A 45,825-nucleotide genomic window follows, 5' to 3' on the forward strand; every position below is an offset into this window, starting at 1 on the left:
TCGCCGCACTGTCGCTGCTGGGTCTGATGGCGGCGCCGCGTATCTCGAGCCACGTGCTGTTGGTGTTCCTCGTGCTCTTCATCGGCATTCTGACTTATGCGATTCGCGGTCTGTACTGGTCGCTGCTGGATCGCTGCAATATTCCGGTCGAAACGATGGGCCTCGCCATTGGCCTGATTTCCGTACTCGGCTATTCGCCCGACGTGTTCCTGCCGTTGATCAACGGCTATCTGACGCAGAACTTCCCGGGTGTCTTTGGTTACCAGCTTTACTTCGGCTATGTGGCCGGAATGGCGGCGCTCGGCGGCTTTGCCGGCTTGGCGCTGAGAAACATGCTCAATAGGAAAGGGGTTGCGTAAATGAAAGTCGTCTCGCTCGAAACGCATATCGTCGCCGTACCGCCGCCGCACGTGGGCGGCATGTACTGGATCTTCGTCAAGCTCAAGACCGATTGCGGTATTGAAGGCGTTGGCGAAATCTATTCGGCGACGTTTCATCCGAAGGCGATGACTCACATCATCGACGATGTATTCGGCCGCTATCTGCTCGATAAAGATCCGCACCATATCGAGCGGCTCTGGCGCGAAGCGTATTCGAGCGGCTTCACGCAACGCCCCGATCTGACGATGATGGGCGTGGTCAGCGGGCTGGAAATGGCGTGCTGGGACATCATCGGCAAGGCAGCGAACAAGCCGGTGTACGAACTGCTCGGCGGCATGGTGAACCAGCGTCTGCGCTCGTACACGTATCTGTATCCGAAGAACAGCCGCGGCGAATACGACTACGACGATCCCGATCTTGCCGCTGAATGCGCCGCTGAAAACGTCAAGCGTGGTTTTACTGCGGTGAAGTTCGATCCGGCCGGGCCGTACACGGCTTACTCGGGTCATCAACTGTCGATGGAAGTGCTCGACCGTTGCGAGACTTTCTGCCGCCGCGTGCGCGAAGCGGTCGGCAGCAAGGCCGATCTGCTGTTCGGCACGCATGGGCAGATGGTGCCGTCGTCAGCGATCAGGCTGGCCAAGCGCCTTGAAAAATACGATCCGCTGTGGTTTGAAGAACCGGTGCCGCCGGGGCAGGAAGGCGCGATGGCGCAAGTCGCGCAGCACACGAGTATTCCAATTGCCGCGGGCGAGCGTCTGACCACCAAGTATGAATTTTTCAAGCTGCTCGAAGCGGGCGCGGCGTCGATTCTGCAATTGAACGTGGCGCGCGTGGGTGGCCTGCTCGAAGCGAAGAAAGTCGCGGCGATCGCCGAGGTGTATTACGCGCAGATCGCACCGCATCTGTACAACGGGCCGATCGGCGCGGCTGCCAGCATTCAACTCGCAACCTGCACGCCGAACTTCCTGATTCAGGAAAGCATCGGCACGTGGGATGGCTTCCATGCGGCCGTGTTGAAGAAGCCGATCCAATGGGAAGACGGCTACATCATTCCTTCGCAGGAACCGGGCTTGGGCGTGGAGTTGAACATGGACGTCGTCAGGCAGCACACGCCGTACACCGGCGAGCGTCTACATCTGCAAATGGCCGCGCTTCCCGCCGACGTGAAAGATCTCGCGCCGGCCAAGGGTTGAACCTGCTGAGTTGAACCTGCGGGTTTCAACCTGTGGGTTTCGAACTGCGGGTTTTAACCTGTTTTACGCATTCAATGGATTGGGCGCCGTTTGGCGACATAGAGCATGAACTACGATTACATTATCGTCGGCGCGGGTTCGGCGGGCTGCATTCTCGCCAATCGCCTTTCGGCGTCGGGTCACCATTCGGTGCTGCTGCTTGAAGCGGGCGGCAAGGACAGTTCGTTCTGGTTCAAGATCCCGGTGGGTTTCACCAAGACGTACTACAACGAAACCTACAACTGGATGTATTACAGCGAGCCCGAAAAGGAACTCGACAACCGGCCGATCTATTGCCCACGCGGCAAAGTGCAGGGCGGCTCCGGCTCGATCAACGCGATGATCTACGTGCGCGGCCAGCCGCACGATTTCGACGACTGGGCCGCGGCGGGGAACAAGGGCTGGGCCTTTCGCGACGTGCTGCCGTATTTCCGCAAGCTCGAATCGCATCCGCTTGGCAACACCGAGTATCACGGCGCGGACGGCCCGATCCGTATCTCGCCGATGAAGGATGCCGTCCATCCGATTTGCCACGCGTTCCTGAAAGGCTGCGACCAGGCCGGCTACAAGCGCAGTGACGACTTCAACGGCGCGCGATTCGAAGGCGCGGGGATCTACGACGTGAATACGCGCAACGGGCAGCGTTCGTCGAGCAGCTTCGAATATCTGCATCCGGTACTGACGCGCAAGAACCTGACGGTCGAGCGTGACGTGCTGGCCAGCCGCGTGCTATTCGACGGCAACCAGCGGGCCATCGGCGTGAGCGTGACGCAGAACGGCGCTACGCGGCAGTTCATGGCGAACCGTGAGGTGATCCTGTCGGCGGGCGCGGTCGATTCGCCCAAGCTGCTGCAACTCTCGGGCGTAGGCGATAGCGCATTGCTGGCGAAGCATCGCATCGCGATGGTCAAGGCACTGCCCGCTGTGGGACAGAATCTGCAAGACCATCTGTGCGTGAGTTTCTACTATCGCGCGAACGTGAAGACGCTGAACGACGAGATGCGTCCGCTGCTTGGCAAGCTCAAGCTCGGTCTGCAGTATCTGTTCACGCGCAAGGGGCCGCTCGCGATGAGCGTGAACCAGTCGGGCGGGTTCTTCAAGGGCAAAGATCAGGAAACACAACCGAATCTGCAGTTGTACTTCAATCCGCTGTCGTACCGGATTCCGAAGAGCAACAAGGCAAATCTCGAACCCGAGCCGTATTCGGGCTTCCTGCTGGCATTCAACCCGTGCCGGCCGACGAGCCGCGGATCGATCGAAATCGCATCAAACCGTGCGGAAGACGCCGCGAAAATCCGCATCAACGCGCTGACCACGGAGAAGGACATCGACGAAGTGATCCAGGGTTGCGAGCTGGTGCGCAAGGTGATGGCATCGCCCGCGTTGAAAGAGATCACGGTCGAGGAAATTTCGCCGGGGCCGCAGGTGAATACGCGTGAAGGGTTCCTGAAGTATTTCCGCGAACAATCGGGTTCGATTTACCATCTGTGCGGCTCGTGCGCGATGGGTGACGACCCGCGCACCTCGGTGGTCGATGCGCGTTTGCGAGTGCATGGCATTGCCGGCTTGCGCGTGGTCGACGCGTCGATCTTTCCGAACATCACATCGGGCAACATCAATGCACCGACGATGATGGTGGCGGAGAAGGGCGCCGAGATGATTCTCGAGGACGCCGCCATCGATGCGGCCTTTAATCGCGAAGCGGCGGAGCTGGTTGCTGCTGCCTGACTTCGCCCGGCTCAATCCGCTTCGCCCAACTGCGCCGACTCCGACGAATCGAGCGCGCGCTCGGTCAACCAGATCTCCTGCTGCAGCCAGTCGCGGAACAGCGCGACGTGCGGCAGCTCGTCCTGTTCCGCACGCGTAACGAGCCAATACGACTGATGTCCGTCGACGTGCACGTTCAGCACCTGCACGAGTTGGCCTTCCGCGAGTTCGCGCCCGATCATGTGACGATCGGCGATGGTTACGCCGAGCCCGTCGATAGCGGCCTGGATCGCGTGATCGAGCAGATCGAATTCGTAGCCGCCGCGGGTGTCGACGTTTTCGATGCCGGCGGCTTTCAACCAATGCTGCCAGGTCAGATAGCGCTGATCGGCGCTCGCGAGCACGTGCAGCAGCGTGAACTGATTCAGATCGATGGCCGCGCGGCCTGCCTCGCGCGCGAGCAACGCGGGGGCGCAGACGGCGATGTGCCGTTCATTCATCAGCAAGCGGTTGTCGACGCCTTCCCACTCGCCGTTGCCAAAGCGGATGGCGCAGTCGAGCACGCCCGATTCGGCGAGATTGTCGTCGACGCGGGTCGACAGGCTGAGTTCGAGATGCGGATGCGCGTCACGCAGACGTCCGAGACGCGGCATCAGCCAGCGGCTCGTGAAGGTGGGTGGCGCGTTGATACGCAGACGGTTGCGGTGGGTTTTCTCCTGCAGGCTGCGGACCGTGAGTTCGATCCGGTCGAATGATTGTTGAAGTGCTTGCAGGAGGATGCGGCCGGCGGCCGAGAGTTCGAGGTGGTGATGGTGACGCTGGAGTAATGTTTCGCCGAGTTGGGCTTCGAGTTGCCGGACTTGCCGGCTGACCGCGCTTTGCGTGACGTTCAGCAGCTCCGCTGCGCGGGTGAAGCTGCCCGTGCGGCCAGCCACTTCGAAGGCTTTTAGCGCGTTCAGCGCGGGCATTTTGCGTTTCAAGATTGGGCTCGGGGAGGGGCTTTGCGCGGCGGCGCGGGTGGTGGGTATTTTACTTGGTTGTCTATGGGGCTGGGCTTTCCTTGAGTTGGTTGCCTGCGCGGCGCTCGTTTGTCTGTGCTTTTATGGTGTTGGCCTTTCCTTGATTTGATATTGGTCTATTAGTGTCGCCCCTGTGCGGGGCGGCACTTACTTTCTTTGCCGCCGCAAAGAAAGATAAGCAAAGAAAGCGGCTCAAACCGCTAATTCTTAAGCGGGTCCCCTGACTTGGAGGGGGTAGTGGTGCATCTGGAATCTGTGTTCTCGCACATTCGGCGTGAGTGACAAGGGAGTCATACTTCCGGCGGCGCTGCGCGCGCCGACGCGGTAGTTCGGCGAACCACACGCTGCGTTTTCGCGCCAGCGCTTGCGCGGGGCGGTACGTCGCCGTTGGGTCGCCATCATCGCAAGGTGACGACGTACTAGTGGAATTGCGCTCTTGCAATGCGCGGGCTTGGCAACTCTCGCGAAGCGCTCAAGTTCGCAGCAGCGGCGCCTCCGAAATTCCGGTGAATTCCAGCCTTTTGCCGAAGCGAAGCCGATGGCCCCACCACACAGAATGAAGCACTGGTTTGCCGGCAAACCCTTCCGGCGAGCACGGAGTGCGAGGCGGGAAGCATGACTGCTTTGTCACTCACGCCGAATGTGCGAGAACACAGATTCCAGATGCACCACTACCGCAACTGCGCGGGGGACCCGCTTAAGAGTTAGCGGTTTGAGCCGCTTTCTCTTGCCTACTTCTCTTTGCGGCGGCAAAGAGAAGTAGGTGCCGCCCCGCACAGGGGCGACGCTAACAGACCAATAAGAAATCAAGGAAAGGCCAACGCCGTAAGGGCACAACCAAAAAGCGCTGAGCATGCAGACAGATCAAGGAAAGCCCAACGCCACAGGCAAACAAACAACAAGCGCTGCGCAGGCAAAAACCCCAATCAATAAGCAATACAAACCGACTTACTCTCGGTATAAGCATCCACAATGGCCTTCCCATGCTCCCGTCCGATCCCGGACGCTTTAAACCCGCCGAACGGCATGGCCGGATCGACCATGTTGTGCGTGTTGACCCAAACGGTGCCCGCTTCGATGCCGTCAACCAGCCTCAACGCCTTATCGAGTTGATTTGTCCAGACGCTCGCGCCGAGGCCATATTCGGACGCGTTGGCCTGAATCAGCACCTCATCGACATCGTCATAAGGCATCGCCACCAGCACCGGCCCGAAAACCTCTTCCCTGACGACCGAAAGCGGCTTGCAGGCGCGATTGGCAATGACCGTCGGGCGGACAAAAAAGCCGTCCGTGTCGACGGCCGCATCGCGCGACAGGATCTCGCCGCCTTCCTGCCGGCCTTGCGCGATCATTCTCATGACCTTGTCGCGGTGCCGTGCGGAAACCATCGGTCCCATTTGCGTTGTGGCATCGAAACCGGAGCCCAATGCAATTCCATCGGCCACTGCGGCGATGCCTTGCACCACTTCGTCGTAAATCGATCGTGCGACGTACAGGCGTGAACCTGCGGTGCAGACCTGGCCGTGGTTGAAGAAAATCGCGCCGGTCGCGCCTTCGATTGCTTTCTTCGGGTCGCAATCTTCCAGCACGATTACGGGGCTCTTGCCGCCTAGTTCGAGCGAGGCCCGCTTCAGATCGTCAGCACACTGGCGGCCGATTATGCGGCCTACTTCGGTCGATCCCGTGAACGTGACTTTGTTCACCAGGGGATGTTTGACCAGCGCTGCGCCAGCGGTTTCGCCTCGGCCTGTGACAACGTTGAATACGCCCGGCGGGAAGCCGGCTTCGTGCGCCAGTTCGGCCAGACGGATCGCTGTTAACGGCGTTTCTTCAGCAGGCTTCAGCACGACGGTACAGCCGCATGCGAGCGCCGGTGCGATTTTCCAGACCGCCATCAGCAGCGGGAAATTCCACGGGACGATTGCGGCGACGACGCCCGCTGGGACTCTTTTTGTTGAGGCGTTGTAGCGGGTGCCCGGAGGGAAGGGGATCGATAGGTCGAATGTCGTGCCCTCGATTTTGGTGGCCCAGCCGGCCATGTAGCGGAGCCATTGGACGCTGCCCGAGACTTCTAGCATCTTTGAAAAGGCTAGTAGCTTTCCCTGGTTTAACGTTTCTAGTGTGGCTAGTTCGTCTGTGTGCTGTTCGACCAGGTCGGCTAGTTTTAGTAGCAGGCGTTCGCGGGTGGCCGGCGGCATTCTGCGCCAGGTGTCTGATTCGAATGCTGCTTTAGAGGTCTTGACTGCGTGGTCGATGTCGGTTTCGGATGCGTCCGGGAGGTGGGCTAGTTCTTCACCTGTGGCTGGGTTGTAGATGGGGAAGGTTTTTCCTGCGGCGCTGGTGGTTCTTTCGCCGTTGATGAACATTGTCGTCGGCAGCTTCGCGGTGTTTTTCTGTTCGGTCATTTTTGCTTCGTCTCCGTTGGGGTGAGATTGGCGGTGCAGTTCGTTTGTCGCTTTTGAGACCTGATTTGCTGCTTGTCTGTTTGCCTGCGGCGGTGGCCTTTCCTTGATTTGTTATTGGTCTATTAGCGTTGCCCCTGTGCGGGGCGGCACTTACTTTCTTTGCCGCCGCAAAGAAAGATAAGCAAAGAAAGCGGCTCACACCGCTAATTCTTAAGCGGGTCCCCCGCACAGTTGCGGTAGTGGAACATCTGGAATCCGTGCCCTCGCTCCTTCATCCCTGAGTGACAAGGCAGTCATACTTCCCGCCTCGCACTTCGTGCTCGTCGGAAAGGTCTGCCTGACGGTGGTGATGATTTAAGTGCTTTGGGAACGGCCTTTTCTCAAACCAATTGGTTGCTAACGTGCTCGCAAATATCAGATTCGCAATCGCGCTCAGCACATACAGCACCATGAATCCGTCGCCGAAAAAAAAGTAGGGTGTCGTCGATATCGTTGCTCCCAATACCATCCCAATGTGGTGTGCCGCGCCGGGGCAGGCTGCACGCATTGCGCTGCGCGATTTGCCCGATAGGTTCATGAGCGATGGAATCGTCAGGCAGTCGAGAACCAGAAACATCTTTGCCGTGAGCAGTGCAAGCATCGGACTGTCTACGGCCGCGAGCACTCCAATTAATGCCGCTCGGAGCACGTACAGCAGAATCAACATCCGGTTGTTGTTGCCAGATCGGTCGGCAATCAACGCCAACGCGCAAACAGCACCCAGCGAAAGCGCTATCTCCCACATCGGCTGTACGCCACTCATGCCGCAAATTGCATAGAGCTGGAAACGCGCGAGACTGCCGCTCGATAAGCCCGCAAGCAATGCGAGCAGCGCCGCCGCGCCAGTCGCGTGGATGGTCTTGGTCGACTCGTCCGTGTTTTGGTTTGCGTATTTGTTTCGATCGGAGTGTTCAGGTGATGAGGCCGTTGCAGGTGGCGAGACCGTTTCGCCAGCAAGGTGCCACCCGTAAAACAGCAATACGCCACCCAAGGCGATAGCCAACGCGGCTATCGCAATGCGATGTTCCAACCCGCTCAGGTACGCCGGCACGACGCCCATCGCACTCATCGTCGCGATCAGCGTCACCGCCGTCGCCAGCCTGGTGTGCTGCCTGGATAGGCGCGACATCACCAGCGGCACGATCGTCATCGTTGCCAACGCCAACGCGCTCATCCACAGCGCATTGGCTCGCTGGCCGAGGCCAGCTTGCGTTACCAGCGTGGCGGCGCCGCTCACGAGCAGCACACAGGCCGCGCCGCCCATGCTCGGAGTCAGCACACAGGCCGTGCGACTCATGCTCGCAATCAGCCCGCATGCCGGGCCGGCTGCAATCGTGGGACGTACACCTGCCGCGTCGGCTACGCATGCAGCCGCAGGCCGTGCGCCGCGCGGCGCCGGATCAGCGTTTGCAGCAGCCATGATCCGCGGACTTGCCGTCTTCAACGCTGTTCTGATCACGCTCGGACGGTAAGTCCATCGTCGGGTTGGCAGAGAAGAAGTTGTTCGGCTTGAGCATGAAGCCGGCGTATTCCACCGGCATCACCGGGAAGTCCTCGGGTTTGCACACGTGGGTGTGACCGAAGCTGTGCCACAAGACGATGTCTTCGTTCTCAATGTTGCGGTTCGCCTCGATGTAGCGCGGCAAGCCGTCGCCGCCCGCGTGCTGGTTCGGATAGTCGCCGCTCGCGTAGCGCTCGGCGGGGTCGAACGGTGTGACCCACACGTGACGCGTGGCAAAGCCACCGCGTTGGCGGACCTTCGAGTGCTCGTCGGCCAGCATCAGCGGCGAGTCGTTCACAATCAGCTTGTAGCCAGGATTCGCGCCGACAGCGTTCTTCACGTTCGGGTTGGTCACCTTCCAGTAACGTCCGGTGCGGCCGTTAGCAAGACGCGCGGCTTCGCTCTCGGTCTTGAACACGCGTTTCGTGGTGTCGAAGACGTTGCCGTACGGATTCGTTTCGCCCATCGGACGCGGCACGAATTCGTGTTCGGTCACCGTGTTGCGCTCACCGTCCACCATCATGTGCATCCGTGCATTGAAAAAGTGCTGGTGGGTGGGGCCGCCGAGGTTCTCGGTGATCATGCCACCCCACGGATATGTGTCGCCGTCCGCTACCGCCGACGTTTGCACAATGCCGGTCAGCTTGCATTCGAGTTGAATCGTGCCGTCCTGATACAGGTACCAGTAGAAGCCGTAGTCGTAGTTACCGACCGTCGCGAAGAAGGAGATCACGAGGCGTCGTGAGCGGCGCATCTCGAAGACGCCAGTGCGAAACTCGTAGTGCTTCCACAGCGTGCCGTAATCCTCTTCGTGCATGCACACGGCGTTCTTCATCAGGAACGCATTGCCAAAATCGTCGGCAGTCGGAATGTCGAAATAGCGGATCGTGCCAAGGCAATCGCAACCGAGTTCAAGTTGATTCGCCAGTTTGCCAAGGCCATATTCGCCAGCGTCGAATGCGCTCTTCCAGTAGTGATTCGTGCTCGGATCGGAGTAGGGCACGCACATCTCCGTCACGCTCGCACGGTAGATGATCGGCCGCGCCTGCTTACCGTCGTCCCATGACAGTTGATGCAGCACCAGCCCTTCGCGCGGCGTAAAACCGACCCGGAAGTTCCAGTTTTGCCAGCTCACATGCCAACCGTCGATCTTGAAGCTCGGGCCCTCGGGTTGGCTGATCGACAGCGGCTTGAGCGTGCTGCGCGGCTCGCCGAGGCTCGGCGTGTCGTAGTTGTGCTTCGCGCGCGGAATCGGAATGATGCGGCCGTCGTCCACGAGTTCGATCACGCGCTTCTCGAGCAGATCGACCACCGCCACCACGCCCTCGATCGGATGCGCGTAGCCGTTATCGGTCACGCTCTCGCGGTAGTAACTCACGCAACGCACCAGACGCCGGCCATTCTCGTTCTCGCGGTCGAAGCAGCCGGCGGAAAACGGATCCACCTGGACGTGCTCCAGGTCCTTCTCGGTCAAGCCGCGCTTCAGGACGGCAACGCGCCATGCGGGGTCGTTCTTGACGATCTGCTCAGCGTTCATGAAGTCTTCGATCATGATCGGCGGCTGGCCGTAAGGCGCCTGATCGACCGGCAGCGCGTTGCGCGAGGCGATTCTTTTCTCTCTCAGGTCCACGTTGAATTCAATGGTCGCGCCGTTCGTGCGGTCGATCGCCAGGACGAACGCTGTGCGCGAAAAATAGTCACCGGTCTTGAATGCGACCACTTCGGCCTTTGGCGGCTCACGCAACTCGACCATCGGAAAGCGCACCTGCGCGTCGAGTTTTTCAGCGGCCTTCACGAGATCGCAGGCAAGCTGCATTTCGTCCGGACTCAACGGATCGAGCGGATGAACGGGGGCGTGAGCGGCTTTCGTGGCATTCGTGTTCATAAGGTTCCCGTAAGGATTGTGCTGGACCGGACTGCGTGCCCGCGAGGCTGTGTGAAGCGCGGCGAACGCTGATTCGATGGCAACAAATCGTAAGAACCCAATATTATTTTCGCGCTTGCTTATCGCGCCAAATGAACGATAAAGTGCGCCACGAGGAATGACACTGCAACACATCAGCGAAGACTTGAGAGGAGACGCTCAGGATGAAAAAAGTCACGCTCAATGGTAGTTTCCCTATGATCCGCGGCGCGGTCATGGGGCCGATTGTGCGCGCACTCGATGCATCCGACGCCAATTGCGACGCGCTGCTCGAAGCGTTCGGCATGAGCCGGAAGCTCCTGTCGAATCCGTATGAAATCCTGCCGCTCACGCGTTATGTGGCGGCATTCGAGCGCGCCGCCGAGGTACTCGGCGAACCATCGCTCGGCTTGCGTCTGGGCAGCGAATTGCAATTGACGGAGCTCGGGCCGGCAGGGCTCGTGTTTCTATCGTCGCCGACTCTGAACGCGGCAATGATCAAGTTCACGCTTGCGCTCGCGTCGTGGCAGAACACCACGACCTGCCAGTTGCTGCGCGATGGCGAATGGCCGGTATGGACCTATCAGATCGCCAATCCGCAGATCTGGCCGCGCCAGCAGGACGCGGAATACAGCCTGTCGACCATGTGCAATATGGTCCGGATCGTGCGCGGCGCGGCATGGAATCCGGTCGAAGTGCATTTCGAACACGCCGCGCCCGCCGATCTCAAACCGTATGCACGCATTTTCCGCGTGCCGGTACGCTTTCGACAGCCTTTCAATGGCGTGATTCTGCGTCCGCTGGATCTCGACGCGCCGCTCAAGAGCGCTGATACGCAAATGGTGCGCATGATGGAGCGTCATGCCACCGATCTGATTGCGCGCGACGCGGTACCGCACAGCATCGTTGACCAGGTGCGCGATCTGGTGACGCGGCGGCTCGCGCACGAAAAGCTGATCGTCGCCGACATTGCAAAAGATCTCGGTCTCTCGCATCGCTCGTTGCAACGGCATCTGGCCGAGGCGGGCACCTCCGTGCGGCAGATCGTGCGCGAAGAGCGGCAGCGTGGCGTGGAAGGGCTGCTTGAACGCGAAGGGCTCACCCATGCGGCGATCGCTCGCGCCGTGGGTTACGCCGATGCAACCGTGTTGTGGCGCGCCACGCGCAACTGGAAAAAACAATAAAAGGCACTGACGCGACTAACGCTTTCATTCTGAAAGCACGCGAAAGCGCAATCGTCACATCAGAAAACTTCCGTTTCCTAAGTATTCGCTGCGAGCCGCCTTGCCTGGCGTGCTCGCGACAACAAAAATAGAGACCACGATGAATGAACCCTACTCTCCGGCCGGTCTGTTCGACGCGGAAAATCCTGTGGAATTGAAGGGCAATACGCTGGGCCTGTGGCAGATCGTGTTTCTCGTGATCTCAGCGGCCGCGCCCCTTACCGGCATGCTCGGCGCGGTGCCGCCCGCGATCAGTCTGGGCAATGGCGCAGGCATTCCGGGCGCGTTCGTGATTGCCGGCGTCGTACTGCTGATTTTCAGCGTGGGCTTCGCGTCGATGAGCCGGCACGTGGTGCGCGCCGGCGCGTTTTACGCGTACATTACCGCCGGACTCGGACGGCCGTTGGGCATGGCCGGCGCACTCGTCGCGCTGATGTCGTACACCTTAATCCAGATCGCGCTGTACGGGTTGTTTGGATTTTTCTGCACGGTGATTCTCTCTCCACTACTGCACATCGCGATGCCTTGGTATGGCTATGCGCTGATCTGCGTGGCGGTGGTGCAGTTCACCGGCATCCGCGGTATCGATCTGAATAGCCGACTGCTCGGCGTGTTGATGTGTCTCGAACTGGGCATTCTGCTGCTGCTCGCGATTGCCATCGTCGTGCATGGCGGTGGACCGAACGGCCTGACGCTCGCCCCGTTTTCGCCAGCGCACGTGTTCAGCGGCCACCTTGGCATTGCAGTGATGTTCGCCTTCGCGTCGTTTATCGGTTTTGAAGCAACGGCGATTTATGGCAAGGAATGCCGTGATCCGAAGGTGACCGTGCCGCGCGCGACGTATGTGTCGGTGGTGCTGATTCTCGTGTTTTTTGCTTTCGTCACGTGGACGATTGTCTGCGCGTACGGACTGAACGGCGTGGTCGCGGTCGCGACGAAGCAGCCGGGCGACTTCTGGTTCATTCAATCCGGCAAGTATCTGGGCGGTGCGGTAACGACGGTGATGAGCTTCCTGCTGCTCAGCAGTATCTTCGCGAGTCTGCTGTCGTTTCATAACACGCTGCTGCGCTATATCCACGCTCTAAGCCTGGAGGGCATCCTGCCGCAAGCGCTCAAGCGGGTGCACGACAAATACCGTTCGCCGTATGTGGCGAGCTATCTGCAGACACTCTCCGTGTGCATCCTGCTCGGGTTTTTCAGCGCGGCAGGCAGCGATGTGTTCAACATCGTATTCAGCTGGAGTTCGGCGCTCGGCACGATCGGTATCGTGATGCTGCAAGCCGTGACGAGTTTCTCCGTGATCGCGTTTTTCCGCAAGACGCGCAAGGACACTCGCCTGTGGCACGCGTTCTTCGCGCCTCTGGTGGGTGGCATCGGCTTGCTGTATATCGGCGTGATTCTGGTGCGCAATCTCGATGCGCTCAGCGGCTCCGATAGCCCGATCGTCAAGTCTTTCCCCTGGATCGTATTCGGGGTGGCGCTCTGTGGCGTGGTGATCGGTCTCATTCTGCGCAAGAAGCGGCCGGATATCTACGCGCGCTTCGGGCAGTAATCGAACGGCGGAGCCAATCCCGCATGGCGAGCCACGCAAGGGGCCACGCGGGAAAAAACGCTAATCTGCGACGCGTTTGTCAGCCAGCGCATTCTGGCAATCCGCCAGAACCTGCCTGACCAACCGGGCTTGAGGGTCAAGCTCGTCTGTGTCGAGAATCTCCTCGACCGCATCCCGCGCCCAATCGGCATCGACAAACCTCGCGTGCCGCTGCGCAATCTCCAGTGCGGTTGCCGATAACCTGGCGATACTCAGCCAGTCTGCCTCCCGCGACCGATGGTCGAGCCACTTATGGGCGGCCTGCACGTGAAACGCCGCGTCAGGCCAGTCCTCGTTGAGGTAATAAGCGCCAAGGCAGCCGCATGTGAGCCAGCACAACAGCTCCAAACGGTCCCGTGGACTCAGATGATGGCGTACATCACTCATGGCGACGCTCGCTGCTGTAATTTGCGTTCCGGTGAGGACGGCAGGCCGTCCCCCGCTTCGTTACACAATATCACGCAGAATTCACGAGCGGCAATGCCTGACTGACCCTGGCGACGCCGGCGCCACAAACACCACACGGAAGGAGCGGGCAACCGGCAGCCGCGCCGGCCTCCGCTAGCGCGTAGCGACGATAAACAGCCGCGGGAACGGCAGCAGCACGGTGCCGTCAGCCAAGGCGGGATAAGCCTGCGCGATCGCGTTCCGGTAGCGTTCCAGGAAGGCGCCTTCCTCACTGTCGTCGAGCTCGGCGAGGAACGGTCTCAGTGCGCTGCCCTTGAACCATTCGACCACCGCGTCCGCGCCGCCCGCCAGCGGGTGATAGTAGACGGTGCGCCACACGTCGACCCGCGCGCACAGCGGCTTGAGCAGCGAGTAGTACCAGTCGGCGCTGTAGCGCATGGTGCGCTCCACCCCCTTGAGTTTGTTGGCCCAGGGGCCGTCCGCCGCGATTTCGCGCAGCAGACGGTGCGCGGGTTCGTCGAGGTTGTCCGGCATTTGCACGGCAAGGTTGCCGCCCGGCGCGAGTTTCTTCACCAGCGAGGGAAACAGCTGCTCGTGATTCGGCACCCACTGCAGTACGGCATTGGCGAGGATCAGGTCGTAAGGGCCGGGCGCATCCCACGTCTCAATGTCGCTCACCTCGAACTGGAATTGCGGCAGGCGCTTCTTGGCCGCCGCGATCATGTCGGCGGAACTGTCCATCCCGCTGACCGCCGCGCCGGGCAGGCGGGCCGCCAGCGCCTCGGTGGAATTGCCGGGGCCGCAGCCGATGTCCACTGCCACCCGCACGTCCGTTGCCGGAACTGCCGCCAGCAGATCCCTGACCGGACGCGTGCGCTCGTTTTCGAACATCACGTACTGCTTCGCAACCCAATTCGTCGATGAAGTCATCTCTCGCTCCTTTTTGCTGGCCGCTGGGCCGTGTTTGCCGACATCCGCTCACGGTGTGCGGTGTCAAACCGATCCAATGCGCTCATTTTGTGCGGTGGTGAGGGCGGAGTAAAATGAATTTATCATTCCAATTCCTTCATTTTTCTAATGAAAATCGACACGCTCGGCGTCCAGGCGTTTGTAGCGATTGCGGATCGCGGCAGCTTTCAAGGCGCCGCCGATTCGCTGCACGTCACGCAAACGGCCATTACGCAACGCTTGCGTAAGCTCGAAACGTTTCTCGGCGTCACGCTGATCGAGCGGACCACCCGTTCCATGGCGCTGACGGAAATAGGGCGCAGTTTTCTGCCGCAGGCGCGCCGTTTGTTGGGCGAGCTTGCCGATGCGCTGGTGGAGATTCGCGAGACGGGTGTGGCCCGTCGCGGCGATGTGTCGATCGCCTGCGTGCCGACGGTGGGCGTGCAGTATCTGCCGCGCATTCTGCAGGCCTATGCCGCGCGTTATCCGCATAACCGCATCAAGATTCTCGATCACGCGTCGTCCGCGGTGGAGGAGGCGGTGCTGCGCCGGGAGGTGGAGTTCGGCATCAATATCGCCGGCGAGCATCATCCCGATCTCGCCAGCTTGCCGTTGACGGAAGACCGCTACGTGCTGATTTGCCATGAGGATCATCCGCTGGCGAAGCGGCGGCGCATCGCCTGGCCGCAACTGCAACCGTATCCGCTGATTTTTGCCGGCGAGGTCAGCGGTAATCGCGCGTTGCTCGATGTCGCACTGGAAAAGAGCGAATTGGCGCTGCGCTCGTTTTATGAAGTGCAACGCAGTTCGACTGCTGTCGGCCTGGTCGCTCAGGGGGTGGGTGCGGCCGTCGTGCCGGCGCTCGCCATTCAGAAGGGCGCGTATCCGGCGGTTCGCACCGTGGAACTCACGCATCCGGTGATCTCGCGCACGCTCGTTCTGGTGGCGCGCAAGACCGCTCAGTTGTCGCCGGCGGCGCAGGCGCTCTACGACATGATTCTCGAACAGGCGACGCTGAAAGGGTGACCCCTACAGACACTGCGCGCGCAAACAACTCGCCGCATGACTCAGATCATGCTCGATCGCGCGTCGCACGCCGGCCGCGTCACGCGCCTTCGCCGCGTTCAGCAACTCGTCGTGGGCATCGTTGAGCGTGCCGGCAAACTGCGCGTCGCCAAACAACAGATTCGAAATCGGCCCGACCTGCAGCCACACCGTTTCGATCAATTCGAGCAAAAGCGGTGAGCCAGCGGCGCGGTACAGAATCAGATGGAACGCTTCGTTGGCATCGAGATAGCCCTTGGCGTCGACAGTCCGCAGGGCACGCACCATTTCCTCGTTCAGTTTGTCCAGCGTGTCCAGATCGTGCACGCTGAGATGCGGGACGCCCAGTTCGGCGGCCTGGCCTTCGAGAATCAGGCGCACGCGCAGCACATCGTCGAATTGTTCTTTCGACAGACGCGGCACGGTCACGCCGCAATTGGGCACGTTCACCAGCGCCGATTCGGCCGCGAGGCGCTGCAAGGCGGAGCGCACCGGCATCTCGCCGACGCCGAGTTCGGCCGCGACGTGACGGATCTTGATGCGCTCGCCCGGCACGAAGCGCCCGATCGTCAGCCATTGCCGCAGCGTTTCGTAGGTCTGGTCCTGCAGCGTGTGATGGCGCGAAGTTTTCATAAAGCTCGGTGCTGGGGCCGGGGCCGAAAAAAGCTGAAAGAAGACTGCAAAAAGGCCGCTAGTTTAGCGCCGGCCACGCGCGACCAACCTCGATCACCGGCGAGCTGAAAACGCTCAGGTCAGTTCGGCAAGGCAGGCGTCGAACGAGGAAACCAGTTTCTCGACGTCGGCCGCCGACGTGTCAGGACACACCAGGATCATGTTGTGAAACGGCGTGATCAACACGCCGCGATTGAGCAGGTACAGGTGCACGATCTGCTCCAGATCCGGGTCGAGCTGGCGGCCGGCTTCGGCGCCGTTGCGCGGCGGTGTCGGCGTGAACTGGAATTCGGTGCGGGCGCCAACGCGCGTCACGCACCACGCGAGGCCATGGCGCTCGATTGCACTTTTCAGGCCGGTCTCGATCCGCTCGGCGAGCGCGAACATGTGATCGTAGGCGGTATCGGTCATCACTTCGGCGAGCGTTGCGCGGATCGCGCTCATCGCCAGCATGTTCGCCGTGAGGGTGGTGCCGATGCCGGAGTGGCCGGGTGGTGCGCTGCGTTTGGCGTGCTGCGCGCGGGCCGCCAGTTCGGCGCTGAAACCGTACACCGCGCACGGAAAACCCCCGCCCACCGGTTTGCCGAGAATGAACAGGTCGGGTTCGAGGCCGTACGCCGTCGAGTAACCACCCGGCCCGCAACTGATGGTGTGGGTTTCGTCGATGGCGAGCAGCGTGCCGTAGCGGCGCATAAGCGCTTGTGCTTGCCGCCAGTAGTCCGGTTCGGGCAGCACCATGCCGATGTTGGTCATCGCCGGTTCGGCCAGCACACAGGCGACGTCGCCATCTTTCAGCGCATTTTCCAGCGCGGCAAGATCGTTGAATTCGATCACGCGCGTGGTCTCGAGCAGGTCGTGCACCTGGCCGATCAGGCTGTCGCGCTGTTGCGGCTTGCCGTCGACGAGATCGACGAACACGTCGTCCACGGTGCCGTGATAGCAGCCGTTGAAAATCACGATCTGTTTGCGTCCGGTCGCCGCGCGCGCCCAGCGCAACGCAAAACGGTTGGCGTCGCTCGCCGTCATCGCGAACTGCCAGTAGGGTAGCCCGAAACGCCGCGCCAGTTCTTCGCCGACCCAGGCGGCATCCTCGCCCGGCAGCATGGTTGTCAAGCCGCGCTCAGCCTGGGCAGCCAGCGCGCGGGCCACGGGGGCGGGCGAGTGGCCAAACATCGCGCCCGTGTCGCCGAGGCAGAAGTCCGCGTAGCGATGACCGTCCACGTCGGTAAACGAGGCGCCGCGCGCTTGATCGACATAGAGCGAGAAGGGCGTCGACCAGTCGTTCATCCAGTGCAACGGCACGCCGAACAACAGGTGACGCGCGGCACGTTCGGATAGCGCGCGAGATGTCGGCATGGCTTCTGCAAACGCGCGGCGTTCACGTTCGACGAGCGCTTGCGCGCGCTCCCAGTTGATGCCGTGACGAGTATTCAAATCCAGCTTCTCCAATGATGTTTCCATAAGCCGCTCGCGCTCAGACGAGCAGTTGCAGGTGCTCGCGTTCCCACGCGGTAATGCCTTGCGAGAAGGTCTCGAACTCTTTTTCCTTTACTGCGCAATAGGCTTGCACGAACTTGTCGCCGAGCACATCCGCGAGTTCGGTGCATTTCAGGAGCGCCTTGAGCGCATCTTCGAGACCGCGCGGCAGTTCGTATTCGAGGTCGTAGGCGCTTTCGACCATCGGCGCCGATGCTTCCTGCTGCTCCACCATGCCCAGATAACCGCAGGCGAGGGTGGCCGCCATCGCCAGATACGGATTGACGTCGACACCCGGCACGCGGTTTTCGAGCCGCCGTCCGTCCGGCCCGGAATTCGGCACGCGGATGCCGCAGGTGCGGTTGTCGTAACCCCAGCGCACATTGATCGGTGCGGCAGTGAAGCGTGACAGACGCCGGTAGGAATTCACGTAGGGGGCGAACATCGGCATGGCTTTCGGCATGTACTTCTGCAGACCGCCGATATAGTTGAAAAACAGCGGGCTCGCCGTCCCGTCGGGCAGTGAAAAGATGTTCTCGCCGGTTTTGTGATCGACAATGCTCTGATGAATATGCATCGCGCTGCCAGGCTCATGCTCCATCGGCTTGGCCATGAACGTCGCGAAAATGCCATGACGGTAGGCGGTTTCGCGCACCGCGCGCTTGAACAGAAACACGCGGTCGGCGAGATCGAGCGCGTCGCCGTGAGAAAAATTGATTTCCATTTGCCCCGCGCCGACTTCATGCACGAGCGTTTCGACGCCGAGATGCGTGGTCTCGCAGAAACGCGACAGGTCCTGGAAGAACGGATCGAATTCGTTGACGGCGTCGATCGAGAACGACTGGCGGCCGGCTTCGCTGCGCCCCGCGCGGCCGAGCGGCGGGCGCAGCGGTTCATGGGGATTCTTGTTCTGCGCGATCAGGTAGAACTCCATCTCCGGCGCGACCACGGGACGCCAGCCTTTTTCCTCATAGAGCTTCAGCACCCGCCGCAACACCGCGCGGGGCGAAATGCCGATCGGCTTGCCGTCGAGTCCGACGCAATCGTGGATCACGACCGCGACCTGCTCGATGGCCCACGGTACCAGTCGCACCGTGTTTGGATCCGGGATGCAAACCATGTCAGGATCGCTCGGCCCGACAAAGCGCTCGAAATCCGCGAACTCGCCGTTGACAGTGATCATCAGGAGCGCGTTCGACATGTGCATCTTGCCTTCCGAGAGAAACAGGTTCTTCGGCACGATCTTGCCGCGCGCGACGCCCGTCATGTCCGGTATCACGCATTCCACTTCATGGATGTGGTGATGTTCCAGGAATTCACGCAGGTCGTCGCGTAGGTCGCTTTGCAAGGTTGACTCCAGTCGGTTGATGAAGACGGCGCGACGCGCGGCTGCAAACCTTGCGCGACGCGCTGCCTGTTCGGGAAAGCTGGACGTTTTGCATCATGAGATTTGATCAAATCATGACACGGATTTTTCCTTTTGGGAAATTTGATCAAATATCATCGATTCATCGAGGGAACCCGAGAATCGCCCATGACCGATGCACCCTGTTCGCCACGCCCGTCGCCAGCCCAATGCGTCGCGACCTTGCATACGATTGCCGCCACCGTCTCCCTGCTGGAGCGGCAGGGGATCGGCGCGGATGTGCTGCTGGCGGGAAGCGGCATTAGTGAGGGAGATTTGCGGCAACCTTCCGGGCTCGTCACCCGTGCGCAGGAGCTGATCGTGTTCGCCAACGCGCTGCGCGCCCGTGGCGATACGCGCATCGGTCTCGATATCGGCCGCGCGATGCATATTTCGAGCTACGGCATCCTCGGGTACGCGATGCTGGTGAGTCCCACGCTCGGCGACGCGCTGCAATGCGCCCAGGACTTTCCCGTATTGCTCGGAAGCTACTTCAAGGTTTCGCTGCGCCGCAACGCAGACGAAGCGGCGATCGTCGCGGCTGACTATCACTACCGGCCGGATCTCACCGTGATCAATACGGACATGTGCCTCGCGTCGATGTGGGCGATCGTCTGCGACGTACTGTCAGCGCGGCGCGCGCCGTCCGAGCTTAGGGTGAGCTTCGGCGCACCCGCCCACGCGGACGCCTACGAAGAACGGATAGGCCGCCGCGCCACCTTCGACGCCGCAGAAAATGCGCTGATTTTTCCGGCCAGTTGGATCGACGAACCCTTGCCCCTCGCCGAGCCGGTGAGCTATCTGATGTCGCGCCAGCAATGCGCGCAACTGGAGCGCGAATGGGCCACCTCGGCAGGCAACGACGTGACCGCGCGCAGCCTGCGCCTGCTGTATTCCGACCCCCGTCGCTACGGTTCGCTGCGCGCGCTCGCCGATGCGTTGTGCGTGTCGGAACGTACGCTCAGGCGGCGTCTTGCGGGTAGCGGCTCCGCCTTCCAGGCGTTGCTCGACCGCGTGCGCCACGATCTCGCGCTCGATTACCTGGTGCGTACGCGCCTGTCGATGTCGGATATCGCCGAGCGGCTCGGCTATAGCGAAACGGCCGGCTTCCGGCACGCGTTCCGTCGTTGGACTGGCCATTGTCCGAGCGACTATCGCTGCGCGTAGCCCGGAGTTCGGTCGAAAGTCCCTTTGAACCCACCGTACTGACGATACCCACGGTATCGGCGGCGCGGCCACGCGCTGTGAAGTCACCTCCTGAGGCACTTCCGCTCCCGTCACATTGGCCACATTTATCCCCTCGATGACCGCTTCTCCGATATCGCTCATCCGCGCACCTCGGGCAGAATTTTCCCAGACGAATACAGAGGAGACACGAGATGCGAGAAGTCAGTGTGGCGGCAATCCAGTTGGCCGTGCCGGGTTGGGATCGCGAGGCTAACCTCGCCGAGGCTGAGCGCCTGGTGCGCGAAGCGGCGGCACAGGGCGCGCAGGTGATCCTGCTGCCCGAGCTGTTCGAGCTGCCGTACTTCTGCACTGAGCAGGACGCAAAGCACTTCCGTCATGCGCTGCCGTACGAGGACCACCCCGCCATCACGCGGTTTAGCCGCGTCGCGGCAGAGTTGAACGTGGTCCTGCCGATCAGCTTCTTCGAACGGGCCGGCAACGTCTTCTTCAACACGGTGGCCATGATCGACGCCGATGGCAGCGTGCTTGGCCGCTACCGCAAAACCCATATCCCCGACGGCCCGGGCTACAGCGAGAAGTACTACTTCACGCCCGGCGACACGGGCTTTCGTGTCTGGCCGACGCGCTACGGCAAACTCGGCGTCGGTATTTGCTGGGACCAATGGTTTCCGGAAACGGCCCGCGCGATGGCGCTCCTCGGCGCCGAACTGCTGTTCTATCCGACTGCGATCGGTAGCGAACCGCAAGACCCCTCGCTCGACAGCAGCGCACACTGGCAGCGCGTGATGCAGGGCCACGCAGGCGCGAACCTCGTGCCGTTGATCGCCGCGAACCGCACCGGCCGCGAGCAAGGCCGCGACTTCCCACAGCGCTATTACGGCTCTTCCTTCATCGCCGATCAGTACGGTGAGCAGGTGCAGAAAGCGGGGCGCGACGAGCCCGCGATCCTGCTGCATCGTTTCGACCTGGATGCGGTCGCCGCAACACGTCATGCATGGGGCGTGTTTCGCGACCGGCGTCCGGCCTGCTACGGCATCCTCGCGACGAGCGATGGCGAACACCGCACTCATGAGGGTCGACCTTGAGCATCGTATCCACGATGCGTGGCCGACTTCGGTCGGTTGGGTGACGGATTCGAACAGCAAGCATCCTGAGGAGACATTGCATGTTGACTGTATATAGCGATCGGCATCGGCTGCACCATGGCCATGCTGAATTGATCGACGGCGAAATGAAGCCTTGCTTCGAGATGCCGAGCCGCGCCGATTTCATACTTGAGCGGGTGCGCGAAACGAAGCTCGGCGACGTGATTGCGCCCGCATCGTTCGGACTCGAACCGGTGCACCGTGTTCACGACGAACGCTTCATTGCGTTTCTCGGCAGCGCATGGGACGAATGGAGCGCGTTGGGCCGCAAGCATGACGCGCTGCCGCTCATATGGCCGGTGCGCGGCATGCGGCAGGACCGCGTGCCTGAAGATATCGACGGCAAGCTCGGCTACTACTCGATGGATGCGGGTGTGCCGATTACCGCGGGCACGTGGGCCGCCGTCAGCGACGCGGTGAACGTTGCGCTCACCGGCGCACGCCACGTGAGGGAGGGCGCACGCGGCGCGTTCTCGTTGTGCCGGCCGCCCGGGCATCACGCTGCGGCGGACTATATGGGCGGCTACTGCTACATCAACAACGCGGCAGTGGCAGCGCAGTCGTTCCTCGACGCGGGCGCGAAACGCGTGGCGATTCTCGACGTCGACTATCACCATGGCAACGGCACGCAGAGCATTTTCTATCACCGTTCTGACGTCTTGTTCGTGTCGTTGCATGGCGATCCGCGCACTGAGTATCCGTTCTTTCTCGGGCACGCCGACGAAACCGGCACGGGTGCGGGCCTCGGTTTCAACGCGAACTTCCCGCTGCAACCGGGTACGGCGTGGGCTGACTATACGGTGGCACTCGACGCGGCGTGCGCGCGTGTAGCTGACTACGCGCCGGATGCGCTGGTGGTGTCGCTCGGTGTCGATACTTTCGAAGAAGACCCGATTTCGCAGTTCAAGCTGCGCAGCGATGACTATCTGCGTATTGGCGAGGCGATCGGACGATTGGGGAAACCGACTTTGTTCGTAATGGAAGGCGGCTACGCGGTCGCGGCGATCGGGGTGAACGCGGTGAATGTGCTGACGGGGTTTGAGTCGGTTTAACGGGCTTGAATTGGCTTTAACCGGTCCTCTGTTTTGACGCCGGCTGACTGTGAGCGAAGGGCGGCACGGTCAGCACGGTGTTCGAGCCTTTCTCGTCACAGTGAATGTAAGGGCGCTTAGCTGATAAAGCCGCTACAAGGCGTGGTTGGTGGCTGGCCCAGCGTACGCCGCGCAAAGTGTCTATGTCTGCGTTCTCGCACCACGGATACGCTACGATTCGAACCGGATTTCCGGTGAGTTTATTCACAGCGACTGAACGATCGGCGACGACCCCATGCTCCAGATACTAGGCAAAGCCTCATCCATCAACGTACGCAAGGTACTGTGGGCGTGTGCCGAACTCGGCTTGCCGTTTGAACGAGAGGACTGGGGTTCCGGTTTCAGGACGACCAACGTGTCTGAATTTATCGCTTTGAATCCCAACGCCATGGTTCCGGTGATCCGGGACGGCGAGTTCGTGCTGTGGGAATCCAACTCGATCATCCGTTACCTGGCCGGGCGCTACGGAGGCGAGATTCTCTACCCGGGCGACCCTTGCGAGCGTGCGAAGTGCGATCAATGGATCGACTGGCAGGCGAGCGAACTGAACCGGGCATGGAGCTACGCGTTTCTCGCGCTGGTGCGGCATTCTCCGGCTCATCAGGATCGGCAGCAAATCGATCTGTCGTGCGCGAACTGGGCGAAGCATATTGCCATCGTCGACAGGCAACTGGAGAAGACAGGCGCTTTCATCGCCGGGTCATCGTTCTCGCTGGCGGACATTCCGATCGCGCTCTCGATCAACCGCTGGCTCGAAACGCCGCTGCAGCACGCCGATTTCCCCGCGCTGACGGCTTACATGGCGCGCCTTGCCACGCGCCCGGGCTACCTGGCGTACTGCCGCAACGGCACGCCGTGAGCAGCGCATTTGCACTGCTCACGTGACGCATTGACGTGAGCGCGGTGACTCCGGCGCAAAGGATCTGCATCGCGCCGGGATGCTTACAAAAATACTCGCCCAATGCTTACGGATTCCTGATCGACGAGTGCATCTGCGCAGCATCCCCCGACTCGCCTACAATGGCCGCTTTTGCGACACAGATTGAAGGTTCAAAGATGCGGGTATTGAAATTTGCACTGGCTGTGCTGACGGCCTGTTTTACGCTGAACGCAAGCGCCGAGATGACGGCAGCGCAGTACAAGCTCTGGGCGCATAGCGACAACAACTCGGTCTACGCGGCTTACATCACGGGCACGATCAACGCGCTAGGATGGGCGAACGGGGATCTGGTGACGAAGAAACGTCCGCCGCTGTTCTGTCCGCCGCAGAACCTCGCGATTGGCAACCAGAACGTCTATCCGCTGCTCGATCAGTTTTTCACCAACCATCCAGGCCTTTCAGACGACTTTCCGATCGGCCTCGCCATTCTGCGCACGCTTCAAGCGGCGTTTCCCTGCTGATAAGGGGGCGCTGAAGAAGCGACGCCTCGCCGCCGACGCTGTCTCGTGACCGGCGCCGGCAGCCCGGCGATTCAATGCGGTCAATGCTGCTCGACGAACTCGACCACTTCGCCGTTATCGCGCTTCAGAAAAATCGCGTCGCCCTTGGTGCGAACTTCATTGCAGGAACTGCCGATCTTGTGGCCTTTGCTGCAGACCTTGCCGTCTTCCGCTTTCCATTCGCCCTTGTCCGTGAAGCCTTTGTTGGTGCTGAAGTCGTATGCGCCATCTGTGCTGTATTGGACGTGCCAGAGGCTCCCATCAGCCAGTTTGATGTTGAAGGTTTTGCCGGATAGCCGCTGCTGAATGTCGGAGGCCGATGCCGCTGCGGCATCGTCGGGAAATGCCGTCGAACCGGTGGTCTGCGCCATCGCGGCGAGAGCAGGCAGCATCATGACCGCAAGAATGAGCAGGGATTTCATCGAGTGTCTCCGCGTTGTTGGCAACAACTGGTTTTCGGACGATGTGGCAACCGTCCGTCGGGCGACGCTACACCGGGTGCATGGATCGGCGTGTGGTCCAGCGCACAGACCGGCGGCGTTTCAGCCCACACGTGTGGCCCGTTTTACGCTTGATGATCAGGGCTCTGACGCCATCTTGAACGCATCCACTGCCCACACTTCGTTCGCGAGAGTATGCGGATGCGAGCGAGCAAGCCACTCCGCCAACGGCGTGAGCCTTATACCTGGCGCAACCGAGCCGCCGAACGCTTCGGAAACGAACGGCGCGTCATCCTCCGGGCGGCGGACGATCTGAACGATATGGGTAATGCCGCGGGGCCGGGGGAGATTGATCGCCCATGCGGGATCGCCCATTTTCAAGCCGATGGCTGCGCAACGCGGAAGGGTGTCGGCCGTGATTTCGGCCCCCTGGAGAATGAATCCTGTGCGGCGCTCGATCTCGTGAATGATCCGATCGGACCACACGTGCAGCGCTTCGATGTCATGAGCGGCAAACACCCTGCGCGGGGGCGCCCCGCGAAAGGCCGCCTCGTTTTCCGCTTGCAGCGCCTGCGTGAGAAGCAGGGCCGTCCATCCCGAGCAATCGATGACCGGCGGGTTTGCTAAAAGTCCTTCGGACTTGATGCCGCGCCGGTATCCCACTCGCCCCGTGTAGCGCTGTACGAGCCGCCACATCGCTGCTTCGCCTGCCTCGAACGTCATCGCGCGCCGGTCCTCGTGTTGTTAGCCCAGGATGAGCGGCCGATCACACTGAAAACGCACGGTTTGCGGGGTCGTATGAACCCCGCAAACAAACGTCAGACCTGCACGAGCCCGGGGATCTGCACGTCCGGATTGACGTCGGCGTCATAGTCCACGCCGGCGATCTCGAATCCGAAGAGACGCAGGAAGTCGGTCTTGTAGCCGCTGAAGTCGGTGAGTTCGTAGATATTGTCGTTGGTCACCTGAGTCCACAGTGCCTGGACGCGGGCTTGCACCTCGGGATCGAGTTCCTTGTAGTCGGCGCGCAGACGGCCATCTTCATCGATGTGCGGCGTCGCGCCGTACATGCTGTCTTTGTAGAGCCCGTAGACCTGCTCGATACAGCCTTCGTGCGTGCCTTTTTCCTTCATGACCTTGAAGAGCAGCGACAGATACAGCGGCATCATTGGGATTGCGGAACTGGCCTGCGTCACGACGGCCTTGAGCACTGAGACGCGTGCATCGCCGCCCTTGGCCGCGAGTTTCTCGCGAATACCGAGCACCTTCTGGTCGAGATCTTTCTTGGCCGCGCCGATCGAGCCGTTCCAGTAGATATCGTGCGTGATTTTTTCGCCGAGATAGGTGAAGGCGGTCGTCTTCGCGCCGTCGGCGAGCACGCCGGCGTCGAGGAGGGCGTCGATCCACATCTGCCAGTCTTCGCCGCCCATCACCGCGACGGTGTTGTCGATTTCGGCTTGCGTGGCGGGTTCAAGGACGGTTTCCTTGATGACTTCCTTGTCGGTGTCGATGCCACGTAGATTGACGGCCTTGCCGACCGGCTTGAGGGTCGAGCTGAACACTTCGCCGGTTTTCGGATGCGTGCGCTTGGGCGCGGCGAGACTGTAGACCACCAGGTCGACCTGGCCGAGATCGCGCTTGATGACCTCGATGGTGCGTTGCTTGACTTCATCGGAGAAGGCATCGCCGTTGATACTGGTCGCGTACAGGCCTTTTTCCCTGGCGAATTTCTCGAAGGCGGCGGTGTTGTACCAGCCTGCGGTGCCGGCTTTGGTTTCGCTGCCGGCGCGCTCGAAGAACACGCCGAGGGTGGCGGCGTCGGCGCCGAACGCGGCGCTGATGCGGGCGGCGAGGCCGTAGCCGGTGGAGGCGCCGATCACGAGCACTTTCTTCGGGCCATTGGCAATGGGGCCGCGTGCCTTGACGTATTCGATCTGTTCCTTGACGTTGGCTTCGCAGCCGGTCGGATGGGTCGATACACAGATGAAGCCACGCACGCGCGGTTTGATGATCATGAAGCACCTCTTGTCGGAATTGCCGACATTATAGTGGTTGGTTTTTGCCTGATCGGCGGTTCTGTGGCTGTTTGCCTGGGGCGGTGGGACTTTCATGGTTTTTTTGCCTGTTCGGCGCTTGTTTCGTCTGTGTGCCTACGGCGTTGGCCTTTCCTTGATTTGATATTGGATTATTAGCGTTGCCCCTGTGCGGGGCGGCACCTACTTCTCTTTGCCGGCCGCAAAGAGAAGTAGGCAAGAGAAAGCGGCTCACCCCGCAAATTCTTAAGCGGGTCCCCCGCACAGTCACGGTAGTGGTGCATCTGGAATCTGTGTTCTCGCACATTCGGCGTGAGTGACAAGGCACTCATACTTCCCGCCTCGCACTCCGTGCTCGCCGGAAGGGTTTGCCGGCACACCAGTGCTTCATTCTGCGTGGTGGGCCCATCGGATTCGGCTCGGCAAAACGCAGGAATTCGCCGGGATTTCGGAGGCGCCGCTGCAAACTTGAGACTCTTCGCGAGAGTTGCCAAGCACGCACATTGCAAGAACGCAATTCCAGTAATACGTCGTCGCCTTGCGATGTTAGCGGCCCAATGGCGACGCACCGCCTCGCGCAAGCGCTGGCGCGAAAATGCAGGGTGTGTGGTTCGCCGAACTACCGCGTCGGCGCGCGCAGCGCCGCCGGAAGTATGACGGCCTTGTCACCAGGGCTGAATGTGCGAGGGCACGGATTCCAGATGCACCACTACCGTGACTGTGCGGGGGACCCGCTTAAGAATTAGCGGTGTGAGCCGCTTTCTTTGCTTATCTTTCTTTGCGGCGGCAAAGAAAGTAAGTGCCGCCCCGCACAGGGGCAACGCCAATAAACCAATATCAATTCAAGGAAAGGCCAATGCCGTAAGGGCACAGCCAAAAAGCGCCGCGCAGGCACACAGATCAACTCTTGCTACGATGCTGCCTTCGTCAAGCAGAACGGTACCCCCGAGTGAAGCGCCTGATCCCCAAATTCCTACAGACCCTTGAAAAAGGGCTAACCCTGGCGAACCCGCTCATCGCCCAGGCCCTCTGGCACTTGCGCCACCCCACACGCCGCGGCGTGGCATGGGCCTGCGCCGCCATCCCCGCGCTCTTCGTCCTGTATGTGCTGGCCCTGATTCCGTTCACACCGAGCATCGGCGACATCCGTAAGGCGAAAATCGAGCAGCCGGCGCAGATTCTCTCGGCCGACGGCAAACTGCTGGCCGAATTCAAGCCCTCAAACCGCGAGTGGGTGCCACTCAAGGACATCTCGCCGAATGTGGTGAATGCGCTGATCGCCACGGAAGACCATCGCTTCTACCAGCATTTCGGGCTGGATTGGCGCCGCACGGCATCGGCCGCGCTGCACACGTTTTCCGGCGACCGCCAGGGCGGCTCCACGATCACCCAGCAACTTGCCCGCAATCTCTATCCGGACGAGATCGGCCGCGCCCCCACGCTGACCCGCAAGATCAAGGAGGCGATCACGGCCCTCAAGATCGAGGCGCTCTACACCAAGGACGAAATCCTCGAGACCTACCTCAACACGGTGCCGTTCCTCTACAACGCCTACGGCATCGAGATGGCGGCGCGAACCTATTTCGACAAATCGGCCGGCGACCTGAACGTGCTGGAAAGCGCGACCCTCACCGGCATGCTCAAAGGCAATAGCTACTACAACCCGGTGCTCAACCCGGACCGCGCCCTGGAGCGGCGCAACACGGTGCTGGCGCAAATGGTCAAGTACGGCAAGCTCACGCCCGCGGCCTACGCGACGCTCTCGCGCCGTCCCTTACGCATCGATTTCGAGCGGCAGACCGAGCCGCCCGGACCCGCGCCGCACTTCGCGCAGCAACTGCGCAAGTGGCTCGCGGCATGGGCCGATCGCAACGACTACAACATGTATTCCGACGGACTGGTGGTGCGTACCACCATCGATTCCCGCTTGCAGATCATGGCCACTCAGGCCGTGACCTTGCAGGGCAACCAGTTGCAAGGCATCGCCAACTCGGCGTGGGGCGCGCGCGCGGGGTGTGCGAACGGCCGCGACCTGCTGCAGACTTTCCTGCGCGAAACCCCTGACTATCGCGCCGCAAAAGACGCGGGCCTCACGGACGACGACGCCATGAAGCGCGTCTCGTCTGACCGCAACCTGGTGCAGTCGGTGTGCGAGTCCAAGACCCGGGTGCAGGCGGACTTTCTCGCGATGGACCCGCGCAACGGCCAGATCAAGGCATGGGTCGGCAGCCGCGACTTCAGCCAGGACCCGTTTGACCACGTTCAGCAGGCGCGGCGTCAACCGGGTTCGACTTTCAAGCCGTTCGTCTACGCCGCAGCCTTCGAAGACGGCGCCAAACCCTCCGATACGTTTATCGACAAGCCCGTCGAGATCCCGCTGGCCGGCGGCGAAGTCTGGCGTCCGGGCGACGAGGATGAGCCGAGCGAGCGCGCCATCAGCCTGCGCGACGGCCTTGCTTATTCCCGCAACCGGATCACCGCCCAGTTGATGGAAACAGTCGGTCCGAGCAAGGTCGCGCGACTTGCGCGCGCCATGGGCGTGCGCGACAGCGAACTCGACCCGGTGCCGTCGCTCGCGCTCGGCACGAGCCCGGTGACACTGAAGGAAATGGTCTCGGCCTACGGCACGATCGCCAACCTCGGCGGTTACGTGGAGCCGGTGATGGTCACGCGTATCGAAGACCGCAACGGCGAAGTGCTGGCCGAATTCGCACCGGTGCCGCCCAAACAGGAGCTGCCGGTCGACGCCGCCCGCACGCTCATCGACGTGATGCGCGACGTGGTGAGCCGGGGCACGGGTTCGAGCATTCGCACCCGCTTCGGGGTTCGAGGCGATGTCGCGGGCAAGACGGGCACGACGCAGGGTAACGCTGACGGCTGGTTCATCCTGATCTCCCCGCAGCTCGTGGCAGGGTCGTGGGTCGGCTTCAACGACAGCCGCGTGACCTTGCGCAGCGACTATTGGGGCCAGGGGGCGCACAGCGCGTTGCCGATCGTCGGCGACTTTTTCCAGCGCGCGCAAAGGGCGAAGCTGGTCGACAGCCGCGTCAGGTTCGCGACCGATCAGGAGCCTGGCTGGTTTGCGGAACGCTCGGGCCGGCTGCGCGAGTGGTTCGAGCATCTGTTCGAAGCGTCGCCTGCGAAGACTGAAGCGCCGGTTGTCACGCGCAATATGACGCGCCATGCGCCTGCTGTTGTCACAGCTACGGCTGCTGCCGCACCGGCATCCGCTGCGTCTGCATCGGCCGCGGATGTCGAACCGCGGCCGCTACCGTCGCAACCGCCGCTCCTTCAAGCACCGGCGTCAGCGTCTGTGCCTGCAAACAGGGCAGTCGACGGTGAGGCGCATGGCAGCGGCGAGCCAGCCCTGGCGCCGACGCCTACGCCGGACGACGTGCTACCGCCGGACGCAGGCGGCGGCACGGCAAACTCACTCCCAAGCGTGCCGGCCAGCGCGAGCGCATCGCCCTGAGGTTCGACCATGCCGCGCCGCGTGGCTAAGTCCGCGCGGCGTTTTTATTTGCTTGCCTCGCCATCGTTCTTTCGGGGCGGCGATTTTGTTCAGCACGGCGGAAACGGTTTCGCAAGCTCCGGCGCGGCTCCGCTTCATAACAGCTTTTCTGAGTCAGGATAGTCGGCGTTCCGCAAACGCCGCTAGGATGGCCTCGCCACCTTAGCCCTGCCTGCTGCCTCCGGGTCCGGAAGACCGCACGACGCCTCGAGCGACGCGTCGTGATGCAGCAGAAGCACGGCCGCCACCCCGACGAGTCCCGCACCCGACAAACAGAGCAGGCCGGCGCCGAAGCCGCCGGTGCTGTCCTTGATCCAGCCCATCGCGTAAGGCCCGAAAAATCCCGCCAGATTCCCGAGGGAATTGACCGCGGCGATGCCGCCCGCCGCCGCCGCGCCCGACAGGAACGCGGCCGGCAAGGTCCAGATGACGGGCAGGCAGCCGAAGATGCCGAACCCGGCAATCGACAGCGCGATCATCTTCTGCACCGGATTGTCGAGCCCGGCCGCGGCCGCGATGCCGCCGGCCGCGACCAGCAACGCGATCGCCACGTGCCATTTGCGTTCGAGCTTGCGATCCGAATGGCGGCCCCAAAAAATCATGCTGATCACGCCGACGATGTAAGGCAACGAGGTCACGAAACCGGTCTGCAGATTGGTGAGACCGAAGGACTTGACGATCTGCGGCAGAAAGAAACTCAGGCCATAGTTAGTTGCGTTCGCACCGAAGTAGATGAGCGCGACAGCGAGCACCCGCGGATTGAACAGCGCTTCCTTCACGCTGAAGATGTGCACGGCCTCGCGATGCTCGCGCTCCTGAGCCTGGCGGGCGACCAGCCAGTTGCGTTCATCGTCGGCAAGCCAGGTGGCGTCGGCGGGCTTGTCGGTCAGATAGAACAGCACGGCGAACGAGAGCAGCAGCGCGGGCAGCGCTTCAATCAGATAAACCCATTGCCAGCCGGCTAGCCCGCCGTGTCCGTCCATCGACAGGAGCGCACCTGAAATCGGGCCGCCGATCACGGTTGACAGCGGAATGGCCGCCATGAAATAGCCGACCACGCGGGCGCGATAGGCGGCGGGGAACCACAGCGTCAGCAGAAAAATGATGCCGGGGAAGAAGCCCGCTTCGGCCACGCCCAGGAGAATGCGCAAGCCGTAAAACACGTGCGCGGGCGAGAGACCGGTGAGGCGGGCGAGGTCCGGGATGTACGCCATCGCGCCTGCGAGGATCCCCCATGTGAACATGATCCGGGCGATCCATCGTCGCGCGCCGAATTTCTCGAGCAGAAGATTGGATGGGACTTCGAAGAAAAAATACGCAATGAAGAAGATGCCTGCGCCGAAGCCGAATGCACTGGCGGACAGGCCGAGCGCCTTGTTCATCTGCAGTGCAGCAAAGCCGACGTTGACCCGGTCGAGATAGGCGATGAAATAACAGACGATCAGAAACGGCACGAGACGAACCGTCACGCGCGTTATGGTGCGTGCTTCGATATCCATCGACGTCTCCTCCGGCCCGGCGTCCGGGTGGTTGATTGGTGTCGTTACAGACTAGTCGGTGGAGAGCGTTTGCGAAAGTGTTTAGGCGTGGCTGCGCACGCCGCAAAGAGCGCCGCGATGCGCCTCAATCGGCTGGAGGCGCATCGGGCAGGTTGCTGGCACGAGGAGGCGGGGCGCGCCCGACGCTCCCCCGAAGTTCCTGCGCCGTAACCCTGCAACGATTCGCCTTAGAACCGATGCGTCATACCCACCGTCGCAAGAATCTGCTTGGTTCCGGGTGCGGTTACGGTCACGCCCGGCCAGCTCACCGTGGCGGTACCGTTGTTCTTCATATAGCCCGCCCGCATGTACAGACTCGTACGTTGGGAGATCGAATGATCGACGCCCAGTTCGATGCTCGGCGTATTGTCATGCGCGCCGCGCACGCTGCGCTGAACGCCAGCAATCGTGATCGTATCGGCCGGGGTTGCCTGGATCGTCGCGCCCAACTCCGCAATGCTTAGCGAATGGCCCGTGCCCAGGTGCGCGGCCAGCGACCCTGGCGCCGGGTCCTGCGAGCGGTTGTAGGAGTAGTTGAACTGAAAGTTCACGATACCGATCCGGTAAGCGAGCGCGCCGATGAAGTGCTCGGTGCCCAGCAGGGCTAGCGGACCAGGCAGGCCGGCGATGGTTTCCTGTCCCGGATGCTGGTTCACGTACGCGAGGCCGGCGTAGAAGCCGTAGCCCGAGTAGGTGGCCGCGACGTTCAGCATGTTGCCCGTGGTGGCCGGCACAGGCTGGGTCACCGTCGCGGAGAACGCATACATGCCGTAAAGCTTCAGGCCTCTCAGATCCGGCGATTGATACATGATCGAATTGCTGGCGCGGCCGGAATCGTACTGCGTCGACAGCGTGTTCCGGTCGACGGCAAGGACGTTGGCCGAAAACGGCGACAACACTTCGTTCGCGCGAAACGGATCGGACGGATAGATGACCCGGAAGCTCGGCTCGTACTGACGCCCCATGGTCAGCGAACCGTGTTTGTCGTCGCTCAGGCCGACCCATGCCTGACGATAGAAGAGCGCCGTGGTATCGGCGAACAACCCGCCGTTGTTCACGTTAAAACCCGATTCGACCTGGAACTGCGCCTTCAGGCCACCGCCGAGGTCTTCGGTGCCCTTCAGGCCGAACAGCGAACCCGTCGAGCCGCCGCTCTTTTCCGAGTACGAATGGACGCCGCCGTTGTCCAGATACTGGATGTTCGCATCGACGACGCCGTACAGGGTCACACTCGAGTCGGCGGCCGCAGCGCCACCGGCGGCAAGAATCAGCGTGGCTCCGCAAACGCCATGATTGATAAAACGCATGCATGTCTCCTCTTTTTATATCCGCCTCTCGCGGACCTGATTGCACAGTCTTGCTGCGGGGCAAGCCCGGGTAGGGTTCTCCGACCCGAACTCCCGTGCGCCGCAAAATGGAATGACCGTGCTAATTTCAGTCAACTAGCGGAATAAAGCCAGTGCATTGTTTGTATGAGAAGAGTGCAGAAAGCGCATAACACAGGAGGGCCGTGGAATCAGGGCTGAGGCCCGTGGAGGCGCGATGTTCGTCTGTTGTGCGGTGGACTCGCGGAGTCCGTTCCAGGCATGGACGGCTGGCGATTGTTTAAGCGTCTGCAACAGTGTTTTCAGCTGACGAAGCTGATCTGGCGCGCCTGATTGCGCATAATTTCGAGATTGGTAAAACGGTTAAAAAATGTAGACGCATCATGTTCAACAATGTCTCAGATCACCTGCCGGATCAGGAGGGTGAATCCGTAGCACTGCAGCGCCGAAGCCCGTCGTTCAACCGGGCACGCGTGCTTATTGCTGCGGTGCTCGCGTGCGCCAGCCTGGTGGGATGCGCATCGGCGACCGACGTGGTCGCCACCGACAAACCCGGCACCTACACGGTAGCGGCGAGTGCGACCGGCGGGCGGATGGCCTGGGCCCGCGCGCACGATCAGGCAGTCAGCGAGGCGCGCGACTACTGCGAGCGCCTCGGCATGCAGAGCAGTGTCACGACTGAAACGGTCAGCGGCGTGCAGATGATGACCGCGCATGCATCGTCAGTGAACTTCGAATGTCATCCGAAGTTCTAGGGGTGGGAGAGGCGGTGCCACACCGCACCGCCTGCATCTCACGTTACACGCTCACTGCTTGTCGAGCGTGAATGTCCAAAGCTGAAGCCGACTTCACCGACGCGGCCCAGTTCGCCGCCACTGCGGTGAGTTCGGTGCGCGCGCGTTCGAGCGCTTCGATCCGCGCCGCCTCGTCTGAAAACTGCAACGGCTGCGCGTCGACGAACGACGGGTCCGCAACGCCAAGAAATCCGAAAGCAGCCTTCAGCGCCGGCGTCAACGCATCCATCGACGAGTAGGGCGAGCCGGCACGCAAGTCAGCACCGCGAGTCGTGATGAAAAGCACCTTCTGCCGCGCAAGCTGACCTGCTGTCTGCCCGTCGTCCGTAAACACATAGGTCAGCTTGTGATTACCCACTTCTTTCGCGAATCCTGGTAACCTGGCTTGCATCACGACGATGCGTGCGAGAAGAATGGCCGGGAAACGACAGGTAGAAGATCAGGCGTGGTTTGAGGGGGAACTTGAAGGAAGCGAATTCCGGGACGCGCGGCTACGCAAGCGGTTTGGAACGCTGCTGGAGCAACTGTGGAAGGGCATGGGGCAGACCATTCCGCTTGCCTGTCAGGACTGGGCCAGTACGAAGGCAGCCTATCGCTTCATGGACAATGATCGTGTCAGTGAACAAGACATTCTGAGCGGGCATTTCCAGGCAACCGCACAGCGTTTTTCCTCGACCGATGGACCGGTTCTTGTCCTTCAGGACACCACTACGTTTTCGTACGAAAGGGAACGTCCCGAACTCATCGGTTACGCTGGCAGCGCGATAACTTCCGCCCAGCGGCGAGGCCGGGCGACGCCGAGCCCGCAATGCGGCATCCTGATGCATTCAAGTCTCGCGGTAACAGCGCAAGGCCTGCCGCTCGGAGTGGCCGCCATCAAATTCTGGAGCCGCAAGAAGTTCAAGGACACTGCGACCCGACGTAGCAAGGTCAACTTCACTCGCATACCGATTGAGCAAAAGGAAAGCTTTCGCTGGATTGAGAATCTGCGGCAATCAACGACCCGACTCGGCGATCCGGATCGCTGTGTGCATATCGGTGACCGGGAAAGCGACATCTTTGAACTGTTTGATGCTGCCAGCGAGCACGGAACGCATTTTCTGGTTCGTACCTGCTCGAACAGGTTGGCCGGTGACGGCGGGCATACCGTTGCAGAGGAAATGTCAGAGGTGCGGGTCAAGGGATTGCACCGCATCGAGTTTCGCGACGCCAAAGGGCGACCTCACCGGGCGCTTCTTGAGATCAGATACCGGCGCCTCACGGTTTGGCCGCCCGTCGCAAAGCAGCGGCACTATCCAGCGCTCAGACTGACGGTCATTCATGCGACAGAGCGCGGCGAGCCCACGGGTCGCAAGCGTGTCGAATGGAAGCTGCTTACGGATCTGCCGGTGAACTCACGCGTGCAGGCAATCGAAAAGATCGATTGGTACGCGATGCGCTGGAAGATAGAAACGTTTCACAAGATCCTGAAGTCGGGCTGCAAGGCTGAAGAGTCGCAGTTACGTACAGCCAGCCGGTTGACCAACCTGATCGCCATCTTCTGCATCCTCGCCTGGCGAGTATTCTGGCTGACCGAGATCAATCGGTCTGCACCAGAGGCGCCACTGGAGGTGGCGCTCACCGCAACCGAGGTGACGCTCCTTGACCAGCTTGTCAAAGACACAGCACGCGCCGCACAGGCGCCTGCCCTGTCACGCTGCCTCATCAAGCTCGCCCAGCTGGGCGGCTATCTCGCGCGCGCCAATGATCCTCCGCCCGGCAATAAGGTCATCTGGCGCGGCATGCATCGGCTTGTCGACATCCAGATCGGGTACTGGTTGGGGCGTGAAAATAGTGGGTAATCACAAGATAGGTCAGCCCGGTACGCGTGATGCTGTCAATGAAGGCCTTGAACGCGGAAGGCATCGACCAGTTGTACATGGGCATGGCAAAGACGAATGCGTCGGCGTCGAGCAGGCGCTTGCACAGCGCATCCGATGACGCCAATGTCGCTTTCATGGCGGGTGTGCGCTCGTGCGCCGGCGTGTAGGTCGCGATGGCGAATGCTTCGTTCACATGCGGCGGCGTATCGACCGTGACGTCGAGGTAATCGACCTCGATATCCACACCGTCTTCACGCAGGCGCTCCAGAAAATACCGGCTTAACGCGCGCGAATTGGATCGTTCGCGTTTGGCACTCGCGTCGACGTGCATGATTTTCATGAGTTCTTTCCTTCTTAAGGTTTAGGCAGATAGGGTTCGCGCAGGCATGGCTGCAGTGCGCTCAAGCCGGCAACTTGCGAAACGCGATCGCGAAGCGGTTCCATGCGTTGATCGCGGAGATCAGCAACGTCAGGTCGACCAGTTCCTCGTCGCTGAAGTGCGGGCGTACGGCTTGCCACACGGCGTCCGGTACGTGTTCTTGCGACACCAGCGTGAGCGCTTCGGTCCATTCGAGCGCGGCGCGTTCACGGTCGGTGAAGAAGGGCGTTTCACGCCACACCACGACGGTGGCCAGACGCCGCTCGGACTCGCCGCCTTTGCGGGCGTCGGTAGTATGCATGTCGACGCAGAAAGCGCAGCCGTTGATCTGCGACGCGCGCAGACGGACCAGTTCGATCAGCGATTTTTCGAGGGCCGATTTGCCGATGCGTTCTTCGACGCCGAGCATCGCCTTGATGGCGGCGGGGTTGGCTTTGTAGAAGTCGAGACGTTGTTCCATGATTCACTCCTTAGCTGGCTGGATCCACTCAATGTGGTTCGGTGAGTGAAGATTAGGCGCTCGACTGGCCTTATTAAATAGCCGATTTTATCTAAATTAAGGTAACCACTTTTGTGGCGTGAACCAGGGGGTGCCCGTCGTGCGTCCGGAGCAACCTGAGCCATCCCTGGCGGGCTTACAAAGCGCCCCAAGGTGTAACGCAGTGTTACGTCAGCGCTTGTCGTGACAAATTGGAATATCCCTACAGAACAATGTTCCGAAAACAACGCCATAGTTGGGTAGACTTCACCTGCATCATCGTTCCGGTCCGGTGAATCGACGCGCCCTGGTTTTGTGGGGCAGCCGCAGTTTTCGGAGGTTGGCATGAGCGAAGTGACGTCCACGCAGCCGAAGCGTTCCCGACGCGGGCGAATCGTGTTCGCGGTGATAGTGCTGGCGCTGGTCGCCCTGATGCTGGTGCACCTGCTTCGCCCCAAGCCACCCAAGGCCGGCGTGGAGCCCCAGGTCGTGACGGCCGCCGCCGCGACACTCGGCGAGATGCCGGTCATCCTGAGCGAACTGGGCACGGTCACGCCCGTGGCGACGGTGACCGTGTTGCCTCAATTGAGCGGCTATCTGACAGCGGTTGGTTATCGGGAAGGCCAGGACGTGGAGAAAGGGCAGTTTCTCGCCCAGATCGATCCGCGCCAGTACGAGATCAGCAAACAGCAGGCCGAGGCCCAACTGGCCAAGGACCAGGCGGCGCTTGCCCAGGCCCGCTCCGACCTCGCCCGTTTCGCTCAGTTGAACGAGCGAAAGTCGATCGCCGAGCAGACCTACGTCGATCAGCAGTTCCTCGTCCAGCAGGACGAGGCCGCGGTCAAGGTCGACAAGGCCAATATCGCGCAGTTTGAACTCGACCTGGCGTATTGCCGTATCACCGCCCCCGTTTCCGGTCGGGTCGGCCTGCGTCTCGTCGACCCCGGCAACTACGTCACCGCGTCGAGTCAGCCGGGCATCGCGGTCATTACCACCATGAAGCCGACCACGGTGGAATTCACCGTGCCGCAGAACTCGCTCGCCGACGTGCTGCGGCGCGTCAATTCCGGTGCGAAGCTGCCGGTCACGGCGTACCGCAGCGACAACAGCACGCTGGTGGCGACCGGCATGCTGTATGCCGTCAATAACCAGATGGCCACCAGCACCGGGACAGTCTCGCTACGCGCGACCTTCCCGAACGACGACGAAGCGCTGTTCCCGAGCGAATTCGTCAACGTCAAGCTACTGGTCGATACGCTCCAGAACGCCGTGCTGGTGCCGACGCCGGCCGTGCAGAGCGGCGCGCCGGGCGATTATGTGTATCTCGTCAATGCCAACAACACGGTGTCCGTGCACAAGGTCACGCTGGGTCCGAGCGACGGCAAGCACACCGTCATCGCGTCCGGCCTCGCGGCCGGCAACACGGTCGTGACCGACGGCATGGACCGGCTGAGTGACGGCGCGCAGATCAAGGTCGCCCCGGCGAAGCAACCGGCGCCAGCCGGCGCGGCATCGTCCGCGTCCTCTGCCGGCGCGGCCCAGGAGCACCGGCAGAAGACGCCGGCCAGCGCCTCGCAAGCGTCGTAAGCGGCGGACGACGAGCTGATGAACCTCTCCCGCCTGTTCATTCTTCGGCCAGTAGCCACCTCGCTGCTGATGATCGCCCTTGTGCTGGTGGGGCTGGTCTCAGTGCGCTTTCTGCCGGTCTCCTCGTTGCCCGCTGTCGACTATCCGACGATCCAGGTGCAGACCTTCTATCCGGGGGCGAGCCCGGACGTGATGGCGACCACCGTGACTGCGCCGCTGGAAGTGCAGTTGGGGGAGATCCCGGGTCTGCAACAGATGATTTCCTATAGCTCGGAAGGGGCGTCGGTCATCACTTTGCAGTTCGATCTCTCGCTGAGTCTCGATATCGCCGAGCAGAACGTTCAGCAGGCGATCAACGCGTCCAACAGCTATCTGCCGAGCGGTCTGCCGGCGCCGCCGACCTATGCGAAGGTGAACCCCGCGGACCAGCCGATCCTGACTCTCGCGGTGACATCCAAGTCGATGTCGCTCACCCAGTTGGAGGATGCGGCCAACAACCGGCTTGCCACGAAAATCTCCGAGGTGCCTGGCGTGGGCCTCGTCGGCCTCGCCGGCGGCAACGTGCCGGCGGTCAGGGTGGAGGCGGACCCGCAGAAGCTGGCCGCCTACGGCCTGAGTCTCGACGACCTGCGCACACTGCTGGCCAACGTCAACGTCAGCCAGCCGAAAGGCAATTTCGACGGACCGGAGCTGGACTACACGATCAACGCCAACGACCAGATCGTCGATCCCAAGGATTATCTGGACACGGTGATCGCCTACCAGAACGGCGCGCCCGTGTACCTGCGCGATGTCGCGCGGGCCACCCAGGCCCCGCAGGACGTCGAGCGGGGCGCCTGGTACAACCACACGCCGGCGATCGTGCTCAACGTGCAGCGTCAGCCGGGGGCGAACGTGATCGCCACGGTCAACCAGATCATGAAGCAGTTGCCCGCGCTGGAATCCACGCTGCCGGCGGGCATGCAGGTCACCGTCGTCTCGGACAGCACCGGCGTGATCCGCTCGTCGGTTTCCGACGCGGCCTTCGAGTTGGTGCTCGCAGTGGTGCTGGTGGTGCTGGTGATCTTCGTGTTCCTGCGCAACGTGCCGGCGACCATCATCCCCAGCATCTCGGTGCCGGTTTCGCTGATCGGCACGCTCGCGGTGATGTACGAGCTCAATTACTCGATCGACAACCTCTCGCTGATGGCGCTGATCATCGCCACCGGTTTCGTGGTCGACGACTCGATCGTGATGATCGAGAACGTCGTGCGCTATCTGGAGGAGGGGATGAGCCCGCTGGAGGCGGCTCTCGAAGGCGCCGGACAGATCGGCTTCACGATTCTTTCGCTGACCATCTCGCTGATCGCGGTGCTGATCCCGCTGCTGTTCATGGGCGGGGTGATCGGGCGTCTGTTCAGCGAATTCGCGGTGACGCTCGCGGTCACCATCGTCATCTCGGCCGTGGTCTCGCTGACTGTGGTGCCCATGCTTTGTGCGCGAATTTTGCGCGCCCAGGCGCAACGGCATCCGAGCCGCTTCGAGCGTATCAGCGAGGGCCTGTTCAACAAGACACTCTCGGGTTATGAACGCGGGCTGCGCTGGGTGCTCGATCACCAGACCCTCACGCTGCTGGTGGCGGTTGGCACGGTGGTGCTCACGGCGGTCCTGTACATCGTGATTCCCAAGGGGCTGTTTCCGGTGCAGGACGTCGGCGTGATCCAGGGCATCAGCGTGGCGGACAACTCGGTGTCCTACACGGCGATGGCGGTGCGCCAGGCGGCACTGGCCGAGGCCATTCTCAAGGACCCCAACGTCACCTCGGTCACCTCCTACGTGGGCATTGACGGGACCAATCCCACGCTGAACAACGGCCGCTTCCTGATCAATCTGAAGGCTCGAGACGACCGTTCGCTGACCGCGCAGCAAATCGTCCGGCGCCTGCAACAGGAGGTGGCCGACGTGCCGGGCATCAAGCTGTATCTCCAGCCCGAGCAGGATCTCACGCTCGACACCACCGTCTCGCCGAACCAGTACAAGTTCGTACTGCGCGGGCCGAACCAGCAGGCGTTCGACCAGTACGTGCCGGCGCTGATTGCACGGATGAAGCAGATCGCCGCGATTACCGACGTGACCAGCGATCTGAATACGCAAGGCCTGAGCGTCAATGTCGAGGTCAACCGGCAACTGGCCGCGCGCTACGGCATCACGGCGGCGACCATCGACAACGCGCTCTACGATGCGCTCGGCCAGCGCATCGTCTCGACCATTTTCGAGCAGTCGGATCAGTACCGGGTCATTCTCGTGGCCAAGCCTGAGGCGCTGCCCGATCTGGATTCGCTTGGCAACCTGTATCTGCCCAGCCAGACCAGCAGCACCGGCCAGGTGCCGCTCAAGGGGATCGCCACGATCAAGGTCACGAAGTCGCCGCTCGTGATCAGCCATCTGGCCCAGTTCCCCGCCGTCACCATTTCGTTCAATCTGGCGAAGGACGCCTCGTTGAGCACGGCGGTGGACCAGATACGCAAGGCCGAGACGGCGGTGAATCTGCCGCCGTCGATTACGTCCTCGTTCCAGGGCGCGGCCCAGGCGTTTGAAGATTCGTTGCAGAGCGAGGTGTATCTGCTGGTCGCGGCGCTGGTCGCTGTTTACATCGTGCTGGGCGTGCTCTACGAGAGCTACATCCATCCGGTGACGATCCTGTCCACCTTGCCGTCCGCCGGCATCGGCGCCTTGCTCGCGCTGATGATCGCGGGCAGCGACCTGGACGTGATCGGCATTATCGGCATCGTGCTGCTGATCGGCATCGTCAAGAAGAACGCGATCATGATGGTGGACTTCGCGCTCGACGCCGAGCGCAACCACGGCAAGTCGCCGCGCGACGCGATCTTCGAAGCTTCGTTGTTGCGCTTCCGGCCGATCCTGATGACAACGCTCGCGGCCATGCTCGGCGCCTTGCCGATGCTGCTCGGCACCGGCACGGGTTCGGAGCTGCGCCGGCCGCTCGGCCTCGCGATCATCGGCGGCCTGACCTTGAGCCAGATGCTGACGCTGTTCACGACGCCGGTGATCTACCTCTGCTTCGACCGGATTGCCCAGCGTGTGCGCCAGAGGGCGGCTGATCGCGCAGCGAGGAGCGCGCCGTGAACATCTCGGCGCTGTTCATCCGCCGGCCCGTCGCGACGACCTTGCTGGCCGTCGCGATCCTGCTGTCGGGTGCGCTTGCCTATTTCCGGCTGCCGGTTGCGCCGCTGCCGAACATCGCCTATCCGGTCATCGTGGTGCAGGCAAACATGGCGGGCGCCAGCCCGGAAATCATGGCCTCCACGGTGGCCGAGCCGCTGGAGCGCCGGCTCGCCACGATCGCCGACGTGAGCCAGCTGACCTCGACCAACTACGTCGGCTCGTCGATGATCGTCATCGTGTTCGGGCTGAACCGCGATATCAACGGCGCTGCCCGCGACGTCGAAGCGGCCATCCAGGCAGCCCGCGCCGACCTACCCACCACGCTGCGCAGCAATCCGACCTACCGCCAGTACAACCCGGCGGGGGCGCCGATCATGGTGCTCGCATTGACGTCAGACACGCTGACCAAGGCGCAGCTCTACGATTCCGCCGATTCGGTGATCCAGCAGCAACTCTCGCAGGTCGACGGCGTCGGGCAAATCACGCTCGGGGGCGGCGCGTTGCCCTCGGTGCGGGTCGAGTTGCAGCCGGGCAAGCTCAACAGCTACGGCATCGGGCTCGAAGACGTGCGCGCGGCGATCGGTGCTGCGAACGCCAACAGTGCGAAGGGGCATATCGACCAGGGCGAGCAGCGCTACGAGATCCTATCCAACGATCAGATCAGCAAGGCCGCGCCCTACCGTGACGTCATCATCGCGTACCGCGACGGTGCACCGGTGCTGCTGCGCGATGTCGCCCAGGTGATCGACTCGAACGAAAACATCCGCAACGCAGGGCTGTACAACAGCAAGTCGTCCGTGCTCGTGATCGTCTACCCGATGCCGGGCAGCAATGTCGTCAAGACTGTCGCGCAGATTCAGGCTCGCCTGCCTTCAATCGAGGCGGCATTGCCGAGCGCCATCCGCGTCAACGTGGCGATCGACCGCTCCGAATCGGTCAGGGCCTCGGTGGGCGATACCGAACGCACGCTCTTCATCGCCGTGCTGCTTGTGGTCGGGGTGGTCTTCGTGTTCCTGCTTTCGCCGCGTGCGACGCTGATCCCCGCGGTCGCTTTGCCGCTGTCGATCATCGGCACGTTCGGGCCGATGTACCTGCTCGGCTACAGCATCGACAACCTCTCGCTGATGGCGTTGACGATCGGCACCGGCTTCGTGGTCGACGATGCGGTGGTGGTGCTGGAGAATATCGTGCGCCACCTCGAAGCCGGCCTCGATCCCAAGGAGGCCGCGCTGCGCGGCAGCGCCGAGGTGGGTTTTACGGTCATCTCGATGAGCCTGTCGCTGATCGCGGTGTTCTTGCCGATCCTGTTGATGCCGGGCATCGTCGGCTTGCTGTTTCATGAATTCGCGGTGACGCTGTCCATCGCGATTCTGTTCTCGCTGCTGATCTCTTTGACGATTACGCCGACCATGTGCGCGTATGTGCTGAGCCATCAGCATGCGAAGCACTCGCAGGCGCGCTGGGCGAGCTGGTTCGAAGCGCAGTTCGAGCGTTTCAAGAATGGCTACTCGCGCTCGCTGGACGCCGTGCTCGACCACTCGTTACTGATCGGCCTCATGTTGGTCGCGCTGCTCGTGCTCAACGTGTTCCTGTTCAGATTGTTGCCGGCCACCTTTTTCCCGGAGCAGGACACCGGCATCCTGATCGGGCAGATCATCGCCGATCAAAGCATCTCGTTTCCGGCGATGGAAAAGAAGCTCGCGCAGTTGCAGTCGATCGTCCAGCAGGACCCCGCGGTGGCCTCCGTCGCGGGCTTCACCGGCGGCCGGGCACTCAACAGCGCCAACGTCTTTATCGAACTCAAGCCATTGGCCCAGCGTCATCTATCGGCCACCCAGGTCGTCAACCGCCTACGGCCGAAACTGAATGCGGTATCGGGCGCGCGGCTCTTCCTGCAGGCCCAGCAGGATCTGCAGATCGGCGGACGGCAGGCCGCCGCCGAGTATCAATACACACTGACCAGCGACGATGCCGATGCGTTGTTCAAGTGGGTGCCCAAGCTCGTGACCGAACTCGGCAAGTACCGCGGGCAACTGCTCGACGTCAACTCGGATCTGCAGCAAAACGGCCTGCAAACCTACCTCAATATCAGCCGTGCCACCGCGACGCGCTATGGCTTCCAGCCGAACCAGATCGACAACGTGCTCTACGACGCATTCGGCCAGCGCACCGTTTCGACGATCTACAACGCGCTCAATCAATACTTCGTGGTGATGGAGGTGGCGCCGCAATACTGGCAGTATCCGCAAACCCTCGACCAGATTTTCCTGAGCACGGCCGCAGGCAACGCGAACGGCACGCAGCAGACCCAGATGCCGGGCGGCACCGTCACCGCGCCCAAGCAGGCTGTGGCCGTGAACACCTCGCAAAGTACCAGCAGCAACACGAACGCGCTGAATGCCAATGCCGAAGCCAATCAGCTCACCAACAGCATTTCCAATAGCAAGGGCGGCAATTCCAGCGGCAGCGCGGACAGCACTGCGGCCGAGACGATGGTGCCGCTTCGGACGATGCTGACTTACGCCAACAGCCACACCGCGACGCAGGTCAACCATCAGAGCGGCCTGGTGGCCGGGACCATCTCGTTCAACCTGCCGGGCGGCGGCTCGCTCAGCCAGGCGGGCGAGATCATCAAGAAAGCCGAGCAGGACATCAACATGCCGGCCTCGATCCACGGTGCATTCGCCGGCGCGGCGCAAGCCTACGCGCAGTCGATGGGCACCGTGCCGCTGCTGATCCTAGCCGCCCTGGTCGTCGTTTATATCGTGCTGGGCGTACTGTACGAGAACACGATCCACCCGCTCACCATCCTGTCCACCCTGCCGTCTGCTGGGATCGGCGCGACGCTCGCATTGCTGGTCTTCGGCACGCCGTTTTCGGTGATCGCGCTGATCGGCATCATTTTGCTGATCGGCATTGTCAAGAAAAACGGGATCATGATGGTGGACGTCGCCATTCAGTTGCAACGCAATGAAGGGATGGACGCGAGGCGGGCCATTCATGAAGCCGCCGTGGTGCGTCTACGGCCGATCATGATGACCACCGCCGCGGCCGTGCTCGGCGCGGTGCCGTTAGCGATAGGGATCGGGCAGGGTGCGTCGCTGCGCCAACCACTGGGCGTCACCGTGATGGGAGGTTTGATCGTGAGTCAGGTCTTCACGTTGTACACGACACCGGTGATCTACCTTTACCTCGACCGCGTGCGTTTCAGGATTGCCAGGTGGTCCGACGGCTTGCCGTGGAACCGCCGAACGGATACGAGAGCATGAAGATGAACACTCCCCGCACCCCTCTGGCCGCGATCGTTGCCTTGCTGGTGAGTGGCTGCATGGTCGGCCCGGACTATCACCGGCCGCCGGTGCCCGTGCCGGCGACCTACCTGGAGGCGCCACCCGGATGGACGCAAGCCGAACCGGCCGCCGAGGGGCCGAAGGGCGACTGGTGGACCGGTTTTAACGATCCGCTGCTGGATCAGCTTGAACCCATGGTGTCCGTGTCCAACCAGACCGTGCGTCAGAGCTATGCCAACTACCAGCAGGCCCTTGCCGAGGTGCGTGTCGCGCGCAGCGCGTTGTTTCCCACCGTCAGTGCCACCGGTTCGGTGACCCGGCAGCGCACGTCGAACAGCAGTCTGAGCAGCAGCGGCGCCAATGCCGGATTCGGCAATTTTCAGTCGGTGAATAACTCGGGCTCGCTCGAAGGCAATGTGAGTTGGGCGCCTGATCTGTGGGGGCTGGTCCGCCGCACGATCGAAGAGAACGCCGCGACTGCCCAGGCGAGCGAAGCGACGCTCGCCAATGCCACGCTCTCCGAGCAGACCGCGCTCGCCACCGCGGTGATTTCGCTGCGAATCAGCGACGCCAACATCGACCTGCTGCAGCACACGGTCGATGCCTACCAGGGGTATCTGCGCGTCGTCGCCGATCAGGACTCGGCGGGCACGGTGCCGCCGTCCAACCTGATCACCGCGCGTACCCAGCTCGAGAACGCCCAGTCCAGCCTGATCGCGCTCGGCGTCGCACGGGCCCAATTTGCGCACGCGATTGCGGTGCTGGTGGGCAAGAATCCGGAAGACCTGTCGATCCCGCACAGCACGGCGCTACCGGCACTGCCCACGATTCCGGCCGGCGTGCCCTCGACCCTGCTGCAGCGCCGGCCGGACATTTCCACCGCGGAACGCCAGATGGCCGCGGCGAACGCGGCGATCGGTGTTGCGGTGGCGGCTTATTACCCGACCATTTCGCTGTCGGCACTGGACGGCTTTACGCAGTCGCCGTTGGCCGGCCTGCTGCACATCGCCAATCATGTGTGGTCGCTGGGCGGGAGTGCCACTGAGACGCTGTTCGATGGCGGTGAGCGTAGCGGCGAGGTGGCGGTGGCCAGGGCGGCGTATGAGGCATCGCTCGCCAACTACCGCGGCACGGTGTTGACCGCGTTTGAAAATGTGGAGAACGACCTCTCCGGGTTGCGGATTCTCGCCCAGCAGGCCGAGGTGCTGGACACCGCCGTGCGCGACGCGACCCGCGGCACCGAGATCGCGTTCAATGAATACCAGGCCGGCACCGTGGATTACACCACCGTGGCCACCGCTCAGACGACCCAGTTGAACGATCAGCAAACGGCGCTGAGCGTCCAGCAGCAGCGCCTGCTCGATGCCGTATCGCTGATCGGCGACCTTGGCGGCGGATGGTCGGATAGCGAGCTTCATGACCCGCGCCGTTCCGGGGCTTCAGCAGCGAACCCGTGATTGGGCTGATTGAGCGTAGGTCCGTCATGTTCGCGTGACGCGCGGGCGATCAGCTGAATCTGTTTCGGCTGATCGCAATGGGTTCTGGGCCTGGCTATCGTCAACTATTGTCAACCATGACGTGACACAAGACTGACACGACGCG

The 45,825-nt window shown here is 61.8% G+C and carries 34 protein-coding genes and 1 pseudogene (1 of these 35 cut by a window edge); 18 read left to right on the forward strand and 17 right to left on the reverse strand.

What is annotated here, in order from left to right; translation table 11 throughout:
* From GNZ12_RS10010 to GNZ12_RS10020, 3 genes are all read left to right on the forward strand, one after another.
* Positions 1-359: the end of an MFS transporter gene (locus GNZ12_RS10010; protein ID WP_172310192.1), read on the forward strand. The gene continues 964 nt to the left of window position 1, outside the view; 359 of the gene's 1,323 nt are visible here — the last part of the coding sequence; the start codon falls outside the window, past its left edge; its stop codon occupies positions 357-359.
* Positions 360-1,577, forward strand: coding sequence for a mandelate racemase/muconate lactonizing enzyme family protein (locus tag GNZ12_RS10015; protein WP_172310193.1), 1,218 nt, complete (start codon positions 360-362; stop codon positions 1,575-1,577).
* A gap of 105 nt (positions 1,578-1,682) precedes the next feature.
* The gene (locus GNZ12_RS10020) at positions 1,683-3,344 is read left to right on the forward strand and encodes a GMC family oxidoreductase (protein ID WP_172310194.1); all 1,662 of its coding nucleotides are present in this window, start codon (positions 1,683-1,685) and stop codon (positions 3,342-3,344) included.
* Positions 3,345-3,355: 11 nt separating this feature from the next.
* Here GNZ12_RS10020 and GNZ12_RS10025 read toward each other — a convergent pair whose 3' ends face one another.
* From GNZ12_RS10025 to GNZ12_RS10040, 4 genes are all read right to left on the reverse strand, one after another.
* Complete coding sequence (locus tag GNZ12_RS10025) at positions 3,356-4,291, reverse strand: LysR substrate-binding domain-containing protein (RefSeq protein WP_159000703.1); 936 nt, start codon at positions 4,289-4,291, stop codon at positions 3,356-3,358.
* 977 nt (positions 4,292-5,268) lie between these two features.
* Complete coding sequence (gene styD, locus GNZ12_RS10030; protein WP_172310195.1) at positions 5,269-6,747, reverse strand: phenylacetaldehyde dehydrogenase StyD; 1,479 nt, start codon at positions 6,745-6,747, stop codon at positions 5,269-5,271.
* 271 nt (positions 6,748-7,018) lie between these two features.
* Positions 7,019-8,032, reverse strand: a complete 1,014-nt coding sequence (locus GNZ12_RS10035; protein WP_172310196.1) for a hypothetical protein — start codon at positions 8,030-8,032, stop codon at positions 7,019-7,021.
* A gap of 154 nt (positions 8,033-8,186) precedes the next feature.
* Complete coding sequence (locus GNZ12_RS10040; RefSeq protein WP_172310197.1) at positions 8,187-10,172, reverse strand: primary-amine oxidase; 1,986 nt, start codon at positions 10,170-10,172, stop codon at positions 8,187-8,189.
* Positions 10,173-10,375: 203 nt separating this feature from the next.
* On the opposite strand from GNZ12_RS10040, the gene GNZ12_RS10045 reads away from it, so the two are divergent.
* Positions 10,376-11,374 carry an AraC family transcriptional regulator gene (locus GNZ12_RS10045; protein ID WP_172310198.1) on the forward strand — a complete coding sequence of 333 codons (999 nt, stop codon included), beginning with the start codon at positions 10,376-10,378 and terminating at the stop codon, positions 11,372-11,374.
* 139 nt (positions 11,375-11,513) lie between these two features.
* Complete coding sequence (locus GNZ12_RS10050; protein WP_172310199.1) at positions 11,514-12,965, forward strand: APC family permease; 1,452 nt, start codon at positions 11,514-11,516, stop codon at positions 12,963-12,965.
* Positions 12,966-13,025: 60 nt separating this feature from the next.
* On the opposite strand, the gene GNZ12_RS10055 is transcribed toward GNZ12_RS10050, so the two are convergent.
* Together GNZ12_RS10055 and tam are read right to left on the reverse strand one after the other, a co-directional pair.
* Positions 13,026-13,391 carry a hypothetical protein gene (locus tag GNZ12_RS10055; RefSeq protein ID WP_172310200.1) on the reverse strand — a complete coding sequence of 122 codons (366 nt, stop codon included), beginning with the start codon at positions 13,389-13,391 and terminating at the stop codon, positions 13,026-13,028.
* Between the two features lie 174 nt (positions 13,392-13,565).
* Positions 13,566-14,342 (reverse strand): trans-aconitate 2-methyltransferase, encoded by a 777-nt coding sequence (gene tam / locus GNZ12_RS10060; protein WP_172310201.1) that lies wholly within the window; start codon positions 14,340-14,342, stop codon positions 13,566-13,568.
* 147 nt (positions 14,343-14,489) lie between these two features.
* On the opposite strand from tam, the gene GNZ12_RS10065 reads away from it, so the two are divergent.
* Entirely contained in the window at positions 14,490-15,386 is an 897-nt protein-coding gene (locus GNZ12_RS10065; protein ID WP_172310202.1) for a LysR family transcriptional regulator, read from the forward strand.
* A gap of 3 nt (positions 15,387-15,389) precedes the next feature.
* Here the strand turns inward: GNZ12_RS10065 and GNZ12_RS10070 are convergent, their stop codons facing one another.
* The 3 genes from GNZ12_RS10070 to GNZ12_RS10080 all read right to left on the reverse strand — a co-directional run bounded on the left by GNZ12_RS10070 (position 15,390) and on the right by GNZ12_RS10080 (position 18,900).
* Positions 15,390-16,037, reverse strand: coding sequence for a GntR family transcriptional regulator (locus tag GNZ12_RS10070; RefSeq protein WP_172310203.1), 648 nt, complete (start codon positions 16,035-16,037; stop codon positions 15,390-15,392).
* Between the two features lie 114 nt (positions 16,038-16,151).
* On the reverse strand, positions 16,152-17,510 hold the full coding sequence (locus GNZ12_RS10075) for an aspartate aminotransferase family protein (protein ID WP_172310226.1): 1,359 nt from the start codon (positions 17,508-17,510) through the stop codon (positions 16,152-16,154).
* A 40-nt stretch (positions 17,511-17,550) separates the two neighbouring features.
* Positions 17,551-18,900, reverse strand: a complete 1,350-nt coding sequence (locus tag GNZ12_RS10080) for a glutamine synthetase family protein (protein ID WP_172310204.1) — start codon at positions 18,898-18,900, stop codon at positions 17,551-17,553.
* Between the two features lie 186 nt (positions 18,901-19,086).
* Here GNZ12_RS10080 and GNZ12_RS10085 point away from each other — a divergent pair, with 186 nt between their 5' ends.
* The 5 genes from GNZ12_RS10085 (at position 19,087) to GNZ12_RS10105 (ending at position 23,782) form a co-directional block, all read left to right on the forward strand.
* Positions 19,087-20,124, forward strand: coding sequence for an AraC family transcriptional regulator (locus GNZ12_RS10085; RefSeq protein ID WP_172310205.1), 1,038 nt, complete (start codon positions 19,087-19,089; stop codon positions 20,122-20,124).
* A 212-nt stretch (positions 20,125-20,336) separates the two neighbouring features.
* Positions 20,337-21,230 carry an N-carbamoylputrescine amidase gene (gene aguB / locus GNZ12_RS10090; protein ID WP_172310206.1) on the forward strand — a complete coding sequence of 298 codons (894 nt, stop codon included), beginning with the start codon at positions 20,337-20,339 and terminating at the stop codon, positions 21,228-21,230.
* 80 nt (positions 21,231-21,310) lie between these two features.
* Positions 21,311-22,342 (forward strand): histone deacetylase family protein, encoded by a 1,032-nt coding sequence (locus GNZ12_RS10095; protein ID WP_172310207.1) that lies wholly within the window; start codon positions 21,311-21,313, stop codon positions 22,340-22,342.
* Positions 22,343-22,616: 274 nt separating this feature from the next.
* Positions 22,617-23,240 (forward strand): glutathione S-transferase family protein, encoded by a 624-nt coding sequence (locus GNZ12_RS10100; RefSeq protein ID WP_172310208.1) that lies wholly within the window; start codon positions 22,617-22,619, stop codon positions 23,238-23,240.
* A 197-nt stretch (positions 23,241-23,437) separates the two neighbouring features.
* Positions 23,438-23,782 (forward strand): hypothetical protein, encoded by a 345-nt coding sequence (locus GNZ12_RS10105; protein WP_074285982.1) that lies wholly within the window; start codon positions 23,438-23,440, stop codon positions 23,780-23,782.
* An 80-nt stretch (positions 23,783-23,862) separates the two neighbouring features.
* Here the strand turns inward: GNZ12_RS10105 and GNZ12_RS10110 are convergent, their stop codons facing one another.
* From GNZ12_RS10110 to fabV, 3 genes are all read right to left on the reverse strand, one after another.
* The gene (locus GNZ12_RS10110) at positions 23,863-24,243 is read right to left on the reverse strand and encodes a hypothetical protein (protein ID WP_172310209.1); all 381 of its coding nucleotides are present in this window, start codon (positions 24,241-24,243) and stop codon (positions 23,863-23,865) included.
* 156 nt (positions 24,244-24,399) lie between these two features.
* Entirely contained in the window at positions 24,400-24,984 is a 585-nt protein-coding gene (locus GNZ12_RS10115) for a hypothetical protein (RefSeq protein WP_172310210.1), read from the reverse strand.
* Positions 24,985-25,079: 95 nt separating this feature from the next.
* The gene (fabV, locus tag GNZ12_RS10120) at positions 25,080-26,276 is read right to left on the reverse strand and encodes an enoyl-ACP reductase FabV (RefSeq protein WP_172310211.1); all 1,197 of its coding nucleotides are present in this window, start codon (positions 26,274-26,276) and stop codon (positions 25,080-25,082) included.
* A gap of 967 nt (positions 26,277-27,243) precedes the next feature.
* Here fabV and GNZ12_RS10125 point away from each other — a divergent pair.
* A complete protein-coding gene (locus GNZ12_RS10125) occupies positions 27,244-29,766 on the forward strand; it encodes a penicillin-binding protein 1A (protein ID WP_172310212.1) in 2,523 nt (840 codons plus the stop codon).
* Positions 29,767-29,948: 182 nt separating this feature from the next.
* On the opposite strand, the gene GNZ12_RS10130 is transcribed toward GNZ12_RS10125, so the two are convergent.
* Positions 29,949-31,304, reverse strand: coding sequence for an MFS transporter (locus GNZ12_RS10130; protein ID WP_172310213.1), 1,356 nt, complete (start codon positions 31,302-31,304; stop codon positions 29,949-29,951).
* 227 nt (positions 31,305-31,531) lie between these two features.
* On the reverse strand, positions 31,532-32,650 hold the full coding sequence (locus GNZ12_RS10135) for a porin (RefSeq protein WP_172310214.1): 1,119 nt from the start codon (positions 32,648-32,650) through the stop codon (positions 31,532-31,534).
* A 401-nt stretch (positions 32,651-33,051) separates the two neighbouring features.
* On the opposite strand from GNZ12_RS10135, the gene GNZ12_RS10140 reads away from it, so the two are divergent.
* A complete protein-coding gene (locus GNZ12_RS10140) occupies positions 33,052-33,423 on the forward strand; it encodes a hypothetical protein (protein ID WP_172310215.1) in 372 nt (123 codons plus the stop codon).
* 43 nt (positions 33,424-33,466) lie between these two features.
* Here the strand turns inward: GNZ12_RS10140 and GNZ12_RS10145 are convergent, their stop codons facing one another.
* Positions 33,467-33,853 carry an NAD(P)H-dependent oxidoreductase gene (locus GNZ12_RS10145; RefSeq protein WP_268959020.1) on the reverse strand — a complete coding sequence of 129 codons (387 nt, stop codon included), beginning with the start codon at positions 33,851-33,853 and terminating at the stop codon, positions 33,467-33,469.
* 22 nt (positions 33,854-33,875) lie between these two features.
* Here GNZ12_RS10145 and GNZ12_RS10150 point away from each other — a divergent pair, with 22 nt between their 5' ends.
* Positions 33,876-35,303: an IS4 family transposase gene (locus GNZ12_RS10150; RefSeq protein ID WP_172310216.1), complete on the forward strand. Its 1,428-nt coding sequence runs from the start codon at positions 33,876-33,878 to the stop codon at positions 35,301-35,303.
* 7 nt (positions 35,304-35,310) lie between these two features.
* Here the strand turns inward: GNZ12_RS10150 and GNZ12_RS10155 are convergent.
* Positions 35,311-35,664, reverse strand: a pseudogene (locus GNZ12_RS10155) (FMN-dependent NADH-azoreductase); the annotation flags it as partial.
* Between the two features lie 61 nt (positions 35,665-35,725).
* Positions 35,726-36,163, reverse strand: a complete 438-nt coding sequence (locus GNZ12_RS10160) for a carboxymuconolactone decarboxylase family protein (protein ID WP_172310217.1) — start codon at positions 36,161-36,163, stop codon at positions 35,726-35,728.
* Between the two features lie 363 nt (positions 36,164-36,526).
* Between GNZ12_RS10160 and GNZ12_RS10165 the strand changes: the two genes are divergently transcribed.
* Genes GNZ12_RS10165 through GNZ12_RS10180 form a run of 4 tightly spaced genes read left to right on the forward strand, consistent with a single transcriptional unit; the run spans position 36,527 to position 45,680 of the window.
* The gene (locus GNZ12_RS10165) at positions 36,527-37,768 is read left to right on the forward strand and encodes an efflux RND transporter periplasmic adaptor subunit (protein ID WP_172310218.1); all 1,242 of its coding nucleotides are present in this window, start codon (positions 36,527-36,529) and stop codon (positions 37,766-37,768) included.
* 18 nt (positions 37,769-37,786) lie between these two features.
* Complete coding sequence (locus GNZ12_RS10170; RefSeq protein WP_172310219.1) at positions 37,787-40,894, forward strand: efflux RND transporter permease subunit; 3,108 nt, start codon at positions 37,787-37,789, stop codon at positions 40,892-40,894.
* The gene (locus GNZ12_RS10175; protein ID WP_172310220.1) at positions 40,891-44,202 is read left to right on the forward strand and encodes an efflux RND transporter permease subunit; all 3,312 of its coding nucleotides are present in this window, start codon (positions 40,891-40,893) and stop codon (positions 44,200-44,202) included. Before GNZ12_RS10170 ends, GNZ12_RS10175 begins: the two co-directional genes overlap by 4 nt.
* A 2-nt stretch (positions 44,203-44,204) precedes the next feature.
* On the forward strand, positions 44,205-45,680 hold the full coding sequence (locus GNZ12_RS10180) for an efflux transporter outer membrane subunit (RefSeq protein WP_172310221.1): 1,476 nt from the start codon (positions 44,205-44,207) through the stop codon (positions 45,678-45,680).
* Positions 45,681-45,825 lie beyond the last annotated feature (145 nt).

The sequence above is a fragment of the Paraburkholderia solitsugae genome, from assembly GCF_013177695.1.
In the GTDB taxonomy this organism is placed as follows: domain Bacteria; phylum Pseudomonadota; class Gammaproteobacteria; order Burkholderiales; family Burkholderiaceae; genus Paraburkholderia; species Paraburkholderia solitsugae.

What these genes read in the sequence shown, in the direction of transcription:
- GNZ12_RS10015 (WP_172310193.1), top strand. Translation starts at nt 360, where the DNA reads ATGAAAGTCGTCTCGCTCGAAACGCATATCGTCGCCGTACCGCCGCCG.
- GNZ12_RS10020 (WP_172310194.1), top strand. Translation starts at nt 1,683, where the DNA reads ATGAACTACGATTACATTATCGTCGGCGCGGGTTCGGCGGGCTGCATT.
- GNZ12_RS10025 (WP_159000703.1), bottom strand. Translation starts at nt 4,291, where the DNA reads ATGCCCGCGCTGAACGCGCTAAAAGCCTTCGAAGTGGCTGGCCGCACG.
- styD (WP_172310195.1), bottom strand. Translation starts at nt 6,747, where the DNA reads ATGACCGAACAGAAAAACACCGCGAAGCTGCCGACGACAATGTTCATC.
- GNZ12_RS10040 (WP_172310197.1), bottom strand. Translation starts at nt 10,172, where the DNA reads ATGAACACGAATGCCACGAAAGCCGCTCACGCCCCCGTTCATCCGCTC.
- GNZ12_RS10045 (WP_172310198.1), top strand. Translation starts at nt 10,376, where the DNA reads ATGAAAAAAGTCACGCTCAATGGTAGTTTCCCTATGATCCGCGGCGCG.
- GNZ12_RS10050 (WP_172310199.1), top strand. Translation starts at nt 11,514, where the DNA reads ATGAATGAACCCTACTCTCCGGCCGGTCTGTTCGACGCGGAAAATCCT.
- GNZ12_RS10055 (WP_172310200.1), bottom strand. Translation starts at nt 13,391, where the DNA reads ATGAGTGATGTACGCCATCATCTGAGTCCACGGGACCGTTTGGAGCTG.
- tam (WP_172310201.1), bottom strand. Translation starts at nt 14,342, where the DNA reads ATGACTTCATCGACGAATTGGGTTGCGAAGCAGTACGTGATGTTCGAA.
- GNZ12_RS10065 (WP_172310202.1), top strand. Translation starts at nt 14,490, where the DNA reads ATGAAAATCGACACGCTCGGCGTCCAGGCGTTTGTAGCGATTGCGGAT.
- GNZ12_RS10070 (WP_172310203.1), bottom strand. Translation starts at nt 16,037, where the DNA reads ATGAAAACTTCGCGCCATCACACGCTGCAGGACCAGACCTACGAAACG.
- GNZ12_RS10085 (WP_172310205.1), top strand. Translation starts at nt 19,087, where the DNA reads ATGACCGATGCACCCTGTTCGCCACGCCCGTCGCCAGCCCAATGCGTC.
- aguB (WP_172310206.1), top strand. Translation starts at nt 20,337, where the DNA reads ATGCGAGAAGTCAGTGTGGCGGCAATCCAGTTGGCCGTGCCGGGTTGG.
- GNZ12_RS10095 (WP_172310207.1), top strand. Translation starts at nt 21,311, where the DNA reads ATGTTGACTGTATATAGCGATCGGCATCGGCTGCACCATGGCCATGCT.
- GNZ12_RS10100 (WP_172310208.1), top strand. Translation starts at nt 22,617, where the DNA reads ATGCTCCAGATACTAGGCAAAGCCTCATCCATCAACGTACGCAAGGTA.
- GNZ12_RS10105 (WP_074285982.1), top strand. Translation starts at nt 23,438, where the DNA reads ATGCGGGTATTGAAATTTGCACTGGCTGTGCTGACGGCCTGTTTTACG.
- GNZ12_RS10110 (WP_172310209.1), bottom strand. Translation starts at nt 24,243, where the DNA reads ATGAAATCCCTGCTCATTCTTGCGGTCATGATGCTGCCTGCTCTCGCC.
- GNZ12_RS10115 (WP_172310210.1), bottom strand. Translation starts at nt 24,984, where the DNA reads ATGACGTTCGAGGCAGGCGAAGCAGCGATGTGGCGGCTCGTACAGCGC.
- fabV (WP_172310211.1), bottom strand. Translation starts at nt 26,276, where the DNA reads ATGATCATCAAACCGCGCGTGCGTGGCTTCATCTGTGTATCGACCCAT.
- GNZ12_RS10130 (WP_172310213.1), bottom strand. Translation starts at nt 31,304, where the DNA reads ATGGATATCGAAGCACGCACCATAACGCGCGTGACGGTTCGTCTCGTG.
- GNZ12_RS10135 (WP_172310214.1), bottom strand. Translation starts at nt 32,650, where the DNA reads ATGCGTTTTATCAATCATGGCGTTTGCGGAGCCACGCTGATTCTTGCC.
- GNZ12_RS10140 (WP_172310215.1), top strand. Translation starts at nt 33,052, where the DNA reads ATGTTCAACAATGTCTCAGATCACCTGCCGGATCAGGAGGGTGAATCC.
- GNZ12_RS10145 (WP_268959020.1), bottom strand. Translation starts at nt 33,853, where the DNA reads ATGCAAGCCAGGTTACCAGGATTCGCGAAAGAAGTGGGTAATCACAAG.
- GNZ12_RS10150 (WP_172310216.1), top strand. Translation starts at nt 33,876, where the DNA reads ATGGCCGGGAAACGACAGGTAGAAGATCAGGCGTGGTTTGAGGGGGAA.
- GNZ12_RS10160 (WP_172310217.1), bottom strand. Translation starts at nt 36,163, where the DNA reads ATGGAACAACGTCTCGACTTCTACAAAGCCAACCCCGCCGCCATCAAG.
- GNZ12_RS10165 (WP_172310218.1), top strand. Translation starts at nt 36,527, where the DNA reads ATGAGCGAAGTGACGTCCACGCAGCCGAAGCGTTCCCGACGCGGGCGA.
- GNZ12_RS10170 (WP_172310219.1), top strand. Translation starts at nt 37,787, where the DNA reads ATGAACCTCTCCCGCCTGTTCATTCTTCGGCCAGTAGCCACCTCGCTG.
- GNZ12_RS10180 (WP_172310221.1), top strand. Translation starts at nt 44,205, where the DNA reads ATGAACACTCCCCGCACCCCTCTGGCCGCGATCGTTGCCTTGCTGGTG.